We start from the raw sequence: 57,671 nt of genomic DNA, 5'->3' as shown, positions 1-57,671 counted from the left end.
GTTCTGTGTAAGCCCGGTCACAAATCCCGAATACTTACGGATACGCTTGTACAGGCGGTAGAAAAAGTCTGCACTGTATTCATAGCGGAACAGCAGATAAAACTCATCCGCAAAGATCCATGTCGTTTTTCCTTTCTTCCAGTTCTGAATCACACGGTTAAAAATGGAATCCAGTGTGACCAGCATTCCAAGGGGCATGAGCTGTTCGCCCAGCTCCCGGATGTCATAGTCGATGATACGGCTCTTCGTATTAACATTGGTTTCCTGGGCAAAGGTGTTCAGACTTCCATTGATAAACAGTTCCGAAGACAATGCCAGCCCTCTGGCTTCTTCCTCCGGCTGGAGCATGAGCTGTCGGTACAGATCCTTTAAGGTCGGCACCTGCCCTTTGTAACCGCCCCTCATATAATCCCGGTACACATCTGCGGTGCAACGGTCGAGAATGGATTTCTCCTTTGCCGAAAGGTTCCCGGCTCCTACGAGCTGCTCAAACAGGGACAGGATAAATTCGGACTTTTCAATCAGAGGGTTGCGGTCATTGCCATAGGCGGAATCCATGTCCAGTGCATTCAGATGGGTATCGGAGGTTGCCGAGATCCGGATGACCTCTCCGTTTAAGGCTTCCACCAGAGAAGCAAACTCGGACTCCGGATCAAGGATAAGGATGTCATCTTCTGTGGATAGGGCAAGGTCTACGATCTCTTCTTTTGCCGAAAAGCTCTTTCCTGAACCACTGACTCCCAGTCGGAACGAGTTTCCATTTAACAGCTTTCTTCGGTCTGCCACCAGCATATTTTTGCTGACTGCATTCTGCCCATAATAAATGCCGCCCGACTGCATGATCTCCTGTGTATGGAACGGAATCAAGACGGCAGTGGACTCTGTGGTAAGGGTACGCACCGCATCAATCTTCCGCAGACCATACGGCAGGACGGTATTCAGTCCATCGACCTGTTGCCATTTCAGGGTTGCCATCTGGCAGAGGTGTTTTCTTGCAATGGAATACAGGGTTTCCGTATCAGAATCCAGTTGTTTCTCGCTTTCTGCCATATGTACCATTGTCAGGATACCGAACATCATCCTCTGGTCCCTGGTAGTCAAGTCGTCCAGCATCTCCTTGGTTTCTTTTCTCTGAAGCTCCATATCATAGGGAACCACGGCGGAAAAATTATTGTTTGCATTCTGGCGTCTCTGCCAGTTCGTTACGTTGGTCTCTACGCCCAGCAGTCGGTTCTGGATCTCACGCACTGCTTCATCTGTTGGTACCGGGATGATGTCAATAGACAGCATCAGATTCCTGCCAAGGCTGCACAGTTCGGAGATCATCTCGTCTTTCACATAGCTGGCGTAATCTTCCATAAAAAGGACTCTGCCGTACTGCTCGCCCAGCTTGAAATGGTCGTTGTGGAACTCCATCGTGTCCGGGCAGATCCAGTCCTTGAAGCTGTGTCCCTTTTTCGCAAAGGCTTTCATGTCAAACGGAAAGCTCTGCGGAACGTCTGCCTTGAAAAAGTCCCGGAAGATCTGGAGCCTCTGTTCTGCATCCAGCTCTTCCCCGATGGAGGACAGCTTGGCCAGATGGGTGATGATATCCGTTCCCACACGGGCGAAGTATGTCCTGGCTTCATCGATGTTCTTCTTGTGGACGCTGACGGTCAGATAGCGTTCCTGGTAAATGCTGTTGTTAGTACCGGAAATCTTGGAAAGGAGCATATCGTTATACTCTTTCCGGTACTCGTCCAGTCCATCTCCTTTCATTGGAATCAGCAGGGACTGCTCAAACTCTTCCTTGTTGATCTTACGGTTGTTCAGGGTAATCTTCGCCGTACAGCCGGAATCCAGTGCATTTAAAAGTTCGGAGTAGTCCAGGAACATCTCTGTCTTATCCGCTTTGCTGGCAATGGAATAGTTGATATCCGTAAACCGGAATGTCCGGGAATACTTGCTCTCCACCTGAAAAATACCGTCCGGCCAGATCTTGCGGATCGGGATCGCCTGCTGGACAGACCTCGGTACTTTGAATTTTTCTTTGTCCTGTTTCAGTGTCTGACTCAGGGTTTTAATCAAAGGCATCACCCCTTCCTCCTGGCTTCTTTGGCTTCTTTGGCTTCTTTGGTTTCTTCTGTTTCGTCCGTTTCTTCTCCAGAAGCTCCGCTCCGTTTCCCATCATCTTTTCACCCAGCCGCAGGCTCTCTTCCATGCAGGAAAAGTACAGGTTCTCTGATTTGAATACCAGCCGTTTCGGGTACAGCAGTTCGGATTTGATGACTGCCCATGCGAACTGTTCTGCCGTCATGCCGTGGTAACGGAAAAAGCCGCAGGCTGCAAAGGGAGCCGCCCCAAGCACGCACAGCCATCCGGTTACCTGTTCCCCGGCATACTTCCGGGTGAGGAAATAAATACCAAGGGCTGCCAGAATCGCCAGTACCGAAAATAGGCACTGCCGGAAACTTAAGCCCCAGAACATTGACTCCTGATAGTCTCGGATTTCTTTATTCATTTTCACTTCCATGTTGTTTTCTACCTTTCTCTCTGTGATTTGTTCTTTGGTTTCTGTTTTGGTGCATCCGCAATCTGGATGCCGTGGCTTTCCATAAATTCTCTGGTTCCCTGCGGATCATATTCTGCCAGTTTTTTCAGGTCAAAGGCGACCTTCTGAAAAGTGCAGTAACCGGAAGCTACGGTCTCCGGCAATACCCTGCCCAGCTTGTATTTCCGAATAAAACGCAGATGCTCTTTGCTGAAATTGTGGTCGATATAGGCTTCGTTCACACCGTTCAGCGGAGCATGGTGCAGGTTCACCGTAAGGTCGGAAAAAAGTTCCGGGTAGCCATACTCTGTCTGGTAGATCCCGACATACAGACGGTTCCTGTCCAGGTAACCGCTGACCCGTAAGAATACTTCCTCCGGCTGCGCTCCACTGTCATAGACTAATTTCTTTGGTTCTTCCATTTTCTTGCCTCCTATAATCCCATAATTTCTTTTACGATCCGGTCGGATGCCTTGACTGCCCCGACAAGTACAAGCAGGTTAAAGACCAGTTCCCCGACATAATTCCAGACAATGGTCACGGCGGACAGGCTGGTGTCCCCGATGGCCGGCGGACTTGCCGCAAATACCGAAAAGATGATGCAGGCCAGTGCGATGATGGCTCCTTCCAAACATACTCCGGCATAGGAACGGATAAAGTTCTTTCCTACAGACTGGGTTGGCTCCCCGGCAAAGGTTGCCAGCGGAATCGGTGCGATGGCCGTGTACATGTACAGCTTGAACATTCTTCCATATACGGTCAGGATCATTACAAAGGAAAGCACGGTAATTAGCAGACTGCCTAACAGGGTTACGATCCACAAAGGGATGGATTCCAGCATCCCGACCGCTTCGATCTTGTCCACGATCTCCGAGGGCAGTTCCGTTACGTTTCCCCCTGCCATCCCGGAGTGGGACATGATGTTTGTCACGATGCCCTGCACAATGGAAAAGATCGCAGTCAGAAGCTCCATGCCGGACATAACGGCTCCCTGTGCCAGTGCAAAACGGATAAAGGCTTTCACTACGTGTTCCGGCTTTTTCATATCCGTGAAGCTCCCACAGGTTTTTACCAGCCCTGCCGCAAAGAACAGAACCAGCAGGCCGTACCCGATGGCTTTCAGTCCACCGTTGATGTTCGTCATCACGCTCCAGATTGCCCCGCCCTTGAAATTCTCCGGGCTTTGCGTCAGCAGTGTCCAGATTTCAGCCAGCTTGTCGCTCCAGGTCTGCAAGGCAGAATTTAGATTCTGTACGATCCAGTTATCACTCAAACAGTTTCACCTCCCATCCTCAAAAGTGAGCAGGGAGCCGGCATTTCGCATGGCTCCCCTTCTGGACTCTTCTCCTATCCCATGATCAGGTCCAGGATCTCTTTTGCAAAGGTAATGATGATACCGCCTGCCAGTGTCAGAAATCCGTTTGCCCTCTGGCTTGGATCGTGGCTCTTTAAGGACAGACCGACCTGCACGATACCAAATCCCAGCAGGATCAGGCCAATGGCGCGGATCAGGGAAAAGATAAACGTGGACAGGTTATTGACTACGGTCAGCGGATCGCCTGCGGCATAAACGCAGGTCGCCCCAATGCAGATCGACAGTACCGTAACTGCATACAGAGCAAACAGTTTCTTCTGCCCTCTCTTCATCTTCAGCGGTGCGGTCTCTTTCCTGATTTCTGTGTGTTTCTTATTTTTCAGTAAATTCATTGGCATTCCTCCCATCAAAAAAGCTCCCCGATGATGTCCTCATCCAGAAGCAGTTCGTAATCGTCATATCTTGTTTCGTCAAATGTAAAATCGTCATGCGCCAGCGGTGCTTTCGCATAATTGAACGGGCCGGCACCTCCGTCCTCGGTATACCGGATGTTGGGATGCTTCATCAGGTCATACTTGGCATCCAGTATGGGCCGCTCCCCGCGGATAAACAGAAGTGCATTCTGGTTATCCAGCATACGGACTTCATCCGGCTGTAACAGCTCCCTTCCGCTCTGCTGGAAGTTGGTGGAGTAGCTGCCGGATTTTCCTTTGGTCTGCCCGTAGGTGTTGGTGTCTATGGTTTCTTTCCCCAGTAATTCTGATACATATTTGTGTGTCTCTTTTTCATTGCCGCCCAGGTACAAAAACTCATCGCAGTTGCCCACCAGACTTTCCCAGGAGTCCTTGAACAGAGCCTTTAGCTGGCTCATGTTCTGGATGATGATGCTGCAGTAAATGGAACGGGAACGGCAGGTTGCCAGGATCTTCTCAAACTCATTTGGCAGGGATACGTTTGGAAACTCATCCATGATGCAGTTGACCGGAACCGGGAGGGCACCGCCATGCACACGGTCTGCCATGTAATAAAGCGTCTGGAAAAGCTGGCTGTAGATCATGCCTACCAGATAATTCAAAGAGGTGTCTGCATCCGGGATACAGCAGAAAAGCGCAACTTTTCTTTCTCCCATGCTGGAAAGATCCAGTTCATCAGTATTGGTCAGCTTGGCGATCTGCGGCAGATTGAAGGCTGCCAGCCGGACACCTACACTGATCAGGATGGACTTGGCGGTCTTTCCTGCTGCCTGCTTGTAAATGTGATACTGCTTGACGGCAATGCTGTCCGGGTCCCGCATCTCCAGACGGTCAAACAAAATGTCCAGAGGGGACTCGTAGTCCTCGTCCTCTTCTTTTACCTGTGCCGAGCCTAACATCTCCATGATCATGGCGAAGTTCTGTTCTTCCGGCGGAGCTTCGTGGAGCAGATACAGCATCAGTGCCTGAAGCAGTGCGGTTTCGCTCTTCTCCCAGAAGGGATCAGAGGACTGGGAACCTTTGGGTGTGGTGTTTTGTATCAGATTGGAAATAAGACGGAGCACGTCTTTGTCATCGTGGACATACTCGAATGGATTGTAGCAAAAAGATGTGTCGGGATTGATGAGGTCAAAGACACGCACCTCATATCCTTGCTTTTCCAGCAGACCGCCTGTCTTTCGGAGCAGCTCGGCTTTCGGATCGGTGATGACCATCGAACAGCAGCACTGCATGATGTTTGGCAGGGCAAAGCCTCTGGATTTTCCTGCACCGGAGCCTCCCACTACGAGAATGTTGAGACATCTGCGGTGCTTGTGGGTGTCAAGGCTAATGCGGAAGTTTTGTGTCAGCAGGATGTTCTGGGAGTACGGCTTCTGGCTATATTTCTTACAGATCTGCCGGGCATCGCCCCATCTGGCAGAGCCATGTTCTTCCCCTCTGCGGTAGTTCTTCTGACTGGAATAAAAAATGCCGATCCCAGCTGCGTAAAGTAACGTGCAGACCAGCATCGACTTGATGGTATATTCCGTATAATGAAACTGGAAGGGATGGTTCAGCTTTTCTGTGAGAACCTCCATCAGCTCGAAAAGATTCCTGCCCGGCTGGATGGCATCCGCAAGCAGGATTGCTACCCACCAGATGACAGGCAGTCCGGCAAGCCAAATCATCCAGTCTGACTTCCGGCTGTTTGTTACCGGGATGGCTGCTGTTTGGGCCTCTCTGCTCTTGGCAGGTCCGTAATGTGGAAGCTGTCCACTCCCGGAACGAGGGCAAGGCTGCTTCCATTCTCCCAGTTTACGTGGATCTGCCCTGCATCGTCTACCATATCCACCTTACCTTTTAAGCCGGGTGGCATGTGGCTCTCCCCCTCCATGCTGTTAAGCGTGACCTCGGTTCCCGGCGGATATCTTCTCCGCATGGCTTCTATTCTTTCTTGTGTCATATTTCTGTATATTTGTACCACATCCTTTCTTCATCTTCCCCTTCCACGGTATGGGCGGTATCTGGATTTCATGATCTTTAACAGGACGCTGTCGATCCCATCGGAATAGCGTCCGTTTTTCAGGTATGTGTCCCGGAGCTGGTTTAAGGCTTCCACGGATTTGCTGTGTTCGGCTTCTGTCAGGTAGAGCTTTCCCTCTTCCTGCTCTGCCAGCTTCAGAACCAGATCCCGTGTGGTATCCACCGGAAGCCCCTGTTCTTTTTCCTGCCGGAACACTTCCCGGAGTGCATGGATCAGCATGTGGTTCATGATCCGGTCCATCTTTACATATCGCATTCTTGTCATAGGCGAGCCTCCTTATTTCCTCTTTTTTCTCAACCACAACATACCACACTTCCTCCCGGAAAGCTACTGCAAAAGAGCCGGAAAAGCCCCTTTTTATCAGCGTTCCGGAGACTTTTTACTCTTGGCAGGTTTCTCCGTTTTTTCCTCCGGGATGGCAAATTCATCGGTCATAAATTCCTGCTCGCTTTTGCCAAGGTTGCGGTCTACCTGCTTGCCAATGGAATAGGCTGCACTCTTTACATCCTGGATAAAGGAGCGGAGTTCTTTCGGATCTTTCTGTCCGAATGCCTGCATCTGGCATACCTTGTCAAAGGAAAAACCGGAGACATCCACGCCGTATTTCTGTGCTGTCACATACGCCGCACAATAGGCCTGTGCCGATACCCCTGCCCGGCTGTAGCTTCCATCGTGATGGTCAAGGGATGCACAGGCCAACTCCCGGCTGATGGAATGGAACGTTGCATTTTCGCTCATGCCATTTCGGACATAGATCGTCCGCTTGTTCGGGATGTACTGTGCCTGTACCTTATCCGGCAGATTGTCTGCGATCTGAATCCGTACCTCGCTGTCGGTCAGCAGTGCTTCCATCAGCTGGTCCATCGGCTTTGGCTCTGCCTCTTCCGGCTGCTTGGTACGGATCTGGCTGATGTCATAGGCTTTCTGGATGGAGTACCCCTGCTGGATGACACCGTCCTTTTCATATTCCTGTCCGACAATGAAGTTGTATCCCTTGCTTCCGGTCTTGACTACCTTGCCTTCTTCCTTCCATTTTTCAAAGGTCTTGACCTGCCGGATCTCCGGATTCTGTGCATAAAGCAGGAACAGGTTGTCTGTCCTCTGCGGCTTGCACTGTCCCATAAAATCAAGGAATCCTTTTAAGGAGTCCCCATTCTGGAAGACCTCCTGTGCCTTTCCATCGATCATACCCCAGATTTCTTCCCTCTCCTGCTTTTTCTGTGCGGCATATTCTTCTTTCGATAACCGCTGGGCGGACTGCTCCTGCGAGTCCTGCCCTAAAAATTTTGTCAGGTCCATCTCCTACCTCGCTTTCACCTTTCGTTTCTTTCTTGCTTTCTTCTGCGTTTTCCTTGGTCCACGGTTCTTTTCCCGGCTCCGCTTCTGGGATTCCTCTGCTTTCTCCCGTTTGATGTTCTCCAGCTCCCGGCGGACACTGGGACGCTCCTGTTCCCTCTGCCCTGCATCAGTCCCTTTTTCCTGCCCGGTAGAAATATTTCTGCTGTGCAAGGAAGAGCCGGACAGATTCTCTTCCCCCTCTTCCTGCACCGGGATAAAATTTTCCGGTTCGGAAAACTCCTTTTCGGGATGATTCTGGTTCTTTTCCTCTTCAGAAAAGTCCATGTCACCGACCTGGAATGCTTCGTCCAGATCGCTGATTTCAAACTGCACCTCGCCCTCCGGCATCTGCACAGTTTCCTGTACTGCTTCGGTTTCCGGTGCTTCCATTCCGGCGGTTACCTCATGGACAGCTTCCCCGACTTCGCTCCTTACAAAATCAAGGTTCATCTTATCCATGACACGGTTGACTTTGGCTGCATCATCGGCAAAGACCATGACCTCGCTCATCTCCGGGTTCTTTTTATCCCGGATGATCACATAGAGCAGTCCTCGTTTCCTGCCCTCACTGCAGAATTCACGCAGGCGGTCAGATGGCACAGTGAAGAACTTCAATGGCTTGTTCTCCTTTAACATCCGCACCATTCTGGTCTTGCCCCTCGTTTTCTTCTGGTCTTTTAATACGGCGGCAACAAATACCGCCAGATGCTTTGCCAGCGTACCCGAAAGCCTGAGCCCGTGGTCCACGCCGTCTAGGGAATACCGGACGATCTGGTCCGCCGCATCGCCTCCATAATTCATGTTGTTCACCTGCTTTCTGTTCTCGGTTTTCTGTTTTTCTCCGTCTGTTCTTCTTCCTGTCTCTGGATCTGCTCTGCCAGACGCATCTTTTCTTCCATCTCCTGGGACTGCTGTTCGATCCGGATACAAATGCGGATATCCTTTCGAAGCGGCTTCAGTTCTTCGGTGATCTGACCTATCCTGACACTGTCCGGTTCGCTCCGGTAGAGCCGCTTCCGCTCTTTCGTGAGTGCCTGTACCCTCTCTTCCAACGATGTGCGGTAGGCGAGTAGCTCTTCACGGCTAGTAATCTGATGCTTCTGTAGAAATTCCATCTGCTCGATCCTGGCATCCAGTTTTCGGATGTCTGCCCGGAGCACCGGGGAGATCCTTTTCGGCTTCTGCTTTAGTGCACCCATCTGGTACAGATAGGAATAGTACAGGGCCTGTATCCCTTTTAACTTCTTTTTCGGGAATCTGGAATCTCCTTCTTTTCCAGCAGGTATCCTGCTCTTGGGCTGCAAGATCCACTGCCGGATGCTCTCTTCCGAGTAATGCTTCCCAAGGCTCCGCAGACGGATATACCGTTCCATCCCCGGTGCTTTTAATGCAATGTACTTCCGGTTCAGCTTCCACTGGTATCCCCTCTGCTTCATCTGTTCCAGAAACTGTTTCCATGTGAAGCTCTCTGCCACAGCATCCCGGATGTCCAGACGGATCGAGGTTCTCCAGGTCGGCTTTCCGTCCTGTTCTGCCATCCACTGTGCATAGGATTTCCCTTTGCCGTTTTTCGGTTCGATGACAGATAAGCCGTATTTCAGGCATAAGGCATCCGAAGCTTTCCGCACATCCTCATAGTAACTCCTGCTGTTGCTGTGGTACTTTTTCCCATCTTCCATGCTCACGGAATTAAACACGATGTGGTTGTGGTAATGCTCCGTATTCAGATGGGTGGTGATGACTGCTTCGTATTTTCCCTGCAGGAGCCTTTTTGCCAGCTCCATGCCGATCTGGTGGGCCAGCTCCGGGGTGACTTCCCCCTTTGCAAAGCTCTGCACCAGATGGTATCCCTGTACTCCGTCCATCTTGTGGTATCGTTTCTTTGTAACTACCATATCTTGATAGGCAGTCTCACAGACACAGCCGATGGCATCCTCAAAAACGGAACGCTCCGTCTTATCCCGGTTCATGGCGTAATCGATGGCTTCTTCCAGAGAGCCGGCACTCTGCCCTTTCTTTGTGGTCTTATCTTTGTTTCGGATGTAAGTGATGGAATTGTCCAGACGGCTGACCGGGATGATACTGGTGTATGCCATCGGCTACCATTCCTCTTTGACCAGCCTCCATGTCTCTTTCGTCATGCGGAGCATTTCCCGGATGCTCTCTTCCCCGGCCATCCCACAGCCGTTGGCTACATGGGCAAGCTGGTTGGCGTTGTTGCACAGACCGGATATTTTCCGCAAAAGCTCCGTATGATGCTCACAGGGTCTTGCCCGGACTTCGCCGCCCATGACAATGAAACGGATGTATTCCTCACGGGACAGGCCGCTTTTTTCTACCTGTTCTTCCAGAAAACGCAGCTCTTTTGCATTGAGGCGGACTGGTATCATATGGTTTCTTTTTCTCATCTCTTCACCTGCTTTCCAACGGGTTATTGGTTGCGTCATTACATTTCACGATTTTTCAAGATCAGGAAACCTGCCAGGACGCCGATGGCTACCGCTGCAGCAATGATCTTTTTCTTCATATGGGCCTCACCCCCTTTCCGATACCTGGCACAGCTCCATCGGGGCGAACATGATCCCTCTCTTTTCCATCTCTTTTGCGAATTCCAGGAGGTTCCATTTTTTCCCATCGATTATAGCAGAATCGGCATCCAGATAGTGGCAGGTGGATACGTTCCGCTCTCCGTTTGGGGCATTCTGCACAAGGCTTTCCCCGTCTGCCAGACGGAACAGTTCCTCTCCCTGGCTGTTTACAAAACAGATGCACACACCGTGGTCGATAATCTCCTTTGGTTTCATCCGGCACCGTTCCAGTGCCTCATCCTCACGCTTTCCAGCTATGAAAAGACACATTGCAAAAACGCCCATTGCCCCTCCGGTCATTGTGCCAAGTATAAATCCTAACATTTTTTCGTTCTCCTTTCGTCTGTTTACGGCTCGGTATGGGGGATTGGGGTTCTCCCCAAAGTGCGTTTGGATATCCAAACGCTATGCTTGCAAAACCAGTCGCATCCGGTTCCGTCCCCTCTGAGCCTGTCGTTTTTCTGAATCATTCGTTTTCTTTGATTTTGCTTAACCCATCCAGTGTGGTGCAGATGATATGGAGTCTGTCAGCCATGCTGATCTCCGTGTTCATCGTCCCGGTGGTCTCTTTTCCGCAGACGACCACCATCCTGCACCGTCTTAAGATCTGATGGGACATTCTACGCATGGCCTGCATATCCTCTGCGTCCCCATCATCAAGGAATGGGGAAAAGCTGTACTGCGGGCAGATTGGCACATATCCCAGTTCATAGATCTTCCGGCAGTACCGCTGCACTTTGGTCTTTCCCTCTTCTGCAGAACAGCAGACATAAGCAAGTGCCTGTTCCAATACGACCATCTCCTTTCCTGACCGGACATGTTTCCTCTGTCCGGCATTTTTCCAAAAAGAAACACCCACAAAGCATTCCGGCTCTGTGGATGTCTTGTGGACATCTGGATTCTTTTCTTCTTTTTTCAGATGTCTGGCAGACATCCGGTTACTGTGGTTCTTCGTTTTCTGCTTCTTCCATTGCTTCCAGTGCGATGCGGACACGGTCGCTTCCCAGCTTATAATACGCATCCGTTACCTCAATACCGACTGCCTGATAGCCAGACTCTGCCGCCGCAAGGATGGTAGTACCAGCTCCGGCAAACGGATCCAAGATCAGGCCGCCCGGCTCACAGATCTGGATGACATCCTTCATCAGCTGGAGTGGCTTTTCTGTCACATGGATACGGTTTTGGAGATTCCCATAACGGAACACACCCGGAAGGCAGGACACCGGGCGGTTGATCGGCATCGGGCCGTTGCTTCCCCAGACAATATATTCTGCCTGCTGGCGGAACCTGCCTTTCTGCGGACGGGAGTTTCCTTTGTCCCAGACTGCGGTTCCTCGCCAGATCCAGCCTGCCCACTGAAGGGCATCGGTGATAGACGGGTACTGTCTCCAGTCAATAAAGAGGCAGATCGGAGCCCCTCTCTTACAGGCTTTCCGCACATCGTACAGCCATTCTGCCATCCAGTGGGTCCAGGAACGCTGGTCCTTATTATCCCCATCAAAATCCGGCAGGGCGTTTTCCGCTTTCATACTGCTGTACTTCTGGTTGGTGGTACGGTTGCGTTCATTCTGCTTGGTTCCACCGGACGCATAGGGCGGATCAGTCACAACTGCATCAAAGATCCCCGGCTGGAATCCTTTGACCAGCTTTAAGGTATCCCCATGCAGGATACGCCAGTTCTCCCCTCCGGCAGACTCATCCGGCAGGCAGTCCGGTTTTAAAAGATCTTCAAGTTTCAGGGTATTTCCCATAGGCATCATCCTTTCGGTCGCTTATTTTCCAAATTTCTCTGGAAGTGCTTTTCTTTATGGAACTGCTCATCGGCAGGTATCCTCTTTTTTCGGTGTTTCTTTTCTCGGCGTTCTGGACCGTTCACGATGGTCCGACAGTTCGGTTTCCACATATTCGCTGATGATCCCCAGTGCTTCATAGTAATTGCCGCTCTTATGGACACGGTCTGCCATCTCGTTGGCCTGTTCGGACATTCCGGCTCGTCTAAGCAGCCTTGATGCATCCCCAAGGATTGAGAAAATATTTCCGTCATGCCCTAAGAGCTTAAGCTCTGGACGGGACGGCTTTTGTTCCGGCTGCTTTTCCAGCACACCGTTTTCCGGTACTTTCATCTGAATCAGAAAATCCGAGCCTGCACCAACATAAAAATGCAGATATAATTCGCCGCCTTTTACTTTGATCTCCTTCTGCTCCATGCCCTCTCCCCAGCCATCGCTGTACTGGCCCCGCAGATACCTTTCCACCTCGGCATATTCTCTTGATGTCAACGGTTTGCGAAGCGTCAGGCTGGCACATCCGTATAAAACATCATCCTGTGCCTTTACCCCCATCGTAATGCGTTCTACTTTTTCCCGGACACTGTCGCTTCCGTAAAAATAATCCATTAGATTACAGGGAGTGTCATCCGGTGAACCAAGTCGGTTAACCTCGTCAATCTTTTCTGCGATGGCTTCCTGGTATGGCACCAGCTCGTTTCCTTCCAGTGGGTCTGCATCTTCCCAGTCAACACTGTCCGAGCGTTCCGGGATAAAACTTGCCATAACAGGGGACAATATTTCCACTTCTATTTTGTCTTTCATAGGTATCACCTCACTTCCTTGCTCTGCCGTTTCTCTGGTGTCCGGGCAGCCATCTTTGCCATATCTGCCCAGTCTGCTCCTTCGATTTCCGGCAGGTTTTCGATGATCTGATAGCTACCTTCATAGGCTTTTCGGATATGTTCACACGCCCAGCGTCCGGCAAAGTCATTGTCGGTACACACTTCAATCTCGGTGATCTCCGGGTGCTGGGACAAAAAATGTTCCAATGCCTGCGGCTTTTTCATGCTCCGCTGGCTCTGCCCTTCTTTTGGTGCGCTGATCCCGCCAAGCTCCAGACGGTACTTATCCCGGCTTCCCTGTTCCAGTGTCATGTGAGCCAGCACATCCACACAGGCTTCATAAACGGCAACCCGTCTGCAGCCCTCTTCTGCCGGAACACAAAAAGCGTATGCCTTTTCACTTCCGGTCTGTTCCATCTTAAAAGCCTTTCCACTGGCATCGTAAATCCCACGCAGGAAAGCATATCTTGCCACCTGATTTTCGTCCCGTCCTACGAACACAGCATTGTGGTAGGGCAGGCTTTCATATAAGATTCCCAGATGAACACACCGCTGTAAAATCTCGCCGCTGATCCCGCGCTCCTTCAAGTATCGAAACACCCTGCGGCAGTCCGGGCTGGCCGGTGGCAGGACAAACGGCTTCTTGGGCTTTGCCTCCACAGGCGGAGGAATGTAGGTTGGATACTCATCTTTCAGCATCTGTACCGCCTCCAGAAAGGAACACCCATCTACATGAACCAGGAAATTTAAGGCACTGGTTCCCCCGATATCTCTGGATTTCCAGTGCCACTGACTGGTAAGCTCGTTGATCTTGAAGCTGTCGTGGTCCGTCAGCTCCCATTCGTTCCTGGCAGAAGATTTTTTCAGGCGGTTCGGCTGATATTTCTTCAGGTACTCAATGGCGGTGATCTCCCTTGCCCGTTTGATCTCTTCTTCCGGAATCCACGGCATTACATCACAGTATCCCGGAGTTTTTCTACCTGATTCGTTTTCTCCCACGGGAATTCCTTTCTTCCAAAATGCCCGAACACGGCACTCTGTCGGTAGATCGGCCGCTTCAGGTGCAGGGTGTCACAGATCTGGCTTGGGGTAAGCCCGAACACCAGAGGGATCGCTGCGGCGAGGCAGTCATCCGCACAGATTTTCCCGGTTCCAAAGGTATCTACTTGTACCATAACTGGCTGGGCAACCCCGATGGCGTAGGCAAGAGACACCTGGCATCGGCTGGCAAGTCCAGCAGCCACCATGTTTTTGGCGATGTAACGTGCCATGTATGCCCCGGAACGATCAACTTTGGAACAGTCCTTCCCGGAAAATGCACCGCCGCCATGCGGAACCAAACCGCCGTAGGTATCCACCATCAGCTTCCTTCCGGTCAGGCCGGTGTCTGCATCCAGACCTCCGCACACAAATCTGCCGGATGGATTAATCAGGATCTTGGTATCCTCATCCGGCGGCAGCATCCGAAGAGCCGGGCGTAACACTTTCTCCTGGATCTCATGCTCCAGCTTCCGAAGGGATTTTTCCTTTTCATGCTGACAGGACACAACGACCGTATCCAGACGGACAGGTCTGTCATCCTCATATTCCACGGTCACCTGTGCTTTTCCGTCTGGCAGGATTCCCATGATATAACCGCTTCTGCGGCTTGCAGACAGTTCCCTCACGATGCGGTTTGCCAAAACTACTGGCATCGGCATGAACTGCGGCGTCTCATCGCAGGCGTATCCCACTATGATTCCCTGATTCCCAGTTCCATTGGCAAGTCCGCTCTGAACAGAAACAGTCCCTGCCCTGCGTTCTCTGGATCGTTCCACCGCCGCTGCAATATCAGGACTCTGCTTGTGGATGAGGGCATCCATGTGGATTCCGTCTGCGTCATAGCCTGCACTTTCCAGTACTTTTTTGACGATTTCAAACACCTGTGGCTCAAATCGGCTGGTGATCTCTCCTGCCACGATGATGTTCCCTTTGGTTGCCAGCACCTCGCAGGCCACCTTGGAATTTTCGTCCTCTTTCAGACACGCATCCAGAATGCTGTCTGCGATCAGGTCGCAGAGCTTATCCGGATGCCCTTCCGTTACGGATTCTGCTGTATAAAATCGTTTCATAATTATTACCATCCTTTCCAACGAGTCAAAGCTCGTATAAGTAAATAGATCCAGCAGAGAGCACTCCTTTTGGGAACACTTCCTGCCGGATCTGGGTTATGAGCTGTCTCACATTCCGCACTTTTCGGGTACTTTTAGACACTTTTTTCTACCTGAATACTACCAATACACACCATTACATAATCCCCCTGTTTTGAACATTTCCCAGCCCGTGCGGTCATCATTTGTCTCATTTTCTGCACTTTTCGGGGGCTTTCAGACACTTTTCGTCAGAGCATTCGCTGATATTCCGTAAAGTATTGGCCAAAGTTTCCACTTTTGAACACATTTCCCACCTGAATACACCTGGCATATACCCTTAATATACTCCCCTGTTTTGAACACATCCTTGCCCGTGCGGTCATCATTTGTCTCATTTTCTGCACTTTTTGGGTACTTACGAACACTTTTGGCTCCACACTGCCCCGGAAACCGGCACCGACAGGACGATGTTCCTGGCACCGCTCCATTCATACGAACATGTGACGAGCGTTAAAACCTGATCGTATATACCCTTCAGGTAATCATCCCCTGTTTCGAACACTTCTCTCTGCTTGGCTGCTTTTAAGTACGCCTGCACTGCCGCCGCATCTGGGAGTTTCTGCTGGAACGGGAACAGATCCCGGTCTGCTTTCAGCACCGTGACGATTCGGTATTCCTGAATGCCGTCCTCTGTCTGAAGATAAGCAAAACGATGGGTGTTATAATAATTTTCCCCTGCATATAAGTCCAGGTTTCCGAACATCGCCCCACTGTTCATGTTGTGGCCGTAAATGATGAGATTCCTGCTTTCAGACACTTTGCAGTCTACCTGTAAAAAAAGGCTTCCGTTGATGTCATATTCCTTTTTGTAATTCCGCTTCAGGTAAAACTCCCCGTTCTCCTGTTCGGATTGAAGCACCGGGTAATCGATTCCAGTGTCCGGTATGGTCAGCCATCCCTGCACATCCGGGTATTGTTCCCGAAGAGAAACAAGGTCTACCGCAGCCACCGGGCATTTTCTTCCAGCTGGTTGTTCTTTCTTCTCAGAGCCTGAGGCTCCCGGAGCTTCCGGCTCCGGGAAATTCCCTTTCAGCTCTGCCACCAGCTTTTTATTCTCCATCGGGAGATATACCATGTGGTAAATCAGGAATCCGGCACTAAAGAAAAGTGCTGCAAGGCATACCGTTTGAAAAAGTTTTTTCACGATTTTCATCGTTCCTGTCCGGCTTTCCTCTGTTGCTTTGGCTGGCTTTTCTGCGTCTGTCCCGGCACAGGTGGTTTTCTGGCTGCTTTCAGGATTGGTCCCGTTGGGATGTGGTTCTGCCTGCTGCCCTTTAAGATTCCGGTCAGGTAAGACTGTCCGGGCGGATTAAAGTTCTGCATGTAATCTTTTGTCATGATATAGACAATGGCTTTGATTTCTCTTCCACCTTTGTTCTTGACAATGATCTCCTGCTTGTCGTAAAAATCAGGATAGCCTTCATAAAGATCCAGGCTCTTTTCGCAGTCCCCGGTCAGTGACCAGAGGACGCCGTCCACATGGCTCCCCTCTTCCGGGAAGATGGTGGCAAGACCGCTTCCGGCACCTGCAAAGGTCAGCCGATACCCCTCCAGGCGGACGGTTTCTACCACCTCCGCCTTTGGGCACCGATATGCCATCTGGTCCAGATCCATGTTGCTTCCATACGCAAAATATAATTGTTTCAGCCTATCTGCCCCCTTTTTTCTTCTTTCTTCTGGATGCCACACCCATACCAATCAAACCGCCTGCAGAAAAAATCAGGCACAGGGCCGGAATCCAGAGGTTGGTGTCATCGCCTGTTTTCGGGTTGCTTACAGACGGGGTATCCTCCGGCAGCTTCTCGTTCGTCACTTTCTGGATGACTTCGATCACTGGAGTTTTGTCATCTACATAGGTAAATGTCACCTCATGTTTGGTCTCATCCAACTGGTATCCTTCCGGTGCTTTTGTCTCAACCAGATAATAAGGGGCTGCCTTATCAAATTTGCCGTCCTTATAAGTTCCGATTGCAAGCAATCCGCTGGTTGCATGGCCGTTTTCATCGGTGGTCAGTGTTTCTACCACTTTGTCATCAGCATCCCTCAGTTCAAATTCCGCTCCTTTCAGTGCAGCTCCGGTATCCTTATCTGTTTTCTCAACGATCAGACGTCCCTTTGCGGTATCGTCTTTCATGGCTACCTTCTGGATCTCTGCGGTGTCTGCCACCTCGAAGGTGATCTCTTCCGCTGCGATATAACCGTTTGGAGCCTGCTCTTCTTTCAGGGTGTATTTACCGATTGGAAGTTTTTCGATATAGTGCGGCTCTTTACCGGAAGTCCAGGTTTCTACGATGTTGCCATTTTCATCTGTAATGGTCAGTTTGGCTCCTTCGATCTCATTATCTCCGGTAATATCTGTTTTGCTGATCTCCACTTTGGTCACGTCATCTTCCATCACCTGTTTCTGGATCTCTGCGGTATTTTCCACAGTGAATGTGATGCTTTCCGCAGTGGCATATCCATCGGCCGGCTTGGTCTCTTTCAGGGTGTAAGATTTTCCTACGACCAGTTCTTTGATGATGTGAGACTCCTCAGTGGATGTCCATTCCTCAACAACAGCCCCATTTTCATCAGTCAGCTGTAATCTGGCTCCCGGCAGTTCCTCGCCCGTGGTCAGATCGGTTTTGGAAAGCTCCACGGTGGTCGGCTCATCTTCAAATACAAACTCATAAACCGCTTCTGCTTCTTTATCTCCCTGGTACTCAAAAACAAATTCCTGCTCTTCTCCGGTGGTAACAAATCCATCCGGTGCATACAACTCCTTCACATAATAGGTTCCGTCTATCGGCAGATCCGCAATAAAGGAAATCTTTCCGTCTGCATCGGTTGTTTTTAACTCAATCAGGGTATCCGCTTCCATCAACACCTTTCCAGATGCGGACAGGATGTCGTTTCTGGTGTACAGTCCAAAGATGCCGCCTTTTAATACACGATCAGTATCCTTTTCTTTCTTCAGAACGTTCACTTTTACTTTCTGACGGTTGTTCTGCCAGTCCTCATCGTATACGACAACCGGGGTATCCTGATCACGGTAAGAAAGATCTACATATCGTGGTTCTTCATCCAGCACATAACCATATGCTGTCCCTACCTCTTTGATATAGTATTTTCCAACCGGAAGATCAGATACTTTTGCAATACCGTTTGCGTCCGTTGTCACGGTTGCTACCAGCTCATCTTTGGAATAGTAATCCGGGCTTACGCCATCGGCTGCTTTAATATCCTCTGCAGCGTAAATCTCAAAAGTAACGTCTGTCAGGCTTCCCGTGATGTACTCAAACAGATGCTCTACAACGCCTTTGACATTGTCCAGCAGGGTGATCTTATCGAGGAATTCGCCTTTCTTGTTTACAATCAGTAGGGCTTTCGGCACATCGTCCTTCATTTCCACTTTCTGTACTTTTGCGGTATCCTGAACGGTGAATTCCACATCTGTGGTCTTTAAATAACCAAGCGGTGCAAGGGATTCACGGAGGATATAAGTTTTTCCAACAGTCAGATATTTGATCACATGAGGCTCATCCTTTACGGAAGTCCAGCTGTCGATCACATTTCCATCCTTGTCCAGAACAGAAAGGGATGCCCCGTTCAGCTCTACGCCTGTGGTCAGATCGGATTTGGTCATCTCGATGGTGGTCGGCTGGTTCTTCTTCACAGATTTCAGCTTGATGGTCGGAATGTCCTGCCCCTGATAGGTGGCATCAAATTCCAGTACCTCATCAGAGGATACAAAACCGTCCGGTGCGGAAATCTCTTTTACATAATAAGTTCCAAGCGGCAGGTCCAGGGTAAAGTGTGCCTGTCCTTTTTCATCGCTTGTGATCTCCTGTAATAAGGTATCTGCTTTCACGATGACCTTGTTGCCTGATTTGATTTCCTTCTTATTGTAAAGTCCAAATACAGCTCCGGCTACCACGCTTCCGGTTTCTGCGTCCTGTTTTTCCACGGTGATGCTTACTTTCTGGCGTTCATTTTTAAATGTCACTTCTTCGTCTACGACCGGGGTATCCTGTCCGGCATAGGTAAAGGTTACCTCTTCCCCTTTGGCATTCCAGGTGTAGCCTTCCGGTGCTTTTTTCTCTTCTACCCGGTATGTTCCGAGCGGAAGATTCTCGATTACGGCACTTCCGGTTTCATCAGTTGTCACCGTTGCCACCAGTGTGTCTTTGGCATATTCCAGATAACGGTTGCCGTTCTCATCTTTCTGATGGTCTGCGGTATAGATATCTTCTGCGGCATAAACCTCAAACACGGCTCCTGCAAGGCTGGCTTCCTCATAGGTGAAATCCTTGTCAAAACCTTTGACTACTTCTCCTTCCTTGTGGATGGTCAGTCTGCCTTTTGCCGGGTGGTTCTCGAATTCCACCTCGATGATCAGGTCACCGCTGACCGGATCTTCCTGGTATGCGGTATCGCTGTCTACCTTGATTTCCACGGTATTGGCACTGTGGGTGTATCCATCCGGTGCAGTCACTTCTTCGATGCGGTAATTTCCACAAGCCAGATTCTGTGGCAGGATCAGGTATCCATTCTCATCCGTAAAATAAGATTTATGTACCGTAGTAGATGGGTAGGTGGTCACCTGTTCCACATATTTCTTGTTATCCAGATTGTATACTTTAAACTCGGTATTCGGAACCAGGACAGATTTCTTTGTCTCGTCATCTTTTTTGACGATCTTTAATTTTGCTTCAAACTCTTCGTCCAGAAGCACACGCCATACCTGCGGCTGATCCGGATTGTTTTCCGAGATCACAACCTTAAAGTCATCGACTGGTTTGAAGTTGTGCGGTGTGGTGGTCTCCCTTACAATGTAGGTTCCGTATGCAAGCGGAATGGAGCATGCATATCCACGCTCATCCGTGAACATTTCTGTCTGTCCGTCTGCGGTCAGCACGACCGGAGTAGCAGATGCAAAGTCATAGGAACCGTCCTTATTTTTCTTCAGGCTGCTCTCCAGATATGCACTGAATCCCACACCTTTTAACAGATCGGCATCGGTCTTACCATTGTTGGCTGCTTTAATGACCTGGAACGGCTGTTTGATCACATCTTCCAGAGAAGTTGCGGTACGTTCTACCGTCTGAACCAGATCTCCCTCGTCATTACACTCCAGATCATGTTCTTCCGTGTCTGTCAGATATCCGACAGGCGGAGTCAGTTCTTTCACGTAATACTTTCCGAGATAGAGGTCTGCGACTTCTGCATTTCCCTCTGTATCCGTAGTCAGGGTTGCAATCTGTGTTCCTGCCGGGTAAAGAACACCTGTCTGTCCATCTGGATGTACGATATCTTCACGGGCATACAATCCGTAAACAGCACCCTCAAGTGTTGCATCTCCCTGTGCGGTCTTTCCGGTTTCGGAATCCTCTTTTACCAGTTTGATCTTCGCATTGATCCGCTCATTCTGGAACGTATGGTTGAAAGAAACCGTTGCCTCTTTGTCTGTTGTGTACTGGAAGGTAAAGGAGTACACATCCTCGCCGTTTCTCACATATCCAGCTGGTGCACCCAGCTCTTTCATGTAGTAGCTGTTGGCGATTGGCAGGTCTGCCTGATATACGGCTTTTCCGTCTGTTCCGGTCACTGCTTTCTCAATGAGAGTATCTTTCTTGACCACAATGGTTCCGTCCGCTGCTTTGATGTCATTTCCGGCATACAGACCATAAGTGCCGCCCGGAAGATATTTCCTGGTTTCTTTATCCTGTTTGTATACACTCACGCTTGCTTTCTGGCGGTCATTTTTGAATGTCACGCTTCCCATGACCTTTTCCACATTACTTCCGGCATAGGAAAGGGTGATCTCCTGGCTTTCACCAGTGCATACCAGATTTTGTGGTGCCTGCATTTCTTTTACCACATATTTCCCCAGATATAACTTATCCAGTGTGGCACTTCCGTCATCCCCGGTGGTGAGTCCGGCTTTAACCAGTGCATCTTTTTTGTAGATGATTGTTCCGTCTGCGGATACAATTTCCTCTGCAGCATAAACGTTGTAAACCGCGCCTTTTTGTTTCTGCTCTGTATAAACAAAGGAAACACCATCATCGGTCACCTTTGCTCCGGTCAGGACTTCGCCTAATTTGTAAACGGTCAGGCTTGCCATCTGCTCTGCATCGGTAACGGTCTGTTTTACGGTATCCCCGATGACCAGTTTCACATCGTAGGCTTTGGTATCCAGCAGATATCCGTTTGGTACGGAGATCTCTTTCAGGTATACGGTATCCTGTGTTTTGGTGATCGTAACGCTGGAAGCTCCGTTGGCATCTGTGGCCGGCATCTTTGTGATCAGGTTCTTTCCATCCTTGTCACTATAAACGCCATAAACTGCACCTGCGATGGCTTTGTTGCTCTTACGGTCTTTCTTTACGATCTCCAGAGTTGCCTGTTTTACCCATGATACTTTAAAATCTACATATTTCTCATCGGTCACACCCTCGCCAAATACCAGGGCAAGGTCCTGTGTCTCGCTTCCGGTTGTGATCTTATAAGCGGAATAATCTTTGATGATGCTTCCCTTCATGGTGACAGACCATTCCCCTTTGACATTCACTGCCTGTGTCAGCGGTGCAGATAAGTAGAATTTGGTACCGCCGCAGATCTCCACGGATGCACCTGCACTGCTTGTTTTTCCCGTTGTCACATTATGCAGTTTGACACCGGACGGCAGCTTCATGGTGATGGTCTGCAGTTCGGATGCCTTGAAGGTGATCTCTTCTGTTCTCTGGCTGTTGCCGCTGATATATGCGGTAACATTTGCATTGGAGAAACTCATGTCCACTTCCGGTATCTCCGGCTGGCTCATGCAATAATTGTAGAGTTCCATTGCCAGAGCCTGTCCGGTTGCATTCGTACCGGAAAAAGCGTCACTACTGTTATTGGCATAAGACGCAGCCAGATGGACAATGATAAACTGTTTTCCAGCGGAAAAATCAGGATGTTTCTCTGAGAAAAATCCATTTTCGCCGGATGCTTTTGTGCCGTAGTAGCATACTTTTGCCAGTGCTTTGCTGTCACCCAGTTTGGTGATCTTATAGACACCATCCCCAGGTCCTGCCTTGGACGGCTGCACACAGTAGGCAGTTGCAGACACGTTTCCAAATTTTACGGTATATTTATAAGTTACATAGGAACCCAGACCGTAGTCTGCATAATAGTATGCAGCCCCTCTTGTCACATCTACGTCCTGTGTTGCTCTTGTACTGGTATTGACTGCGGTGAATGAAACGGTTTCCCCATCTTCCATTGCCATCAGGTCAATATCCTGTTCCCCTGCCTGCTCCAGAACATCGCTGAGTGTCAGCCCGGATTCTTCATCGGTTGTATTTTCCGTTTCGGATTTTTCTAATGCAGCATCAAACTCGGATTCGGAAAGTCCGTCCTGAAATTCGGGTTCTGTTTCTTCCGGTTCTTCTGTTTCAGATTCAGCTGTCTCCGGCTCAACAATTTCTGTCTCTACAGGCACTGTCTCAGTTTCTTCCTGCGAGGCAGCTTCCTCATCATCAGAACCTGTATCCTCTTCGGTAACTGCCTGTTCTGTCTGCGGTTCACTCTGAGCTGCTGTCACAGGCTCTTTTACGATCAGGTTTCTCCCAATCTGATAAACCGGCTGGTTCTGGTTGACTGGCTCCACATAATAAACGGCATGGTAAGTGTCTGCATGGCTGGTGCTGAAGTTCTCCCCGGCGTCATTCTCTGCTTTCTGGAATGTCACTTTGACTTTGCTTTCGTCCTTGATTTCCAAATTTGTAAAATCCGTGGAAACATCAAAGTCCTGTCCGACTTCCAGCTCCAGATCGGTGGCTTTTACCACTTCATTTTCATCCAGCTGATCCTTTACGGATTCATACGCTGGCGGTTCCGCCGCTTTCGGCTCTTCCGAAGCATACACCGTCAGCGGTGAAATGACCGTGGATAAGATGGTGACTGCCGCCATCACCCCTGAAAGGATTCGCCTGAATCGATATTTACTCTTCATGTTTTCTACCTCTTTCTTCTTTTTCTTCATTTTGCATAAGAACAGCCGGATGTTTCCACCCGGCCTGTCTGTTCTCATTATTCTGTTATCTCGCATCATCTGTCCGTCTTGGATTCTGCAGACAGGCATAGGTACTTTTGTCATACCGCCATGCCTTATCCCCGTCCAGATTGGCAAGCAGATGCTTCCGCACATTTTTGTATTCGTCCCCGATCAATCCGAGGCGGAGCAGAAAGGTGCGGAACGTAAATGCCGGGTTATCCCCGATCTCCGTCTTTTTTGCATGGGTACAAGATTGGTTGATCGCCTGTGCGGATATGGCAAGTGCCAGTGTGATATTCGACCGGACTTTTCCTGCATGGAGGGTGCTTTCAAAACAACGCCATTCCAGTGTTCCCTTGGAAAAAACAGCATGTAGGTTTAAGGCATAATACCTTGTCCAGTTGTAATGCTCGGAGCTTCCGTCATTTCCCTCATACCATGCCCTTTTGAATTTTTCCATCGTGATGGTGCTGTTTGGCATCCGGCGGATCTTCTCCAATACCATAGGACGGACTTTCTGGCAATACTCATCTTCCCTTCTCGTCTGTACATTTAAGGCTTTGAACAGAATATCCTCTTTGCAGTACATGATCGTCAGTGCATTTTTCAGACTCCTTGGTGTATGATTGGATGCGTCCACATGGACATGCATGCCACAGGATGAATTGACAAAAGCACCTGCGTTTTTGACACACCGCACCACTTCCTGGAGTTTCCCCATTTCCGAATATTCCAATTTCGGGGATACCATTTCTGTCGAATAATCTCCATCGGCATCTATTACAGTACCATTTGCCAGCCTTTCACAGTCGATACTGCTGTCTCTTGAAAATTTCCACGTTTTTCCATCTGAATCTTTTACACACCATGAATCGTAAGAACGGATATGATATGGCTCTGTTCCGAACATTCTTCCAATCGCAACAGCCGCATCATAGCGGCTGATACCTGTCATCTCAATCTCTGTACCAAAATACTGGTCTTTTAGGTCGATCTGCTTCACCCACCCTTCGCTTCTGGAACAGGTGAGCCGCTTTGGATCTCTTCATCTACTGCTTTCAAATTTCTGCCTATTGCTTCAATGACATTGACAGTGACACCATTACCGGCCTGCTTGTAAAGCTGGTTATCCGATGTTTCTTTTTCCATCTTGGAAATCTGACCATCCCGATATCCCTGCAGCCGCAGACACTCCCTTGGCGTCAGCCTGCGGATTCTGCCGTGGTAAATCACTCCATGACGGTCAGTTGCCGTAATGGTGAACATTGGCTCTTCCGGTTCTTTCATCCTTCTTCCATTCTGGCGGACTTTTTCCTTGGCCGGTGTCAGCACTGCCCTTGGCGCTTCTTCCACCAGCACCCCGGAACTTTCGCCTCTGTGGTTATGGATGCTGGAATCCTGTCTGGTATTCAGACATCTTGCAACGTCTGTCACCAGCGGCGGAGGGGAGATATCTACAAAATGCAGTGTTCCCTGCTGGTTTCCGGTCGTCAGGGTATGGGCGATCTCATGCCCGACTCTCCCCCTGCGACTGTTGATTCCCGGATATCCGAGATCGATGCTGTCCCCCTCGTAGGCCATCTTGTATCCTTTTCGGGTGTTTTCCTTGATTGGGATACCGACTTCGTATAATCCGGTCTTGCCGCCCATACCACCAGCCCCGCTGGTCAGCGTGCAGCTCAGTCCTTCTTCTGCGTAGACTCTTTCTCCCTGTTTGCCAGCATGGACTTGTATAAGAGCTGTTCCATTTGCTTTTGGGAAAGGTAATATTTTTCCGGCACATCTTCCATCAAGATATCCGACAATATACACCCGCTTCCTTGACTGGGGGACTCCGAAATCCTTGCTGTTAAGCACTTTCCATTCGACATGATACCCCAGTTCAGATAGCGTACTGAGGATGGTGTGAAACGTCCGCCCTTTGTCATGCGAAAGCAGACCGGGTACGTTTTCAAGGAGAAAATACGCAGGTCGTTTGTCTGCAACCAGTCTGGCAACTTCAAAGAAAAGGGTTCCTCTTGCATCGGCAAATCCTTCCCTTCGTCCAGCGATTGAGAATGCCTGGCAAGGAAATCCCGCACATAAAAGATCAAAGTCCGGCATTCGTTCTGTTTCAATATTTCTTGCGTCATTGCAGAACCACTCTCCTTCCGTATCAAACAGCACCCGGTAGTTGTGGTCTGCATATGCATCTGCTTCACAGTGTCCGACACAGGTGAAGCCCCCTGCCCTGTGCAGCCCTTCTCGGAATCCTCCGATTCCACTGAACAGGTCAAAAAATCGAATTGTTCCGGCTATCAGCCTCCCTTCGCTGCGAAAAAAACAGTGCAGATTTCTCTGCACCGTTTCCGTCTCTTGGTTTCTGTTTTGTAATGTCTATTCTTCTGATTCCGCTTCCTCTGGCTCAGATTCTTCTGCTTCTTCGGTTTCCAGTTCTGTTGGCTCTGCTTCCGCTGGCTCTTCGTTTTCTGGCTCTGTCGGCTCTTCATCTGCTTCAGCTTCGTCCGGTTCTGTCATTTCTCCGTCTGTTTCAGCTTCCAGTGCTTCTGTCTCAGGCTCTTCTGCTTCAGGTTCTACTGACTCTTCATCCGGTTCTGATTTCGCAGTCTCAGGCTCTTCCATTTCTGTTTCTTCGGCTTCCTCTGACTCTGCTTTCCATTTGGCTTCTTCTTTTTCGATTGCATCTTCGATAAGCCCGATTAAGAAGTCTTTCTGTTTCATGCCATTCCTGGCGAGGACTGCTTTCAGTCTGGAAAATAAATCCTCGGTTACCTGTACTGCTACTGTTCTTAAATCTGCCATGTTCGTCTTTTCTCCTTTTCTTGTCATGTGTTCTTCGATTACCATTTCAAGGTATTTTGGTATGCTGATTCCTAACTCTTCGACTTCCAGTTTTAGCTTTTCATGCAGCTCTACCGGGATTTTTCCGCATATGTTTTTCATCTCCATTGTGTTCGTTCTCCTTTCTTTTTTCTACATACAACATACCCTAAAACCTGACAGAAAGCTATTCACAATACCCAACGAATATGAGGCTCTCAAAAGCTCCCAAAGGATGCAGATCCAATAACATTCAATAGGCATCACCCCTTTCAAAAATCCGTGATTTATACTAATTTGACTGCTTGAAATTTGGCTATTTTATCACCAGGAAAGACTTGACTTTTTCAGAATGCATCCTCAAGCCCGGAGAGAAAATCCAGCATCTGGGACGGGATTTCTTCCTTTTTTGAAACACTCTCCCCGGAGCCAGAAATGGAAACACCTGCCAGTTCTTCCCGGATTGCCTGCCGGATGCTTTTCTCCAGCTGGTTGTTTTCCTGATCTTTTAAGATCACCTGAACCAGATAGCTGCTCTTCTGTCCATCTGGAACACTTTGCAGGATCTCCCATGCCTTTTTGTGATCTGGGTTATCAAGGTTCAGGCGGAACGAGAAAACGGGTCTCTTTACTTCGCGCACATCTGCCCCACAATCCGCTCATAGCCGGAAGCATTGGCGTGTACGTCTGTCAGGTAAATCTGCCGACACAGCCCGTCCTGCGGTGTCACGTGCCGTTTCAGAATGCTGGCTCCGCCGCCCATGATCACGGACGGAATTGCCTTCAGATCGAACCCGGCTTCCATAATTGCAGACAGTATTTTCTCCGTGTAGAGCCTTCCCTGCCGGACAATGATTTCTTTTGCGGCCGGGTCCATGCTGCAGCTCTGGCCGTTCAGAACACGTTCGATCTGAATATCCGTTACAGACAGTCCGGTATTTCTGCGTACCTGCTCGGTGATCTCATCCACACACCGGATCACACCAAGTTCCAGGCTGCGGCAGGTAGCGGCATTTGGAACACTGTTGTCCAGCCGCATCAGGTCTACGGTCCAGCCACCGATATCTGCGAGAAGAACAGAAGGCTCGTCCCGAACACATTCCGGGTGGAGAGCCAGGGCTGAGTATCCCTGTGGGAACAGTTTTACATCCTGAATCCGGATCTCATAGCTCTCATCCTCGTACCGGAAACGCAGAGGCTGCTCTTTCCGAAACAGATATTCCCGGAAGCCTTTTTTCTCCCTGCCAAAACTTGCCAGTGGAAGACCGGCTGCCAGAACTACATCTGTTTTCCGCTCTCCCCGGCGATAGCGGATTTCCTGGGCAATGGCTGCCATTGTCAAAAGATAATAATTGTCATTGGAAGTCTTACTTCTCACCAGCGTCTGCCGCCCGGTTCCACACACATAAAATTTCCCATTGTACTGCAGGACATTCTGCATGGTATACGGCTCGTAATCGTATCCGGTCAGTCCGGTCGGGAAGCACACATGGGGCGTTTTGATGGCATAATATCCATGATCAATTCCTATAATGATAAGTCACCACATCCTTTCTAATTTTCTTTGTTTTTTTCCAGCAGGTGGTCTTTTGATCTGGGAAAAGAACAAAGGGCAGAACCCCGAAGAGCTCTGCCCGTAATAAAAAATACAGTCATGCATATTTACAAATAAATACACATAACTGTATTAGTTTAATCAGTATTAATCTTCAAACTCTTTTAACTCGTCAAGCGGTTCTTTTGAAGTATCTATTGCCATATTGTTTTTTAACCAATCAGCTTTGCTATAACCTGTTCCGGTCAATTCAAATATTTCACCTTTATACCCTACAGCTTTAACCCAGCCCCATTCTATAAGTCTGTCTAAAGCCTCTTCCCATCTCGCAGATTCTCTTTTTGAATTATCGGCCATAAACTGCTTACCTGATGTAAAAATCTGAGTAGGCGAATCAAGTGTCCGTATCTTTAGTATTTGCCCATCACCGTCAGCCGCATACACTAATAAAAAAGCCGAGTCCACTGGAATGTTCCCAACATCATCTAGTCCTACAACTGATTTATTTTCTTCTGGATTTCCAATAATCAACGTATTATCTTCAACCTGGAACAATTTTTTGATATCTTCACTTGTTGCGGTAGGAATTTCTTTCAAGGTTAACTGGTTATTCTCTAGATCAGTGAGTCTACTATAGAATTGAGAAAACATCTCTTTCATATCATCTAGCATCTTCTGTTGATGTTCTCCAAGTTCAGTATTTGCTTTATTTCGTCCTTCTGCCTCTTCATTAATTATATCCACTATATCTCGATATCGAACCCATCCAGCGTTATCATCAACATAGTTAACGGCGTTCCTAAATGTCGGTGATGCCACATACTTTAAACTGTTTAAATCTGTGAAAAAATCAACTGTATTTTTATCATTTTTGACTTTTTCTCTAAACTCATCCAGCCTCTTCATTTTATCATACTTATCATTTCCAGTATCTTTTTCACTTTCAGAAATAGCTGAAGGTTGTTTAATCAATACAAGTACTGGTAATCCTTTAGTTTTTGCATAATTGTACTCTTTCTCCGTGTAACTTATACCAGTTTCTTCATCGATTGAGCCATACCTAGCACCAATAACAAGAAGATAAAAATCACACTCATCAATCATTTTTGTTATAACATTCCATTGACTTGTAGGTGCAGCATGGAATTGCTCCATACCTACCGGAATAAAATTATTCTCTAGTGCCACACCTACCAATGCCTGTCTTTCCTTTTTAAGATCTTCATAGGTAGAACTTATAAAAATAGAAAACTTTCGTCTATTCTTCATATCAGTATTCTCCTCGTGTACTTATCTCTTATCACTTCACAGTGATAGCAAGTTCCCGCAAAATCAAACTTCATAAACTCTACCAACAATGATACCACAAAAATGAATTAAGGTATATTTTTATTTGCATTTTTAAGATAATTCCAGAATCCATTCCCTGTTTTCTTTTGGTGCGTTTTTATAAAAATCCCGAATCCACAGCTCATGGAGTTTAATTTCCGACTCTGTATTTCCTATGTTTCCGACACATCCACCTGTTTCATGAAGTGCTTCCAGACAATCCCACTCTTTTTTGAACTCTCCTGCAAATTCCATCCACACTTTTATATGGTATTCCTTAAAACCAAAATGGTAAATCAAGTAGGTCAACCTGTCAAAATCAGCTAACGGCATTTTTTCTTTTTTCAGCAATAACCTTTTATCATGCTCGCTGCATAGATATAAAAATGCAAGCTGTTCTATCTTTGCCTGCTCCATATATTTCTCCCTTCTCTTCTACTTTGTCTCACTTTTACAACCGATTCTACCTTGTCCAATCGTTAAAATCAATACAGATGGTGCAAAAAGTGAGACAAGCCATCCTTTTACCAGAGAGGAAGAGATTTAAAATGCCAAAGCCAAGGACACAGTCTGGTGAGAAGAATCTGATCAGCCAACGGTTGATTGAGCTTCGCAGGACTCACAATATGTCTCAGCGTGATCTTGCCTATAAACTCCAGTTAGCTGGTTACGATATGGATAAAAATGTAATCACCAGAATCGAAACAAACAAGCGTTATGTCACTGATCTTGAATTAAAAGCCATTGCTGAAATCTTTCAGGTTTCATACATATTTCTCATTGATGGCAAAGACGAATAGAAGTGACAAATGGGGAAGTTCAATCGTGCTTCCCCATTTTATCCGTCCTTATTACAGATTCAGTAGTTCTAAGATTTTCTGCATACCGGCCTGATATAAAGATTCCGCATATAATATCCATCTTTCACTGACTTCAGTAACATATGCGTCTATCGTTTTTCGCTTTTCTTTTGCTAATCCCATTGTCTGAACCTGTTCTTCATATTTTGATATTTTTTCCAGCATTCCCTGGTACGCTATATTTTCTTTCAGCTGTTCTTCGACCTCATCAATCCAGGTATCCAGCAGCAATTCCAGCAGTTTCTGTGTGTCACCGTCATCCTTTCCCAGTATTGCTTTTTTTATTTTCCCCAGCATAGCTCCATAAGAAATCATTTGAGCCTGTCCCATATAAAAATGGTACTCTTCTTCTATCATTTCCTTTTCGCTCTCCAGTTGGAAATATCGATGTACTGCCTTATGCTCTTCTTCCGTTAGGCTGATTGACTGATTCGTCTCCATAAATGTTTCTATCACTGGATACTTCTCTGTAAGTTCCAGTATTTTCTTTTGCAGTCTCTGGTATTCCGCATCATGCTTTTTCAGATAGGTGCATACCTGTTCTCCTATCCGTATCCCCAGGCACTGCTCATTCCAGATAATATCTGGCTGTGTTGTCATATCGGTGTCTCCCTTCTGTGTAGTTTTCCTGTTCCAAGCACAAGACTATACCACACTTCTGGAAGAAAGCTATTCATCAAACCTACTGAAATCTCCTGGCAGATCCTGTGCAACCTATCCCTTTTCCCACAAAAAAACTGGTATGAAAGACTCCTTGTTCTCTCATACCAGCTATCTATTTCTTATTTAACTGAATACACATTCTTTTCTATTCTCTGTGTATCCTGTACTTATTTATGGCAAAAATCAGACTACAGACACGCTATACACTCTTATGCTACATAATCCAGTTTACTGCAACCAGGTTCAAAAGTCACATTGAAAATTCCAACCTGTGACGTAGACACAGGAGCCAAAAAACTTTTCCCTGTAAAATATTGTGCAAATTTATCATTTGGCTCTCCAATCGGGAATATCATCTTTTTAGCATGAGCTCTCATTGCTTCATCTTCATATGAAAGATCACCTTCGTCTATACTCCAGACATCTTTTGCAAGATTGAATGCCGCCCATCCTTTTGGCCACCCTGCATAAAATGCTATATGGGTAATCACGGCTGCAATTTCTTTCTGAGTCACTCCATGAGCTTTTGCATTTTCAAAATGATGTACTAAAGATGTATTAATCATTCCTGAAGCGATAAGTGCTGTGACTGTTATAATACATCTTGTCTTTACATCAATATCCTGATTATTCCAGTTTTCTCCAAACAAAACATCATCATTAAAATGTGCAAACTGTGGTGCAAATTCATTCAGTGCGTTTCTTCTTGCTGTCTGTACAATTTTTTTCACTTTAATCACCTGTCCTTATTTTAACTTTGCTCCATCCTTAAAAGCATTTCCCACACGTTCTCCAAGTCTGTAATATCCGTGATGTACCGGATCATATGTAATTGGTGTAAACTTACTAAGATCAATTTCTCCGTCATCACCGAGATATTTCTCATCTGCACTTACATTTTTAATTTCCGCAAGATACTTGCTGCCATCAATAACTTTTACAAGTTCACACTCAAGAGTCAATGGAAGTTCATTGATGATTGGTGCATTTACAAATTCACCTTTCGTTGTAGTAAAGCCTGCTTTTTTCATCTTATCTGCTTCTTTATTTGCAGAAACAATTCCCACATAATCGCAGGCAACCAGATGTTCAAGATCTGCCACCCCTACTGTAAAAGCCTTATTTTTTATAATATTGTCTGTTGTCTTATGGGCAGACAAATCTACAATAATCTCATTTGCACCTACAATTCCGCCCCATGCAGCGTTCATTGCATTTGCCTTTCCATTTTCATCATAGGTTCCCAGAATCATAACCGGCTGTGGATATAAAAATGGCTTTGCTCCAAAATTTATTCTCATTGTTTTATCTCTCCTTATGGTTATTTGTTTATATCAGTATTTATCTGCCCAATCCATTCTGTAATCACCTCTTCTGAAGTTTCCAGATGATCTTTTCCTTTGGAATCAAACTGAATCTGCATTTCATGTGCAAAGGCAGCTCCTTTGCAATTTTCCTTCATATCTTTTATAACATGCCCCGGCCATCCACCATTTGTCATAAATGGAATCACTGTCTTTCCTGTAAAATCATTTGTTGTCAAAAATGTAAGCACTGCAGGTGCCATCGTATACCACCACGTTGGAGTTCCGATAGCAATCACATCATAATCAGCAAGATTTACAGATATCGGATTGATCTGAGGCATAAAGCCTGCCTCTACCTCTCTTTTTCCCTGTTCAACCACATCTTCATGACTGCCGCTGTATGGCTCTGTTGTTTCGATTCTCGCAATATCTGCACCTGTCCCATTAGTCAGCTGCTCTGCAATTCTTTTCGTGTTTCCATTTGACCAGGAATAATATACAACTAACATTTTCTTCATTATCTCTATTCTCCTTTACTTATTTTAACCCCTGTAAACAGATAGATATAACCCACCATGACTACCGCTAAGAAAGCCACTATTACCCCGATGGTTATCTTTTTCCTTGTTTTCATTGCTCACCTCTTTTATTTCTTCTGTATTTTTGAACCTCCAAACACCTGCGACATCGGCATATGGGCAAGCATCTCATCAATAGATTTTACTTCATCCTGAGTCAGCTTTATATCTGCTGATTCCATATTTTCTTCCAGTCTATTTACTTTTCTTGTTCCCGGAATTGGTACGATATATGGTTTCTTTGCAAGCATCCATGCAAGAGAAATCTGTGCAGGCGTGGCATTTTTTTCTTCTGCAATCACTTTCATCCAGGACATAAATTCATTATTTTCCTTTAATCCTTCTTCTGTAAACTGTGGCATTGCGCTTCGATAATCTCCCGGCTTTTCAAATTCCCCATGGGAATGATATGCTGCTGTCAGTAATCCATTTGCAAGCGGCGAAAATGCAACAAATCCTATTTTCAATTCTTCAAGCACCGGGAATAATTTCTCATAATCCCTGTACATCATGGAATATCTGTTCTGAATCGCTGTAACCGGGCATACTTTATGTGCACGTCGAATAATCTCTTCACTGGCTTCTGATAACCCCCAGTGTGTGATTTTTCCCTGCTCCATTAACTCCTTCATAGCTCCTGCCGTCTCTTCAATCGGTACAGTCATGTCAATACGATGAATATAATATAAATCAAGATGGTCTGTGTTAAGTCTCATTAAAGATCCCTCAATCGATGCTTTAATCGTCTCCGGTCGTCCATCAGGAATCAAAGGTTTATTTACAGTTGTTGCAGTTTCATCAAAACGTATCCCACACTTTGATGCAAGGACAATTTTGTTTCTATATGGCCTTAACACTTTCCCAAGCAGTTTTTCATTGTGATGAGGGTCTTCTGTTGTTCCGTATATCTCTGCCGTATCAAAAAATGTGCAGCCTTCATCGATCGCTTTTTCAATCAATTCTTCTGCTTCTTTCTGTGTTGAAACAGTTCCATATGCATGACTCATTCCCATACATCCAAATCCGATTTCTGATACTTCTAAGTCTCTTCCTAAAATTCTTATCTCCATCTTTATCTTCCTTTTCTATATTTCAAACTTTACTGTAAGTATAAGAAAAAGAGACTCCGGACAGAAGTCTCTCTTTGTTAGGCAGTTTAAACCTAAAGGTTATGTCTTACTTATTACGATTCCTCCAAATATTTTTTTATTCTTTTATAATCCAAGACTGTCTATCCATGAACTGATATCTGATTCAGACGCTCCACCATGGAATCGTTCCCCTTCTTTCCAGTCACCTGTTCCTGTCATCTCTTCCAGAAGATTACCGCTGTCACCGATTCCCGAGGTCGCTGCTGTACAGAATGGGATGACTGTTTTTCCTGTAAAGTCATTCTCTTTTACAAAGTTATCTACTGACCATGCTGCAATTCCCCACCAGATAGGATAGCCAATGTATACCGTATCATATGAATCCCAGTTATCAACTGTTGTAGACACCAGTTCCACATCTCTTAAGCTCTCATCATCATGTTCTCTTGACACCCGGCTGTCATCATCTGTCCAGTCAAGGTCATCATCTGTATATGGCTCCACAGGCTCTATTTCAAACAGATCTGCCTCTGTAATTTTTGCTATCTTTTCAGCAACATCTTTTGTATTTCCTGAAGCTGAATAATATACAACCAATATTTTTCCATTTCCTGTTGATGTATTTTCTGTTGTATCTGTAGTGTTTTCGGAATTTGTATCCGCTTCTTCATTTCCAGACTGGTTTGTACTTATAGACTGGCTGTCATTATTAGAAGCAGACTGGTTTGTATTGCTTGCTCCACATCCTGCCATCAAACCGATTGCCACGATGCATGTTAAGAGTACTGCTGCTATTTTCTTTGTTTTCATTCTAAGGTCACCTCCTGTCGTATAAAATGTTTGTCACGCTAATTTCTATCGGATGAAATTGGTAAATACAAAATCCGGTGCCTTTGGCATTTCAATTCCCATTTTTGTCGCAACATTTTTACAGTTAATGAAATATGCCATATTGTTTCCAAGGATCTGCATAACCTGCATTCCTTCGAGATCCTGTTTTACTTCATCCGGATTCGTCCCATGTACCATATTCCAATATCTCGATGTAATGATCGGCATCTGCATCAGACCAAAATATTTATTTACCTGGTCCCATGTGGCCGTTGTTCCGGCCCTTCTTGCTGAAATTACCACAGCGGCAGGTTTCAGGCGGAATCTGTCGCCGCCACCGTTTAAATCGGCATAAAAGACTCTGTCCATAAAGGATGTGATTGCACCGCCTGCACCACCCCAGTGTACCGGAGTTCCAAATACGAATCCGTCATAATCCCCTGCTATTTCCAGAAATTCATTCACGATATCATCCAGGATGCATTTATTTTTTTCCTGACATTTTCTGCAGGCAATACACCCTGAAATCGGCTTGTTTCCAATCCAAAAAATATCTGTACTTATGCCATTTTCGTTTAATGCACTGGATACTTCACAAAGAGCTGTATAAGTACAGCCATTTTTGTGTGGACTGCCATTGACAAGTAATACTTTCATTGATTTTTCCTCTTATGCTTACCAGTTCTTTTTTTCTTTTGAACTGTCATTATTCTTTTTTCTTTCCTCAACCATCTTCACGAACCATTCCACCATATTCGGATCCTGATGCGAGAAGAAGGAGCTTGTCTTCTTGTCCAGTTCTGCAATAGTCTTCATATCTTCATCAGAAAGTGTAAAATCAAAAACATTAAAGTTTTCTTCCATTCTCTCAATGTGTGTTGATTTCGGAATAACCACTACCCCTCTCTGAATATGCCAGCGAAGCATAACCTGTGCCGGAGTCTTCTGATATTTTTCTGCAATCTCTGCGATGACAGGATTCTCAAAGGTGCCTCCTCTGCCCTCACCGAATGGTGCCCATGCTTCTAACCGGATATCATATTTGTCTGCCCATTCCTTCATCTCTTTCTGCTGATTGAAGATGTGGGTTTCCACCTGATTTACCATAGGTTTAATACGGTTGAAGGATGCAAAATCAACCATTCTGTCTACATAAAAGTTGGAAATTCCGATTGCTCTGATTTTTCCCTCATCGTACAGATCTTCCAATGCATGGTAAGCACCGTAAGCATCTGAAAATGGCTGGTGAAGCAATACCAGATCCAGATAATCTGTCTTTAACTTTTTCATGGATTCAAGAACTGATTTCTTTGCTTCTTCATATCCATAATGTTCGACCCACACCTTTGTTGTAAGGAAGATTTCTTCTCTTGGAATGCCTGACTTTTGGATTGCATTCCCAACCTCTTCCTCATTAAAATAACTCTGTGCTGTATCAATCGCCCGGTATCCAACTTTTAAAGCATCAAGCACACATCTTTCACATTCCTCTTTTGTTACTTGATATACGCCATATCCCAGTATTGGCATTTTTACACCATTATTTAATGAAATATATTCCATTGTCGTATCCTCCTTGTTTTCTTTCATTCATCTTACATTCATACTCTAATACTGATAGATTCCTTTGAGAAGTTTCGATAAGTTTTTCAGTCTTAACCTTTCGGTTTATTCTGGTTCTTACTGATTGAACAGCCATCCCATAATTTCTTTGTCACGACAAAACAGATAGCCACCGCCATGCTGATAAGTGACCGGTGTTCCTTCAAAGTAATCTTTATCTTTTACATCCAGTACCACCAGTTTATCAATCTCTGATTCCGGTAATCCCTGTTCTTTGTAAAGCTCATGTATCTGCTGGTATGCCTCTTTAAAAGGTTCTGATCCATAGTATTCGTCGCTTTCGCCAATCACAAAATATACCGGCGTTTTCATCTCCACAACCGGCTCATATGCACCATCCCACTGAGAGCTGCACATAAGTGCCGCTGTATATAATTCCGGCTGCTTTGCCAATACCAGTGACAGGGTTTCTCCTCCTCCGGAATAACCATTAATATATACTTTCGATGGATTAATAATATAATGCGTCAGAAAATACTGTGTCAGTTCAATTGTCTGATCTGCTGATGTCTGTCCCCAGTCATTTAACTGTGGAGCTACAATAATCATATCGGTAATATACTTCTGTGCTTCAAATCCAAAATCTTCTGTCCGGATATTTTCTCCCACGCCCTGAAAATATAATCCCTGATATCCGGGTAATGTTACATATAGTGCATATTCCTTTGTCCCGTCATATGCATCCGGAATATATACATTGTAATGAATGTCCCCTTCATTTGGAGAATGAAGAACATTATCCAGGAGGAAGCCCTGGTATTCTTCGCTTCCCGGCGTAACATTTTCCAATTCATCTCCGGATGTATTTTTTTCTGTATTTTCTTTTTTCTCATCTGTCTTCTGCTGTACGGTCTGTACCTGGTTTATTGTTTGTTGATTCTTCTTTTCATCCCTGCCGGGTTTTGAAAAGTAGATATATACCATGATTACCATTGCTAAAATAACAACTCCAATAATTGTAAGTACTAATTTCCGCTTTTCCATAAATACACCACCTTCTTTCAGTATGAACCTTTTCGTTTTCTCTTACCTGTTTTCTTTAGAAACACTCCACTATAATATCCAATAAATGCTATCAACATCATTACTGCCAGATAATCCAGCAGAAAAGGAAAGATCCCCTTTTCATAATCATAAAATACAAAATGCATCCTCATAATCAGATAATCTCCTATCTGTCTCCTGTAAAATGCATATAAACCATAACCTGCAATTGTGGTTGCGACAGATCTTGCTGCCCATGTTCTGATGACGGATGGATGTTCCCATAATCGTCCTGCCATTGCTACCGCTATATTCCAATGAAATCCGAGATGTAATGACATCACCACCAGTCCCCAGTATGCGCAAAACATATGTATCTGTCTGGCTGTCATATATGTTCCGGAAATCTTTATCCATTTAAATATGTGATTTGACAATAATATTCCACTTATCATGGAACCCATTATAAGAATAAGCATGATGATAACCAGTACTATCTGTATCACTCTGAACGCATTATATTTTCCTTTCCTTACAGAGGTCACCCATTTATGATTCAGTATGTAATGTGAAATAAAAAGCACAAGCATCGCCATACCAATCCACTCATGTGCAGTCTCGCTGAGCAGACTATATGGCATAAGAAGAAGCAAACATATCGTCATTCCTATATCTATCAATATTTTTGCTGTAAATCGTTTATTTTTCATATCCTACCTCTTATCTAAAGCATTCTTATTGTCTTTATTTGCATATAGTATCCTCCATTTTCACTTCAGCTAAAGTATAACAAAACGAGACTCCATTAGAAGTCTCGTTTTGTTATTCAGTATTAACCTTTAGGTTTCTACTCGCATGTATTCAATTTTTATTTTACCTTGTTAATAGCATTTATCAGCCGCTTAACCTTAATGGACGGTTTTTTCGAATGAAGAATTCCAAACGGCATAGTATAATCCCACTCTACTGGAATGATTCTGATCAGTGGATGAACACTTTCCCAGCTCTTGAATGCCAGTAATACCTCATTATTGTTTTCGCATCGGTTAAATGCTTCTACATTGTACAGATTAAAGTCTACAATATTGATTTCAGGATGATTTTTCATCATATCATCCCTTAGCATATCGCCATAATAACTCCATCCTCTTCGCATGAGCATAAGATTTTCTCCAGCCAGATCATCAAGTGTAATTTTTTCTTTTTTTGCCAGCCTGTGATGAATTGATACCGCCACACAAAATGGTTCTCTTGAAATCTCAGTGCCATCACAGCCTCTGAGTTCAAGCATTGTTTCATCAAAGATTCCAGCTATCACATCAATATTCTTTCCCATATTAGCCAGTATCTCTCTTGCATTCTCTGGTGTATTTTCAAATGTAATCAATTTAAACTTCATCTCCGGATATATTTTCTGTATCTTAGGCCAAAGTTCCACAAAAACTTCCGGTGGCGTCATCGGAGATATTCCAACACGAATGATTTCTTCATTATGATTCATTGCTTCCTGCGCCCGTATCAACGATTCTTTTGAATATTGAATCAGATATTTTGCATCCTGATAGAGCGATTTACCAGCTTCCGTAATAATAAGACCTCTGTGTGTTCTTTCAAATAATTGCAAATTTAAGCTGTTTTCCAAAGAATTTATCTGTTTAATAACCGCAGGTGCACTTATATATAATTCTTCTGCCGCTTTACTAAAACTTCCAGCTTCTACAACGCAGATAAATGTATCAAGTTGTGGATTATACATCATGTAATTCACTCCTCTTTGTGATTTTAAATCATCTGAAATGCTTTCAGTGCCCCAATAATTGCCTCTTCTTTCTCCTTCGGACATTGTGGTTGCTTTGCTCCCTCTGACCTAGGAATATTAAAATTCTCCGCTAATTTAATTCCACACTTTCTCTTCACCTGTGCAATATACAGATTAGATACCTTCATCCCATCATTATACTCTGCAACATACTTCTTTATCTCCTCATAAGTAGCCTTGCTCTCAGCCGCCGTTAAATCCATCTCGTCCATGTCAAGTCTCACATTCACATGATGCTTCGCTTCATGGAGTTTGGACAATAAACATACCGTCTCGACTGTGTTTTCGTTGAGCAACCGAATTGCTTCGCCTTCAAAACCTTCATAATACACCGGAAATGCCAGATCAATCTGCCTGATGATGCGCCCATCATCCATCTTTTCCGGGTATAACTCAATTGCATCAATAAACAACTGCATAAATTCCTTTTTTTCAATATCTGACATTTCTGCATACAGTATATCAAACTTTTGCAGGATTTGGTACAGTTGTTTTTCACCAATTTATCTTCCATACGCTGCCTTAATCTTTTCCTCCACATCGGCAATCTCATTCTCAAAACCAGAGATCCTGTCATAAAGATTATCCAGACGGTCCTGCATATCCTGGAACTTCCTTGCATAATGCTTATCGCCAGCATCCAAAGCATCCAACATCACAAGCAGTTTATTCTTTGCCCCGACAACCTGCTGCAACTGCCCCTTCAGCTGATCCCGTTCCTCTTCCAGATTTGAGACATCCACCTTTTCCTGCAATCTTTCTCCAATATACTCATGAAACCTTTCATCAGCAATCATCCCCCTGATGAACCATTCCACCTCTGCATTGATCTCATTTTGATTCAATGATGGCTTAAAATCACAGAAATGTTCTTCATCAATCTTTCTCCTGTGCTGGCATCTGTAATAGAAATCATCCTTATATTCACCAGATTTCTTATTCTTCCTTCTCCTCACCGTCCCTGCCATTCCAGCACCACACACCGGACACTTCAAAAGCCCCGACAAAATATGTTCATGCTCAAGGCTATGTGTCTTATTCCACTTAACCCCCGTCCTCTTCCTTTTCTCTCTCGCCGCCTCCCACGTCTCTTCATCCACAATCGCCTCATGCAGTCCATCTGCCAGCAGGTAATCATCAGTCTTCACACGCCGGTATTCATCCCTCGTTCCCTTCACCTTCTCCATAACATTCTTCCCGTAAGCAATCTTCCCAGTATAAACCGGATTATCCAAAATCTTCATGATCAGTCCTCTGGCAAAATAGTTCAGCTCATGCCCCCTGACCTTTTTCTTCGTATAACCTCTCTGGTTCAGATAATTACAGATAGCATCTGCCCCCATATCCGTATGCCCAAACTTGTCATAAATAATCCGCACAATCTCCGCTTCTTCCTCATTCACCACCAGAGTGCTATTCTTGGAATCCAGATCATATCCGAAAGGAGCCTGTCCGCCATTCCATTTTCCCTCTCTGGCCTTCTGCTTTCTTCCTTCCATTGTCTGGACCAGAATATTCTCCCTTTCAATCTCAGCCACTGCCGACAGCACCGTGATGGTCAGCTTGCCGGAATCCTTAGAAGAATCAATCCCGTCTTCCACACAGATCAGATTCACTCCATAATCCTGGATAAACTGCAGGGAGTTTAAAACATCTGCTGCATTCCTTCCAAAACGTGACAGCTTAAACACCAGAATAAATGCCACTCCGTCACGTTCCTCGGACACATCCTGCAGCATCCTCTGAAACTCCGGTCTGCCCGTAATACTCTTTCCGGATTTACCAGCATCACAGTATTCCCTGCCCACTTCCATTTCTTGGAACTCCGCAAACTTCATCAGCCTTTCTTTCTGTGCCTCCAGACTGTAGCCGTCCACCTGCATTGTCGTAGAAACACGGATATAAATATAACATTTCTTTTTCACACTGCACTCTCCTTCCTGTACTCCACATCCTCATCCAGCATCCGGAAATGCTTCAAGGCATCCAGAATTAACACTTCCTTTTCCACCGGACAGACCGGCACATGATTCTTATTTTTAGCCGGCTTGTTATAAGCCTTTCCCACATCCAGACCATACTTCCGTTTTACCTGCGCAATATATAAGGAAGAAACATTCATTCCATACTTTCCTTTCACATATGCCCTGATCTCCGCATAGGTTGCTTTTGCCTCAGAAGCAGTCACCCGATGCTCTGTACAGTCTACTTCAAATGTCACCACTTCATCCGGTTCATCATTCTCTGCCCTTTTTCCTTCCTCCTCATAATAAACCGGAAAACGAAACACAATCCTTTTCAAAATCCTGCCGTCTTCCCTTTCTTCCTGGAAGACATCAATTCTTTCAATGAACTGCCTGCACAGCTCCCTGCGTTCCTTGCAGTTCATTCTCTCAAACAGCAGGTCAAAGTCATCAAGAATCTTCTGTATATTATCAGAAGAACGAACGCCTTTCTTCAAAGCCTCCATCCGCTTTTTCAGCTTCCGGATCCTTTTCTCCAGAATCTCGATTCTGTCATAAACCTCATCAATCTCTGACTGAACAGCCTCGTATTCATCATCATAATCTTCTGCAAGAACATCCAGATTATCCAGTTCCGCCCCCAGCTTATATTTCAGATGCTCCTGACTGTGCAGTTCTTTTCTGGTTCTTTTCAGATCCGCTTCACAAGCATCCAATGAACTCCTGTCACCAACCGTATTCATAACCGTCTGACGGAACTCCCGCGTCTCTGTCACCTTTCCAACAATTTCCATCACAGCTCCGTCCAGTTTTTTCTGATTGTACGTCCAGCTACAATTACAGACACGCCCTGCACTCTTACGATAATTCCGGCATCCATAAGAATAAACAATCTTATAATAGCCCCATGATTATTGTTCTTTCGTTTATTCTTTTTTGTAATCATTCCAGTTCCGCACACTGGACACTTCACCAAACCAGACAGAATACTGATTCTCTCCGGATCATCCACCTTTTTCTGCGGCCTTCTCAGCCTCTTCCGCTTCTCCTGCACCCGCATCCAGACATCTTCCGAAATAATTGCCTCATGCTTTCCCCTGACGGAAATGATCTCTTTGGGATTTTTCTTAATCTCCTCAGAATTTGTCCGCCTGTTATATACGATCATCCCATAATAAATAGGATTTCCCAGCACCGAAGAAACAAAATCCGAAGTGATAACCTTATCCTCTCCCTTCACCACACGCTTATAACCATTCTCATTCATCCAGCCCACAACCGTATTCAGCATCATATCCGGTTCCAGATACTTCTGATAAATCATCCTCACCAGATCCGCCGCCTCAGGAACCACCACCAGTTCCTTATTCACACTCACATATCCATACGGCACGCCGCCGCCCGGCCATCCCCCATTCATCAGCTTCTGCATCCTCGCCGTCGTGAACTGGACTGTAATATTCTCATGCTCCATTTCTGCCACAGCCGACAGGATAGCAAGTGTCAGACGTCCGCCCTGCGTGGAACTGTCAATGGCATCCTCAACACAGACCAGATCCACATCAAAATCCATCAACAGCTGCACAGACTTCAAAATATCTGCCGCATTTCTTCCAAAGCGGGATAACTTAAACACCAGCACACAGGAGATCTCATCTTTCTCACAGGAAATGTCATCCATCATTTCCATAAAAGCCGGTCTGCCCTTGATGCTCATTCCAGATCTGCCTACATCACAGTATTCCCTGACCACTTCCATTTCTTTATAGTCCGCATACTTCCGAAGCCGCTCTGTCTGTGCTTCCAGACTGTATCCCTCTGTCTGAGCCGCTGTAGAAACACGGGTATATATGTAACATTTCTTTCTCAAATCTTCACCTCATTTCGGTTGCCCATCGTCATACGGTTGCCGTACATAAAATATATCGGAATCACCAGTCTGTGCCAACTCGCAGAACGACCAAAAAAACTGCCCCAAAATCCACCTTCTCCTATGCGGTTTCCATAGCGCAAAAAGACCGGCAGCCCCAAAAGACCACCGGCACACTCGATCACTTCCCCTGCAGCTGTGAATTTCTCTCCTCAATCTCCCCCAGAACCACATCCCCGTACTTCTGGATCATTCTTGCCAGAAACTCTGCACACTTTTCCATGTTTAGCCTGGCCTGTTTCTCCGTCAGTCTGCCGGTATCGATCAGTTCAATTTTTCCCATAGCCAAAAACCACCTCCTACTGTTCCAAGGAGTCCTGGTCCCTGATTTTTTGACTTTCCGGACAAAAAAATAAACCCGCTGCCATCCACAGATTTCTCCGCAAACAGCAACAGGTTTCCCCTGATCATTTATTTACTTTATCATCCGTTCAATACCATCGGTCATACGGATTCCCACGCACCCTCTTTGTCTCTGGTGCCTTCTCAATACTCTTTTCAGCTTCTTCCCTCGTTGCAAACAGCCTGTGAGCCTTCACCTGTATTCCGCCGCCCGTATCTGTAAAACGTACCAGGAACATCCCGCCGGAACACCTGCGGATCTCCACTTCTCTCACATACCTGTTTGATTCCACAATATATGCAGTATCCCCGACTTTCATAAAATCACACTCCTGCACTCAAAACATCCTTCATCCTCACCAGAACAGGAAGCACCTGCCCGTCAGCAAATCTCCGTTCAAAAGAACCATTGGAAAAATAATCTTCTCTCAGCAGCATTGTCAGCAACGCCGTACAAAGTTCATAATCCGCTCCCGGAACACGTTTCAGTTCCTCATTACAGTCAATCGGCTCCGTAATCATGTAATCCCCATAATTTGTTTTCAAATCTCCTATTGTCTTTAACAGATCTGCATACAGATTCTCTTGTGGATTCTTTAATTCCAATATTTCCTGAATTTTTCGTAGTTTCTCTGACTTTGTCAATGCTATACACCACCTTGATAAACGTTCGAATATATGTTCTTTATATTTTAACATATACCCAATAATTATTCTAGCGCAAAATATATTCATGTAATATCCACAACAGCAAGGTTTCGTTGCGACTACGAAATTGATACAATTTAACGGTGCACACCCTTGTGAACACCCCTGTTCGCCTTTCGTTAAATAATTAAAATAGGCTACTCTTTTGCATATTTCTGATCAGCCTGTTTCTTCCATAAAAAAAGAGACATTGACATAATTTGATCAATATCTCTTCTGCTGCTTTGCTGAGACATATTCTTCCGACTGGATATACTTCTCAGGGAAGCATCAAATTCATCCTTGACGGAATCCAGTCCATAATAAAACCGCTACCACACCGAAACAAAGGATATGTCTCTATTTTTGGTAAAACCATAGATGTAGGTTAATCATGTTTTTTTAATCAGCGTTTTGATACTCACTGTCTTCCCCAAATAGCTACCGAATTTGACCTCACGATCAATTCTTCGACAGGCAGACCAATCGGGCAAATGTTATGGCAAGCTAATGATTTCCCGCATCCCTCAAAATAATTTTCCTTATATTGAGTTGAAACCTCATTCCGATGGCTTATTTCCTGTTCTTCATTCAGAATCCGAAATGCGTTGACTGCAGCAACAGCGCCTGCGAAAGTCCCATTTGCAGAGAAGTTAGGACACACTTCAAGGCAGCAGCCACACATCAGACAGCGTGCCGACTGGTATCTCGGTTCATGTGTCCACGGATTCATATAAGCTTCACTTTCAAGCCAAAGGTTCAGTTTTTTCAAATTTTCAAACAGAATTGACCGGTCAACGATCAAATCTCTTACAAGCGGAAATTTGCTTAAAGGTTCCAAGGTGATTGTAGAACCTTTTAACGTATGTAGAAATGTAGAGCATGCCAGCCTCGGACGTTCGTTAATCAGCATGGCGCAAGCCCCACATTTTCGCACCATACAGCTACATTCCCAGCTGATGGGAGTAACTATATTCCCTGAATTATCTTTCAAAGGTGTTCTACTGTTCAATTCCTTTAGAACATTGGCAACAGAGCTGTTTTTGCTTCCGTCAAACTCAAATTCCTGCCAATAACTGTCTGATTTCTGACTCTCCTGCCGCCTGATTCTTATTTTATATACCAAGTGAATCACCGCCTTTCTGGAACAGGTACAAAGGAAATCTGTATCTGCTTTCCATCAAATCTGGCTACCGTTGTTTTAAGGTAATCATCGTCATTGCTCTTCGGATAATCCTCCCGCCAGTGTGCACCACGGCTTTCTTTTCTTGCAAGAGCACTCTTTAGAACTGCCATGCCAATCAATGGAAGATTTCCTGTCAGCGCTTGTACCGTTTGGATCCCATTTAACAACGTATTCTCATTTCTGACAACGCCCATAGTATCCTGCATCACTTTGTTTAATTGCTTTATTTCTAAAATTTGAGACGTTGGTGGAAAATCTATCTGTGTCGCACAAGATAGATCTACTACATCTGCCTGTTCACATGCTGATTTTGCCGCAACACGTCCTCCGTACAATGCGCCCAACAGGGAATTACCACCCAGACGGTTTGCACCATGATATTGGGCACAGCATTCCCCGGCAGCATAAAGATTCTGAATCGACGTTCTGTGCTGTTCATCCACAAGAATACCACCCATGAAGTAGTGGATTCCTGGCAAAACAGGCACCGGTTCCTTCCGGATATCCTTATGCAGATATGTCATGCAGTCATCTGCTAAGCCAGACAGCTTATTTGAAATGACCTCCTTCGATATTTCCGTCATATCAAGAAATACCTCGGATTCATGGCTGACCTTCCATATTTCTCTGGCGGTAATATCACGGGGCATCAGATTTCCAAGCTCCGGGTATTTTTCCTCCATGAAATACCACGGCTGATTGTTTCTGAGAGCAAACAGCCTACCGCCTTCCCCTCTAGCTGCCTCGCTGATAAGCATACGTTTCCCGCCGCATTCCACAGTAGTCGGATGGTACTGGATCATCTCGCCATTTGCCAGAGGAACACCAAGCCGGAACAATTCTGCGGTGACTTCTCCTGTATTGCTCAGCGAACCCGTTGTATTTCCAAACAATCCGTGCATACCACCGGTGGCAACAATAACCGCATCCCCCGGTAATTCCACAGTCTCCTGACTGTATTCATCCCTGATTACGCAGCCACAACAAATATTGCCACACAGACGAAGTGTTAGGAAAGAATGATGGCTGAACCGTTCTACCATACCAGATGCTTCTTTCCTGCGAACAGCGTCTATCATAGCTGTCATGATCTGCTTCCCGGTATCGCTCTGTGCAAAAGCAGTCCGTTTCTTTTTCTGCCCGCCAAAATTCCGCAGATCCACATCATCATAGCCACTCATGTTAAATTTAACTCCAAGTTTTAGCAACCAGTGCACCAGCTCCGGTGCTGCCTGTGTCATTCCCCAAACTGCATTTGGATCTGCCAGACCACATGCTGCCTTTATTGTATCTGTAAAATGTTCTTCGGGACTGTCGTTTTCATCTTTTGTATTCAAAGCTGCGTTGATACCGCCCTCCGCCATAACAGACTGTGCCCGCTCTGACGGAAGGGAGGAAACCAGTTTTACATTGCATCCATTTTCCGCTGCCTGCAAAGCCGCTGAAAGTCCTGCCAATCCAGCACCTATAATAATAATTGTCTTACTCATAGATATTGCCACCCAATATAATATAAAATAACCGCTCCCGCTATAAAAAGAAGAAGCACCGAAAGGATCAAATAAATATCGCTCCTTCGTTCTTTATAACTAATGATTCCCAGTGATACGAGCAATGGGCGTATATTGATAAAAATATGAACAAAGATTGCCGCTACGAACAAAAGCTGAGTTACCATCTTTACCGTTGTAAAAGGGAACAAAATATATGTCCCATTCTGCACCTTTCCAAACAAGCCAATATGGAATAACAGCAGAATCAGTATTGCCATCCCACTGGCTCGTCTCGCCCAAAATATGGCGTTCTGTCTCAGATACATTTTTCCTGATTGCTTCGCTGTCTGTAAACTCTGAACTGTCAGGATGACACCAATCACCGTATGCACAACAAGAATACCAACACCAATCCATGCAAGAAGTTTCCCTGCACTACTTCCAACTCCGTTCAGCATAAAGCTGCCCATGATTCCATGAATCATAAAAATGAGAAGCATTAAAACAGACAAAATCGTATTCCATTTTCTCATAAATTCCCGCTCACCTCATTTCTTCGCTGTCCATGATCATATAGTCCATCTGTGTTAGCGTTGTAACGTCAATAAAATCATCCGATGCCAGGAATACATCATACTTTCCACTTACCACTCTTGATAGCATCATTGTGTTACTGTACTCTTTCAGATCTACGAAAAAGCCGGCCTGTTTCAACCTGTCACAGAGTTTCTTAGCATAACTGACAAGCGGATAATCCGTCTCAGATACATATAACCGAAAACTAATGTCCGTTTTCATGAGATCTGTTTCATTTGTTTCCGAATCGTCCAGTGCCAATTCTTTTAATTTATTCCGGGTGTTCTCGTTGTCGAGACCATCTGACATCATATTAATACCGAGAACATAAGAGCCTTCCAACTGTGCGGAGGCTTGAGCCGCCTTTTTTGACTTCGGTGTTGCTCCTGTGACTGCATCAATCATAGAAGGCGGTGAATGCAAAAGTGCACCGAAACCTGCAAGAAAAACAATTGTAACTGCTAACAGAATCAATTTCCGTTTCACATTGCCACCTCGTTTCTTATTTTTTCAAAATCCTCATTGCGTTCAAGACGGCAATTATGGTAACGCCTACATCACCAAATACAGCTTCCCACATTCCAGCTATACCCAGAGCACCAAGGATCAGGAACACACTCTTAATTCCAAGGGCAATCACTATATTCTGCATGACAATTTGCTTTGTCGCTTTTGCCACATCAATCGCATCCACCAGCTTAGATGGTTCATCTGTCATCAGAACCACATCTGCTGCTTCAATGGCCGCATCTGAACCAAGACCACCCATTGCGATACCAACATCCGCACGAGCAAGGACAGGAGCGTCATTGATACCATCACCAACAAAAGCTAATTTGCTTCCCTGTCTCTTTTTACTGTCTAAAAGCTCAACCTTTTCCACTTTTTGATCAGGAAACAGTTGTGCATAATATTCATCCAACTGCAATTCTTCCGCAACAGCCTTTCCGATTTTTTCATCATCACCAGTAAGCATGACTGTTTTTTCCACACCGATATGTTTCAAATCAGAAATTGCTTTTTTGCTGTCCGGCTTTACTTCATCTGTTATCAAAATGCATCCGGCATATTGACCATCTACTGCTACATAAACCTTTGTACCAACTTTTTCACAGGCTGTGTACTCCACATGCTCTGAATCCATAAGTTTCGTATTGCCAGCATAAACTTTCTTCTTTCCTGCCATGGCACTGATTCCATATCCGGAAATTTCCTTGTAATCAGAGATAACTGATTGGTCAATTTCTTTTCCATAAGCAGAGAGAATGGATTTTGCAATAGGATGGTTAGAAAAGCTCTCTGCCTGGACCGCATACTCCAGAACCTGTTCTTTTGAAAATCCATTTGCAGGCAGAATATCAGTCACATTGAAAACACCCTTTGTAAGTGTTCCAGTTTTATCGAACACAATAATGCTGACATTATTAAGCGCCTCTAAATAATTACTTCCTTTTACAAGAACACCTCGTTTAGATGCCGCACCAATACCTCCGAAGAAAGTCAGCGGGATTGAAATGACCAATGCACATGGGCAAGATACCACAAGGAAAACAAATCCTCTGCGAATCCACTCTGTCCAACCTCCACCAAGAAGGATCGGTGGCAGAATTGCCAGAATAGCTGCTAAGATTACAACAACAGGAGTGTAATAACGTGCAAATGTAGTAATGAAATTTTCTGTTGGTGCTTTTCTACTGGACGCATTCTCCACAAGATCAATAATCTTTGAAGCAGTAGATTCACCAAATGCTTTCGTTGTCTTAATCGTTAAAACACCCGTCTGATTCATACAACCGGAAAGTGCTTCGTCTCCTTTATGAACGCTTCTCGGAACCGATTCTCCAGTTAAAGCCCTCGTATCCAGCATAGAATCTCCATCCAATACCACACCGTCTAATGGGATTTTTTCACCAGGCTTTACAATAATAATCTCGCCAATGGCAACACTTTCAGGAGATATGGTAATCAATTCTCCGTTCCTTCTGACTGTAGCACAATCCGGACGTATATCCATTAAATCTGATATAGATTTTCTGGAACGCTCAACAGCCAATGACTGGAAAAATTCACCAACTTGATAGAACAGCATAACAGCAACTGCTTCCGGATATTCACCAATGACAAAAGCACCAATCGTAGAAACGCTCATCAGGAAATGTTCATCAAACACACGTCCCTTTGAAATATTCCTCACAGCTTGCCATACAACATCCCCGCCAAGAATAATATAGGAGACAATGAGAAAAACTAACTCGACAGGCAGTGGCACTTTCGCAAAAACTGTCAATGCCATACCAATACCATAGATTGCTGCGCCAATCGCTAAACGAATCGTCAACTTCTTGTCCTCATTGTTATAGGATGTATTGGTATCCTGTTTTTTTGCAGGTATATAGTATTCCTGTGCAATTTCGGAAACTTCTACATCTGGCTCATGGCTGTGGACAATCGTTTCAATCTGACTGGCTATTGTATTTGCGGCAACTGGAGCAACATTGATTGTCAGCGTCTGCTTCATCAAATTTACAACTGAGGATTGTACTCCATCCAATTCTCCGACTTCTTTTTCAATTTTTGCGGAGCAGTTCGGACAGTCCAAGCCCTTTAACAAATAACTCTTTGTAACGGGGATAATTGTTTCTTCCTGAACCTCCACACCCGGCTCATGGCTGTGGACAATCGTTTCAATCTGACTGGCTATTGTATTTGCGGCAGCTGGAGCAACATTGATTGTCAGCGTCTGCTTCATCAAATTTACAACTGAGGATTGTACTCCATCCAATTCTCCGACTTCTTTTTCAATTTTTGCGGAGCAGTTCGGACAGTCCAAGCCTTTTAATAAAAATATTCGTTTCATAATGACCTCCTTGTAATTTGTTTAGTTGCTCAATTGCTCAACTATAATGCTAAAAATATTATTTCTGCCATAGATGCTCAAATCCCTTATCAATAATCTCTTTCACATGATCATCTGCCAGAGAGTAGTAAACTATCTGCGCTTCTCTACGGAATTTTACCAAATTCGCAAGACGCAATGCCTTTAACTGGTGTGAGATTGCGGATTTCGTTACCCCCAGTAGCACAGCAAGATCACATACACACATCTCACTCTGTTCCAGAGCGTGTAAGATTTGTACTCTGGTACCATCTCCAAATAGCTTAAATAAAGATGCCAACTGGATATAATCATCTTTGGGTTGCATCTTGGATTTCACATCATTCACAATATCCTCATGAATCACATCACAATTACAAATATAAGACGGTTTAGACATACACTTACCTCGTATAATCGGAGTTGAATAGTTGTTCAACTATGATTATATTCATTTTTTGTTCTATGTCAATAAGATTAGTAAATATCTTCTTGGATTTTTGTTTTTAACTGCTTAATACTTTTGTACCGCATCAAAGAATGTGTAGATGAGTTTGAATATAAATTCAAGGACTCCGAAACAGGAAAAATTAAAAAGTTCAAGATAACAGAAAAAAGGATTGTTACTTTTAATCCCAGACTAGCCAAGAAGCAGATATATGAGATTAACTTCTCTTTTTTCTTTTCGTAAAGATTCCTCAAAGTATCTTCCTTTTTCTGATATCTATAAATGAGCAAAGTTCGTGATTTTGCAGAAAAAAAAGATACCTCGATTCCGGATGTTATATTGAAAGCGACCAAAAACTCCACAATGGCAAACAGGGCTTTGCCCTAACAAAAAAAGGCTTCACACCACGACCACCGCCGCAATGCAAAGCCTCATCACTCACTATTATATTCTTGTCACAAAATCCAGCGAGATCCACCCATTCCGCTCTTTCTCATACGCTTTCAGCAGCCCCCACTTTGATGCTCCGACACCGTCAGCCTCAGCAACAATAGTAAAACAGCCAACACCCGTATATTTTCCAACCTTCTCCTGATCCGTTCCCGGCTTCTTCCGGATATTCAGATCCGAAATCTCCACACGAACCAGATACGGACGAAACACCTCTTCCTGCTTCTTATCCACGGAACTGTACACTGCCTTTCCATTCTCATCAAACACCGAAAATCCCGGATGCTCGTCTGCACATTTCTTTGCATTGTCCAGCACCTGAAATGCTCCTGCCTGACTTCTAGCATCCTTCCAGTCTTTTCTCACCCGGTACCAGACCTTTTTCTCCACCTTCACGCCATCAAACCGTGTCAGCCCATACTTCTCAATGATGGCACAGATCTTCTGTACATAAAAACTGTCCGTTGCATAGCCGCCATCCTTAATGATCCGGACAGCCTTCCGGTAATCCTTCTCCCCGGCCAGTCCCGCATATCTCTTTTTCTTCCCATTCATTGCGCCCAGCAGATAAGCAGAATGATCCGCAATAGACTGCTCCACACAGACATACTTCCGGAAATCCGCAGTCACCGTGTACAGCTTTCCGGTTCCATCATCCTCCTGCGTCTTCTTCCGGTACTTATTGGTTCCATCCCAGATACTTCCATTCCAAGTATTCCCAGACAACACGCACTTCATCCCAAAACAGTTATTTGCCTTCTGCGCCAGTTCCGTCCTGCCATAACCCGATTCCAGAATAAACTGCGCCGCAGACACCGAAGCCAGAATCCCACTGGTTTTCATATCCTCTGCACACAGCACTCCAATCCGCTCCGCTGCCTTCTCATCGGAAATCCCCAGAAACACAGAAGCCTGCGTCCCTTCAGCTTTCCCAGACATAGCAGCCTTCACAGCTTTCCTGAATCCATCCATCGTATAAGGCAGTCCCAGACCTTTCCACAGATGCTCCGGATCTCCATGATTTGTAGCAATTCCCCTTGCGTGTCCCTCTCTATGGGAAATCACCACACCATCTGCCAGCGGATCCAGACCAAACTTCTTACAAAGCATGGCAAACAATTCCACCGCTACTTCATACGTCCGCACTGCCGATGCCCTTGCCTTCGCCAGATCGGAGCAGGTAAAACCAGATCCGCTTGTGTACCGGATGCAGGCAGGCTCACACATCTCCACACCAATATGCGTATTATTTCCACTTCCCTTACTACCGGAGCCACAGTGCCATCCCCTGTGGTTCCATGGCAATGCCTGATACACCGTTCCATCATTTCCATCAATAAAACCATGCACACATGCACTTCCAAAAGAAGTGTGATTCCAGGAATCAAGAAAAACCTGTGCTCTCGGCTGCGGACATCCAACCGAGTGAAGCATCAGGCCTTTTACAGTAATTTTTCTCCCTGCAGTATAGCAGGGATTCTTAGTCAGAAAACTTTCAACCAGTCTCATTCCCCATCACTTCCTTTCCCTCTGTCATGCAGCTGTTCCAACACATCTTTCATCTTCTGCGGGATCGGCAGCCCCAGATGTCCTGCATTCTCCAGCAAGCTCACACCCTCATTGGAAATATAGAAAAAGATCACCGCTGTCCTCAGCACGGATCCGTTCCCGATCACAGCCACATCCAAAATATTGGCCATTCCCACCAGCAGAAAGATCAGCACCTTCCTGCAGATCCCCCGGAATCCCACCTCACTGGAAAGCGTATGGTCCGCAAAAGCACACATCACCCCGGTCAGATAATCGATCACCACAAAAGCGATCAGGGCATACAGAAGCCCGTCACAGCCTCCCATAAACCAGCCCAGCCATCCGCCTACAGCCATAAAAACCATCTGAATAAAGTTCCAAAATTCCTTCATGCCAGAATCCTCCTCCCATGAAAAAAGCAGCCTCCATTTCTGAGAACTGCCGTAAATAAGTTTTCTATCTCCATGCCTTGCGGCAGAAAGACCTACATTGTTTCCTCCGTCAGCGTATACGTGATCTTCATCGTTTTGTCCGTATTCTTCACCACCGCTGACGAAAGATTATTAATACTTGCCAGATAAGGCGTCAGAAGGTAAGCACACCTGTGCTCCTTCCCGTAACTGCCGCCCCACATAAACACAAAGTTCTTATACTGGAACAAAGGCGTTGCCATGGCTTCAAACCTTGCACTCCCCTGTGTTTTGATCACCCTGTCATCCGCCGTGATCTGGAAATCCCCTGCCACGATCATGTCACCGAGAAGCGTCATATACACCTCACAGGAACCAGCCTCCCCAAGGGATTTCAGTTTGGAAGTAAATCCCAGCGGGATCAGCGTCACATCCGCTGAATTTGCAACATTGATCTTATAAACTCCCTTCTTATCATAAGAAGGCACATACAGATACCCCTTCCTCACACAGCATTTTACATTCCGCTCCGGATAGGAACCGTCCTTTGCCCTTGTGCCCACTTCCGACAGCTTCGCCTTGGACAGTGTCCAGCTTCCCTCCGTAAAGGAATAATCCTTTTTGGAGATCCGGATCCACACCATCTTCGCATCCCCGGAAGCATTCGGCTCATTGGAAAATCCATACCAGTATCCGTCATGTCCGTCCATAAATTCCCCGTACTTCGTGTAATCCCCAAGGAACGTAAAACTTTCCGTTGTCAGTGTCTGTTCCTCCAGTACGGTATACGTGGTATCATCCAGCTTCTCATTCAGCCCGATGTTAAACACCGGGATCCGGATCTTCGTAATGGTCACACTGGAAGTCCCAAAGGTGATGGAATACAGCAGGTTCTTTTCAAAATCCAGTTCCACCGCCTCAAACAGTGTCATCTGCTTCGCCTTCGGGATATCCCCGATATCCACCTTTTTCAGAAGCAGGAACGTGCTGGCATCCCCTGCCGCACTGCCAAAAGCATTCTGCCCGCCCAGGGCACTGGTCAGTGCCACAGCTGCAATATTCCCGTTTCCCTGGCTGGGAGTGAACTCCCACGCAAACTTATATCCATTGTCCAGTTTCTTGCTCTCCGTCTGGTTCAGGCTTCCCCTCGCCACATTGGAACCGGAATTAACATTGTTGGAAGCATAAGCCACCGGCAGGTTCTTCCCCTGCTCGTAAATATGATCCGCCTTTTCTTCCAGCACTGTCGGAAACAGCAGGATCCCGCCGATCATGTTCGGGCAGATGGGAAGCAGCGTCCCGTTCCACAAAACAGAATTGTCATACTCCCCGCTGGCTTTCAGATAAATCCCCATGGGATTCAGCCCCAGAATATTGTTCACTGCCTCCGTGATCATGTTCGTCTCCTGAACTGTCTCCACCGCACCCGTATTCGTATCGGTCAGTTCAATGACCATTTCACCTTTCAACTTCATCACACACCCTCCATTTCTACCGGCCTGCAGAAACCGCTGATTCCCGCTCTCTCAGCAAAATACACTTCAAATCCTCTGTTCACCGTCTCCTTCATCTGCATGGACAGCGATTCCCGGAAACCATTCACATCCAGTCCTCCGCCAATGGCAAATCTCGTGGTATAATCTTCCACCTCAAGCTTTCCGTCCTAGGCTTCCCCTGCCGCCATTGCCTGTCCGCTGACAGAGGCAATGCAGTCTCCCACATCAACGGTCCCGCTGCCATTCTCCATCCAGAGATACACATTGAATGTATTCGTATAATTGGCAACAATCTTCTCAATGGGATAATACAGCGACAAAATATGTTTCCCTGAATGCCAGGTCTCCACCGGACAATGCTCCACGATCTCCTCGTTATTAAATTCAAAGACCACATGGCAGACCGCCTGTCCGTCTTCCTGCCACTTCACCGGCAGGCTCACATCCACAGAAACCTCCGAACCACTCCCGGTTCCGGATCCGGAATCCGAGCCACCAGCGACATCATCCGTACTCCCTGTATTCTCATCCCCGGAAGTATTTCCAACTTCATTCCCTGCCGCATCATTTTCAGAACTTCCTCATCCGATGTCTCCCCGGTTCCATCAGAACCACCCGTACCACTTCCAGTTCCACTGCCGCTTCCGCCCGGAAATGGAATCACCACAGTCCCGGAAGCCTCCGCAGACCGTTCCACCGGATCCGCAGCCACATCCACAACAACCTGTGCAAAAAACTGCATATGGTTTTCCTCAGAAGAAGCAAACTGGATACTGATCAGCTTCACCTTCGTCTGCCCGATCTCATGCGCGGAAGCATTGGTAAACATATGGATCCCGATCTTCCCGGTCTTCGCATTGTCTTCAATCTGATTCAGCAGTCCCGAAATATTCTTGTCATTTCTTGACTTTGCCTGAGCCAGCCTCGGGTTCTTCCCCACACATTTCAGGCTCTGCTTTCCCCCGATCTTCTGTCTGATGGAAGTGATGCAGGTGATCTGTCCCTCATCCGCCTGTCCTCCTGCAAATGTCAGCACATCCCCCGGATCCAGGGCAGGGTTCCCGATTGTATCCGAATCAAAAGGTACATAGTTGATCACTGACAGATCCGTCAATATATTCCTGCACAACATCTCTCTGGTCTCTGCCAGTCCAAACTGCAGAAGTGGGTTCACACCCAGATTCATGGTCAGCCCGTTATCCGGATCCAGAGCATAATACTCTGCAATCTGCGTCTGCTTGTTGGTGGAACTCACTGCCGTGTATCTGGTAATAAAATCCGAAAAACTGGAAGAAAAACGGTGTCTCTGCTCCACCTTCATCACAGGATCCTTCCCGTACTTTCTCAGTTCCAGTTTTCCCTCCCTGTTGATAATAAAGAAACCTCCCAGAACCTGTGCCACATAAAACAGCACGTCCCGGCAGGTCTCAATATCATTTTCAGTATAAACAGAAAGCGTCACCCCGCCATTCGGCATGGCATCAATCTCCGCCCTCTTATTCGCAAACTCCACTTTACACCGCTTACAGCACAAAGTAATAAAATCATAAGCAGTCCCCACAGTCTCAAATCCGTTGAAACTCTTATCAAACCGCAGCATAAAATCATACGCCTTCAGTTCCAGGCACTTCGCCAGACGGTTCGCCTCACTGACCTCAAAAACTCCCATCGGCACATCTTCCACCGAACCATCCGCCAGCACCAGATGAAACACCAGCGTCACCAGTGCATCCTCCAGCGTATACCTGTCAATATCACTCAGAAGTGTGATCCCCATCTCCGCAGCATACACCGTTCCCAGCTCAATCTCCGTACTCCCACAGCACTGCCTGGAAATATACCCGGAACCCTTCACAATCTCCTTTGCCCCGAACTCATACGTCATTCCGCCCTTGGTAACGATTGTACCCGTCCAGTAATATTTTCTTGTATTACTCCTGACTGCCCTCAGAAAAGCATCCGACACAGGATACATCCCGCCACCTCCATTTCCCCACGAAAAAAGCACCAGCCAACCAGGTGACTGATGCCTTCGTAAATATAATCATCCTATCTGTTGTAAGTCCAGTGTTTCAGGTACCATTCATGCAGTTCTTCTGTTGTTTTACAGCAGTCTGCAATTTCTTCTCCCTGTGATATCTACCGGCAGGTTTCCCGTCTGAATGTAGCAATATCCAATGCACAAAACTTGTATGTTCCGCCTCGTCTGTGCATCACTTCATCATCACACTGGAACTCAAAATAATCATCCCCGTCCAGAACAACCTTTCCTGTCAGGTTCCACACCCCTGACCACGGAGGACCATCATCCCCCGGAACACAGAAGGACAGCCTTCCATCTTCCAGAATAACAGGAGCCACCGCAATATTTTTCATCCGCGGCATATATGGCTGTTCAAACCAATACGCTTTCCTCTCATCCATTTCTCTTCATCTCCGTGATAACCAACTTCCCTGCAAGCTGGAATTTATTTGGAAGATTTTATTATCCATTCATCAAGAAATTTCATTTGTTCATCCGTATGAAACCAATGCTCTCCATTTTTCATAATAGAAAATGTTGAATTAGTCCTCTGTACAAATTCAAATATCGTTCCATAAGCGGTAAGATTATCTTTTTCACCATACAAAATGTGCGTTGGGATTTCCCATATAATAGGATTTTCTCTTGCATAGCAAAGATAATCCCATGAAAGAGTCTCTCCAAAGGTTGTCTGAATTTCTTTTTTCTCTTTGAGTTCATCCTCTGTAACATTTGCCCAAATCATCATATCAGCAATAAGCCTTTCCATATCTACAACGGGCGAAATAAAATATGCTTTCTCTATTTGCTGATTTGATAAGGCATTGATAGCAAAATACGCTCCAATGCTATTGGCAATTACTTCAACCGTCTTGTAGTTTCTATAAATTGAATTAAAAAGTAATGGAAATTCTTCTTTTGCTTCCCATGGAAACTGTGCAGTATAGTCGAGACCAATCACATCACAATTACTAAAGAGCGGTTTGTAATGAATAGCTTCTTCAGCATTACCACCTTTTCCATGTATATAAATAACTGCTTTATCCACAATAGTTATCCTCCACAAATTCAAATTGTTACACTTAAAAAAGCGGAATTTCACCATCATAGTTTTCTGCTTTTTCCAATAGCGGTCCTTTAGCTCCCATCGTAAACGCGATGTCGCTACTGCGGATAGAGAGCAGCTCCATTCCGGGTCTCACCTTCAAAAAATCCATCATTTTCTTCGTAAGAAGAATTTGCCCCTCCTGTGAAATCTCTACCCAGCAGTAGGAACGCCCCTTGTATTTGATAAATTCGCCAGAACCTGCTGAGTAATCAAGCAACGGTGGAGTATCGTCCAAAATGTGACCAAGTTTTGACGGATGCAAAAGGCCTTTCCGGGTGACGCAGAAGCCACCGGTAATCTTACTTCCGGTAAAAAGATATACTTTTCCTTCATCTGCAATGTGATATTCTTCCATTGCCTGCGGTGGAATCCGCAATGTTCCATCCGTCCGAATGAGTGATTTCCCGAAAATAAATTTTCCTCCCTTATTCATTTGTGGCATAAAAACACCTCCTGAAATTCCGATTTTAATGTCTCTATTATACCATAATGATACTATTATAAAAAAGGAAAAAGAGCTCCTTCGAGCTCTTTTGATTCAGTTCTGTAGTCGAGTAGACTAAGACCTCTCAATCTTAGCCCCTCACAGATCCGTACGTGCGG

At 45.8% G+C, this 57,671-nt stretch carries 59 protein-coding genes and 2 pseudogenes (1 of these 61 running past the window's edge); 1 reads left to right on the top strand and 60 read right to left on the bottom strand.

Annotation, left to right across the window (positions count from 1 at the left end):
* From NE638_RS13170 to NE638_RS13035, 28 genes are all read right to left on the bottom strand, one after another.
* On the bottom strand, nt 1–2,067 hold the 5' portion of the coding sequence (locus NE638_RS13170) for a VirB4-like conjugal transfer ATPase, CD1110 family (protein ID WP_330603455.1). 264 nt of this gene lie to the left of the window's left edge; only the first 2,067 of its 2,331 coding nucleotides appear in the window; its start codon is at nt 2,065–2,067; its stop codon lies beyond the left edge, outside the window.
* Entirely contained in the window at nt 2,060–2,512 is a 453-nt protein-coding gene (locus tag NE638_RS13165; protein WP_173746356.1) for a PrgI family protein, read from the bottom strand. The genes NE638_RS13170 and NE638_RS13165 overlap by 8 nt, the downstream gene beginning before the upstream one ends.
* Before the next feature lie 8 nt (nt 2,513–2,520).
* Nucleotides 2,521–2,952: a DUF4313 domain-containing protein gene (locus tag NE638_RS13160; RefSeq protein ID WP_055056946.1), complete on the bottom strand. Its 432-nt coding sequence runs from the start codon at nt 2,950–2,952 to the stop codon at nt 2,521–2,523.
* 11 nt (nt 2,953–2,963) lie between these two features.
* Nucleotides 2,964–3,803 carry a hypothetical protein gene (locus NE638_RS13155; protein WP_055056945.1) on the bottom strand — a complete coding sequence of 280 codons (840 nt, stop codon included), beginning with the start codon at nt 3,801–3,803 and terminating at the stop codon, nt 2,964–2,966.
* A 74-nt stretch (nt 3,804–3,877) separates the two neighbouring features.
* On the bottom strand, nt 3,878–4,252 hold the full coding sequence (locus NE638_RS13150; RefSeq protein ID WP_006428302.1) for a hypothetical protein: 375 nt from the start codon (nt 4,250–4,252) through the stop codon (nt 3,878–3,880).
* Entirely contained in the window at nt 4,252–5,985 is a 1,734-nt protein-coding gene (locus tag NE638_RS13145) for a VirD4-like conjugal transfer protein, CD1115 family (RefSeq protein ID WP_158440038.1), read from the bottom strand. Before NE638_RS13145 ends, NE638_RS13150 begins: the two co-directional genes overlap by 1 nt.
* 23 nt (nt 5,986–6,008) lie before the next feature.
* Entirely contained in the window at nt 6,009–6,260 is a 252-nt protein-coding gene (locus tag NE638_RS13140; RefSeq protein WP_015513377.1) for a DUF4314 domain-containing protein, read from the bottom strand.
* A 30-nt stretch (nt 6,261–6,290) separates the two neighbouring features.
* Complete coding sequence (locus NE638_RS13135) at nt 6,291–6,605, bottom strand: hypothetical protein (protein WP_015513376.1); 315 nt, start codon at nt 6,603–6,605, stop codon at nt 6,291–6,293.
* A 96-nt stretch (nt 6,606–6,701) separates the two neighbouring features.
* Entirely contained in the window at nt 6,702–7,640 is a 939-nt protein-coding gene (locus NE638_RS13130) for an ArdC-like ssDNA-binding domain-containing protein (protein ID WP_008400043.1), read from the bottom strand.
* A 3-nt stretch (nt 7,641–7,643) separates the two neighbouring features.
* Nucleotides 7,644–8,480, bottom strand: coding sequence for a PcfB family protein (locus NE638_RS13125; RefSeq protein ID WP_008400044.1), 837 nt, complete (start codon nt 8,478–8,480; stop codon nt 7,644–7,646).
* 5 nt (nt 8,481–8,485) lie between these two features.
* Nucleotides 8,486–9,775 (bottom strand): relaxase/mobilization nuclease domain-containing protein, encoded by a 1,290-nt coding sequence (locus NE638_RS13120; protein ID WP_173746354.1) that lies wholly within the window; start codon nt 9,773–9,775, stop codon nt 8,486–8,488.
* Nucleotides 9,776–9,778: 3 nt separating this feature from the next.
* Nucleotides 9,779–10,087: a plasmid mobilization protein gene (locus NE638_RS13115; RefSeq protein ID WP_173746352.1), complete on the bottom strand. Its 309-nt coding sequence runs from the start codon at nt 10,085–10,087 to the stop codon at nt 9,779–9,781.
* A 126-nt stretch (nt 10,088–10,213) separates the two neighbouring features.
* Nucleotides 10,214–10,591, bottom strand: coding sequence for a DUF3789 domain-containing protein (locus tag NE638_RS13110; protein ID WP_173746350.1), 378 nt, complete (start codon nt 10,589–10,591; stop codon nt 10,214–10,216).
* Between the two features lie 142 nt (nt 10,592–10,733).
* Nucleotides 10,734–11,201 (bottom strand): DUF7768 domain-containing protein, encoded by a 468-nt coding sequence (locus tag NE638_RS13105; protein WP_330603452.1) that lies wholly within the window; start codon nt 11,199–11,201, stop codon nt 10,734–10,736.
* Nucleotides 11,202–11,205: 4 nt separating this feature from the next.
* Nucleotides 11,206–12,018: a DNA-methyltransferase gene (locus NE638_RS13100; RefSeq protein ID WP_244094847.1), complete on the bottom strand. Its 813-nt coding sequence runs from the start codon at nt 12,016–12,018 to the stop codon at nt 11,206–11,208.
* Nucleotides 12,019–12,084: 66 nt separating this feature from the next.
* Nucleotides 12,085–12,858: a hypothetical protein gene (locus NE638_RS13095; protein WP_173746346.1), complete on the bottom strand. Its 774-nt coding sequence runs from the start codon at nt 12,856–12,858 to the stop codon at nt 12,085–12,087.
* A gap of 5 nt (nt 12,859–12,863) precedes the next feature.
* Complete coding sequence (locus tag NE638_RS13090) at nt 12,864–13,829, bottom strand: DUF3991 domain-containing protein (protein ID WP_173746368.1); 966 nt, start codon at nt 13,827–13,829, stop codon at nt 12,864–12,866.
* A complete protein-coding gene (gene metK, locus NE638_RS13085) occupies nt 13,829–14,989 on the bottom strand; it encodes a methionine adenosyltransferase (RefSeq protein WP_173746344.1) in 1,161 nt (386 codons plus the stop codon). Before metK ends, NE638_RS13090 begins: the two co-directional genes overlap by 1 nt.
* 436 nt (nt 14,990–15,425) lie before the next feature.
* Nucleotides 15,426–16,223, bottom strand: coding sequence for a class B sortase (locus tag NE638_RS13080; RefSeq protein WP_173746342.1), 798 nt, complete (start codon nt 16,221–16,223; stop codon nt 15,426–15,428).
* Nucleotides 16,220–16,717: a gamma-glutamylcyclotransferase family protein gene (locus NE638_RS13075; protein ID WP_256137214.1), complete on the bottom strand. Its 498-nt coding sequence runs from the start codon at nt 16,715–16,717 to the stop codon at nt 16,220–16,222. Before NE638_RS13075 ends, NE638_RS13080 begins: the two co-directional genes overlap by 4 nt.
* 1 nt (nt 16,718) lies before the next feature.
* Nucleotides 16,719–23,048 (bottom strand): SpaA isopeptide-forming pilin-related protein, encoded by a 6,330-nt coding sequence (locus tag NE638_RS13070; RefSeq protein WP_244094846.1) that lies wholly within the window; start codon nt 23,046–23,048, stop codon nt 16,719–16,721.
* Between the two features lie 85 nt (nt 23,049–23,133).
* Nucleotides 23,134–24,084 carry an amidoligase family protein gene (locus NE638_RS13065; protein ID WP_071849528.1) on the bottom strand — a complete coding sequence of 317 codons (951 nt, stop codon included), beginning with the start codon at nt 24,082–24,084 and terminating at the stop codon, nt 23,134–23,136.
* Between the two features lie 5 nt (nt 24,085–24,089).
* A complete protein-coding gene (dcm, locus tag NE638_RS13060; protein ID WP_243257341.1) occupies nt 24,090–25,391 on the bottom strand; it encodes a DNA (cytosine-5-)-methyltransferase in 1,302 nt (433 codons plus the stop codon).
* Nucleotides 25,392–25,466: 75 nt separating this feature from the next.
* Nucleotides 25,467–26,039, bottom strand: coding sequence for a hypothetical protein (locus tag NE638_RS13055; protein ID WP_147632518.1), 573 nt, complete (start codon nt 26,037–26,039; stop codon nt 25,467–25,469).
* Nucleotides 26,040–26,257: 218 nt separating this feature from the next.
* On the bottom strand, nt 26,258–26,551 hold the full coding sequence (locus NE638_RS13050) for a hypothetical protein (RefSeq protein WP_006428275.1): 294 nt from the start codon (nt 26,549–26,551) through the stop codon (nt 26,258–26,260).
* The gene (locus NE638_RS13045) at nt 26,539–27,447 is read right to left on the bottom strand and encodes a ParM/StbA family protein (RefSeq protein WP_161208660.1); all 909 of its coding nucleotides are present in this window, start codon (nt 27,445–27,447) and stop codon (nt 26,539–26,541) included. The genes NE638_RS13050 and NE638_RS13045 overlap by 13 nt, the downstream gene beginning before the upstream one ends.
* A gap of 165 nt (nt 27,448–27,612) precedes the next feature.
* Nucleotides 27,613–28,734, bottom strand: coding sequence for a DUF4062 domain-containing protein (locus tag NE638_RS13040; RefSeq protein ID WP_055147696.1), 1,122 nt, complete (start codon nt 28,732–28,734; stop codon nt 27,613–27,615).
* A gap of 132 nt (nt 28,735–28,866) precedes the next feature.
* The gene (locus NE638_RS13035; protein ID WP_055147693.1) at nt 28,867–29,211 is read right to left on the bottom strand and encodes a hypothetical protein; all 345 of its coding nucleotides are present in this window, start codon (nt 29,209–29,211) and stop codon (nt 28,867–28,869) included.
* A gap of 131 nt (nt 29,212–29,342) precedes the next feature.
* On the opposite strand from NE638_RS13035, the gene NE638_RS13030 reads away from it, so the two are divergent.
* Nucleotides 29,343–29,594 carry a helix-turn-helix domain-containing protein gene (locus NE638_RS13030; RefSeq protein WP_019162211.1) on the top strand — a complete coding sequence of 84 codons (252 nt, stop codon included), beginning with the start codon at nt 29,343–29,345 and terminating at the stop codon, nt 29,592–29,594.
* A gap of 51 nt (nt 29,595–29,645) precedes the next feature.
* Here the strand turns inward: NE638_RS13030 and NE638_RS13025 are convergent, their stop codons facing one another.
* The 32 genes and pseudogenes from NE638_RS13025 to NE638_RS12870 form a co-directional block, all read right to left on the bottom strand.
* Nucleotides 29,646–30,254, bottom strand: coding sequence for a DUF6664 family protein (locus tag NE638_RS13025; RefSeq protein WP_025577054.1), 609 nt, complete (start codon nt 30,252–30,254; stop codon nt 29,646–29,648).
* A gap of 296 nt (nt 30,255–30,550) precedes the next feature.
* Nucleotides 30,551–31,048, bottom strand: a pseudogene (locus NE638_RS13020) (carboxymuconolactone decarboxylase family protein); the annotation flags it as partial.
* Nucleotides 31,049–31,063: 15 nt separating this feature from the next.
* Nucleotides 31,064–31,618, bottom strand: coding sequence for a flavin reductase family protein (locus NE638_RS13015; protein ID WP_118608478.1), 555 nt, complete (start codon nt 31,616–31,618; stop codon nt 31,064–31,066).
* Between the two features lie 20 nt (nt 31,619–31,638).
* Complete coding sequence (locus tag NE638_RS13010; RefSeq protein WP_118608477.1) at nt 31,639–32,142, bottom strand: flavodoxin; 504 nt, start codon at nt 32,140–32,142, stop codon at nt 31,639–31,641.
* 128 nt (nt 32,143–32,270) lie between these two features.
* A complete protein-coding gene (locus tag NE638_RS13005; protein ID WP_015528537.1) occupies nt 32,271–33,272 on the bottom strand; it encodes an aldo/keto reductase in 1,002 nt (333 codons plus the stop codon).
* A gap of 144 nt (nt 33,273–33,416) precedes the next feature.
* Nucleotides 33,417–34,103, bottom strand: coding sequence for a flavodoxin (locus NE638_RS13000; protein ID WP_021650493.1), 687 nt, complete (start codon nt 34,101–34,103; stop codon nt 33,417–33,419).
* Between the two features lie 45 nt (nt 34,104–34,148).
* The gene (locus NE638_RS12995; RefSeq protein WP_006427000.1) at nt 34,149–34,781 is read right to left on the bottom strand and encodes a flavodoxin family protein; all 633 of its coding nucleotides are present in this window, start codon (nt 34,779–34,781) and stop codon (nt 34,149–34,151) included.
* An 18-nt stretch (nt 34,782–34,799) separates the two neighbouring features.
* Nucleotides 34,800–35,687: an aldo/keto reductase gene (locus NE638_RS12990; protein WP_015528535.1), complete on the bottom strand. Its 888-nt coding sequence runs from the start codon at nt 35,685–35,687 to the stop codon at nt 34,800–34,802.
* A gap of 117 nt (nt 35,688–35,804) precedes the next feature.
* A complete protein-coding gene (locus NE638_RS12985) occupies nt 35,805–36,731 on the bottom strand; it encodes a prolyl oligopeptidase family serine peptidase (RefSeq protein WP_021650492.1) in 927 nt (308 codons plus the stop codon).
* Nucleotides 36,732–36,748: 17 nt separating this feature from the next.
* Nucleotides 36,749–37,441 (bottom strand): DUF4405 domain-containing protein, encoded by a 693-nt coding sequence (locus NE638_RS12980; RefSeq protein WP_021650491.1) that lies wholly within the window; start codon nt 37,439–37,441, stop codon nt 36,749–36,751.
* 158 nt (nt 37,442–37,599) lie between these two features.
* Nucleotides 37,600–38,574: a LysR family transcriptional regulator gene (locus NE638_RS12975; RefSeq protein WP_330364100.1), complete on the bottom strand. Its 975-nt coding sequence runs from the start codon at nt 38,572–38,574 to the stop codon at nt 37,600–37,602.
* Nucleotides 38,514–40,475 (bottom strand): annotated as a pseudogene (locus NE638_RS12970) (recombinase family protein). The gene NE638_RS12975 and the pseudogene NE638_RS12970 overlap by 61 nt, the downstream one beginning before the upstream one ends.
* On the bottom strand, nt 40,472–41,308 hold the full coding sequence (locus tag NE638_RS12965; protein ID WP_173746336.1) for a coiled-coil domain-containing protein: 837 nt from the start codon (nt 41,306–41,308) through the stop codon (nt 40,472–40,474). The pseudogene NE638_RS12970 and the gene NE638_RS12965 overlap by 4 nt, the downstream one beginning before the upstream one ends.
* Nucleotides 41,308–42,384: a recombinase family protein gene (locus NE638_RS12960; RefSeq protein WP_173746333.1), complete on the bottom strand. Its 1,077-nt coding sequence runs from the start codon at nt 42,382–42,384 to the stop codon at nt 41,308–41,310. Before NE638_RS12960 ends, NE638_RS12965 begins: the two co-directional genes overlap by 1 nt.
* A gap of 181 nt (nt 42,385–42,565) precedes the next feature.
* On the bottom strand, nt 42,566–42,727 hold the full coding sequence (locus NE638_RS12955) for a hypothetical protein (RefSeq protein ID WP_158526416.1): 162 nt from the start codon (nt 42,725–42,727) through the stop codon (nt 42,566–42,568).
* A gap of 148 nt (nt 42,728–42,875) precedes the next feature.
* Complete coding sequence (locus NE638_RS12950) at nt 42,876–43,106, bottom strand: hypothetical protein (RefSeq protein ID WP_021650484.1); 231 nt, start codon at nt 43,104–43,106, stop codon at nt 42,876–42,878.
* Nucleotides 43,107–43,110: 4 nt separating this feature from the next.
* Nucleotides 43,111–43,431, bottom strand: coding sequence for a DUF6508 domain-containing protein (locus tag NE638_RS12945; protein ID WP_173746331.1), 321 nt, complete (start codon nt 43,429–43,431; stop codon nt 43,111–43,113).
* A 463-nt stretch (nt 43,432–43,894) separates the two neighbouring features.
* On the bottom strand, nt 43,895–44,608 hold the full coding sequence (locus NE638_RS12940) for a succinate dehydrogenase/fumarate reductase iron-sulfur subunit (protein ID WP_330384935.1): 714 nt from the start codon (nt 44,606–44,608) through the stop codon (nt 43,895–43,897).
* Nucleotides 44,605–46,149 carry an FAD-binding protein gene (locus tag NE638_RS12935; RefSeq protein WP_173746329.1) on the bottom strand — a complete coding sequence of 515 codons (1,545 nt, stop codon included), beginning with the start codon at nt 46,147–46,149 and terminating at the stop codon, nt 44,605–44,607. The genes NE638_RS12940 and NE638_RS12935 overlap by 4 nt, the downstream gene beginning before the upstream one ends.
* Nucleotides 46,146–46,685: a pilus assembly protein PilX gene (locus NE638_RS12930; protein ID WP_173746327.1), complete on the bottom strand. Its 540-nt coding sequence runs from the start codon at nt 46,683–46,685 to the stop codon at nt 46,146–46,148. Before NE638_RS12930 ends, NE638_RS12935 begins: the two co-directional genes overlap by 4 nt.
* A gap of 10 nt (nt 46,686–46,695) precedes the next feature.
* Nucleotides 46,696–47,214 (bottom strand): DUF6921 family protein, encoded by a 519-nt coding sequence (locus NE638_RS12925; RefSeq protein WP_021650478.1) that lies wholly within the window; start codon nt 47,212–47,214, stop codon nt 46,696–46,698.
* A gap of 16 nt (nt 47,215–47,230) precedes the next feature.
* Nucleotides 47,231–49,585, bottom strand: coding sequence for a heavy metal translocating P-type ATPase (locus tag NE638_RS12920; RefSeq protein ID WP_110102353.1), 2,355 nt, complete (start codon nt 49,583–49,585; stop codon nt 47,231–47,233).
* Between the two features lie 58 nt (nt 49,586–49,643).
* On the bottom strand, nt 49,644–50,003 hold the full coding sequence (locus NE638_RS12915; protein ID WP_021650476.1) for an ArsR/SmtB family transcription factor: 360 nt from the start codon (nt 50,001–50,003) through the stop codon (nt 49,644–49,646).
* 492 nt (nt 50,004–50,495) lie between these two features.
* Complete coding sequence (locus tag NE638_RS12910) at nt 50,496–52,010, bottom strand: glucosaminidase domain-containing protein (RefSeq protein WP_110102350.1); 1,515 nt, start codon at nt 52,008–52,010, stop codon at nt 50,496–50,498.
* A complete protein-coding gene (locus NE638_RS12905; protein ID WP_021650473.1) occupies nt 52,007–52,423 on the bottom strand; it encodes a phage holin family protein in 417 nt (138 codons plus the stop codon). Before NE638_RS12905 ends, NE638_RS12910 begins: the two co-directional genes overlap by 4 nt.
* 92 nt (nt 52,424–52,515) lie before the next feature.
* Nucleotides 52,516–53,916, bottom strand: a complete 1,401-nt coding sequence (locus NE638_RS12900; protein ID WP_173746325.1) for a hypothetical protein — start codon at nt 53,914–53,916, stop codon at nt 52,516–52,518.
* Nucleotides 53,916–54,089 carry a hypothetical protein gene (locus NE638_RS18455; RefSeq protein WP_244094845.1) on the bottom strand — a complete coding sequence of 58 codons (174 nt, stop codon included), beginning with the start codon at nt 54,087–54,089 and terminating at the stop codon, nt 53,916–53,918. Before NE638_RS18455 ends, NE638_RS12900 begins: the two co-directional genes overlap by 1 nt.
* A gap of 15 nt (nt 54,090–54,104) precedes the next feature.
* A complete protein-coding gene (locus NE638_RS18450; protein WP_244094844.1) occupies nt 54,105–54,386 on the bottom strand; it encodes a hypothetical protein in 282 nt (93 codons plus the stop codon).
* Nucleotides 54,377–55,912, bottom strand: a complete 1,536-nt coding sequence (locus NE638_RS12885; protein WP_244094843.1) for a hypothetical protein — start codon at nt 55,910–55,912, stop codon at nt 54,377–54,379. Before NE638_RS12885 ends, NE638_RS18450 begins: the two co-directional genes overlap by 10 nt.
* A 164-nt stretch (nt 55,913–56,076) precedes the next feature.
* Nucleotides 56,077–56,361 (bottom strand): hypothetical protein, encoded by a 285-nt coding sequence (locus tag NE638_RS12880; RefSeq protein ID WP_021651675.1) that lies wholly within the window; start codon nt 56,359–56,361, stop codon nt 56,077–56,079.
* Nucleotides 56,362–56,405: 44 nt separating this feature from the next.
* Nucleotides 56,406–57,008: an alpha/beta hydrolase gene (locus NE638_RS12875; RefSeq protein ID WP_044961585.1), complete on the bottom strand. Its 603-nt coding sequence runs from the start codon at nt 57,006–57,008 to the stop codon at nt 56,406–56,408.
* 34 nt (nt 57,009–57,042) lie between these two features.
* Nucleotides 57,043–57,501, bottom strand: a complete 459-nt coding sequence (locus tag NE638_RS12870; RefSeq protein WP_330384604.1) for a hypothetical protein — start codon at nt 57,499–57,501, stop codon at nt 57,043–57,045.
* Between the last annotated feature and the right edge of the window lie 170 nt (nt 57,502–57,671).

Source organism: Blautia sp. MSK.18.38 (assembly GCF_024460535.1).
Classification (GTDB): domain Bacteria; phylum Bacillota; class Clostridia; order Lachnospirales; family Lachnospiraceae; genus Blautia_A; species Blautia_A fusiformis.
Note: the sequence above shows the minus strand (reverse complement) of the source record. Positions and strands in the feature narration are given on the sequence as shown.

Bases quoted from the DNA above. Each gene is read 5' to 3' on its own strand.
- NE638_RS13165 (WP_173746356.1), bottom strand. From the start codon at position 2,512: ATGGAAGTGAAAATGAATAAAGAAATCCGAGACTATCAGGAGTCAATG.
- NE638_RS13160 (WP_055056946.1), bottom strand. From the start codon at position 2,952: ATGGAAGAACCAAAGAAATTAGTCTATGACAGTGGAGCGCAGCCGGAG.
- NE638_RS13150 (WP_006428302.1), bottom strand. From the start codon at position 4,252: ATGGGAGGAATGCCAATGAATTTACTGAAAAATAAGAAACACACAGAA.
- NE638_RS13145 (WP_158440038.1), bottom strand. From the start codon at position 5,985: ATGATTTGGCTTGCCGGACTGCCTGTCATCTGGTGGGTAGCAATCCTG.
- NE638_RS13140 (WP_015513377.1), bottom strand. From the start codon at position 6,260: ATGACACAAGAAAGAATAGAAGCCATGCGGAGAAGATATCCGCCGGGA.
- NE638_RS13135 (WP_015513376.1), bottom strand. From the start codon at position 6,605: ATGACAAGAATGCGATATGTAAAGATGGACCGGATCATGAACCACATG.
- NE638_RS13130 (WP_008400043.1), bottom strand. From the start codon at position 7,640: ATGGACCTGACAAAATTTTTAGGGCAGGACTCGCAGGAGCAGTCCGCC.
- NE638_RS13125 (WP_008400044.1), bottom strand. From the start codon at position 8,480: ATGAATTATGGAGGCGATGCGGCGGACCAGATCGTCCGGTATTCCCTA.
- NE638_RS13120 (WP_173746354.1), bottom strand. From the start codon at position 9,775: ATGGCATACACCAGTATCATCCCGGTCAGCCGTCTGGACAATTCCATC.
- NE638_RS13115 (WP_173746352.1), bottom strand. From the start codon at position 10,087: ATGAGAAAAAGAAACCATATGATACCAGTCCGCCTCAATGCAAAAGAG.
- NE638_RS13110 (WP_173746350.1), bottom strand. From the start codon at position 10,591: ATGTTAGGATTTATACTTGGCACAATGACCGGAGGGGCAATGGGCGTT.
- NE638_RS13105 (WP_330603452.1), bottom strand. From the start codon at position 11,201: ATGTCTGCCAGACATCTGAAAAAAGAAGAAAAGAATCCAGATGTCCAC.
- NE638_RS13100 (WP_244094847.1), bottom strand. From the start codon at position 12,018: ATGGGAAATACCCTGAAACTTGAAGATCTTTTAAAACCGGACTGCCTG.
- NE638_RS13095 (WP_173746346.1), bottom strand. From the start codon at position 12,858: ATGAAAGACAAAATAGAAGTGGAAATATTGTCCCCTGTTATGGCAAGT.
- NE638_RS13090 (WP_173746368.1), bottom strand. From the start codon at position 13,829: ATGCCGTGGATTCCGGAAGAAGAGATCAAACGGGCAAGGGAGATCACC.
- metK (WP_173746344.1), bottom strand. From the start codon at position 14,989: ATGAAACGATTTTATACAGCAGAATCCGTAACGGAAGGGCATCCGGAT.
- NE638_RS13080 (WP_173746342.1), bottom strand. From the start codon at position 16,223: ATGAAAATCGTGAAAAAACTTTTTCAAACGGTATGCCTTGCAGCACTT.
- NE638_RS13070 (WP_244094846.1), bottom strand. From the start codon at position 23,048: ATGAAGAGTAAATATCGATTCAGGCGAATCCTTTCAGGGGTGATGGCG.
- NE638_RS13055 (WP_147632518.1), bottom strand. From the start codon at position 26,039: ATGGAGATGAAAAACATATGCGGAAAAATCCCGGTAGAGCTGCATGAA.
- NE638_RS13040 (WP_055147696.1), bottom strand. From the start codon at position 28,734: ATGAAGAATAGACGAAAGTTTTCTATTTTTATAAGTTCTACCTATGAA.
- NE638_RS13035 (WP_055147693.1), bottom strand. From the start codon at position 29,211: ATGGAGCAGGCAAAGATAGAACAGCTTGCATTTTTATATCTATGCAGC.
- NE638_RS13030 (WP_019162211.1), top strand. From the start codon at position 29,343: ATGCCAAAGCCAAGGACACAGTCTGGTGAGAAGAATCTGATCAGCCAA.
- NE638_RS13025 (WP_025577054.1), bottom strand. From the start codon at position 30,254: ATGACAACACAGCCAGATATTATCTGGAATGAGCAGTGCCTGGGGATA.
- NE638_RS13015 (WP_118608478.1), bottom strand. From the start codon at position 31,618: ATGAGAATAAATTTTGGAGCAAAGCCATTTTTATATCCACAGCCGGTT.
- NE638_RS13010 (WP_118608477.1), bottom strand. From the start codon at position 32,142: ATGAAGAAAATGTTAGTTGTATATTATTCCTGGTCAAATGGAAACACG.
- NE638_RS13005 (WP_015528537.1), bottom strand. From the start codon at position 33,272: ATGGAGATAAGAATTTTAGGAAGAGACTTAGAAGTATCAGAAATCGGA.
- NE638_RS13000 (WP_021650493.1), bottom strand. From the start codon at position 34,103: ATGAAAACAAAGAAAATAGCAGCAGTACTCTTAACATGCATCGTGGCA.
- NE638_RS12995 (WP_006427000.1), bottom strand. From the start codon at position 34,781: ATGAAAGTATTACTTGTCAATGGCAGTCCACACAAAAATGGCTGTACT.
- NE638_RS12990 (WP_015528535.1), bottom strand. From the start codon at position 35,687: ATGGAATATATTTCATTAAATAATGGTGTAAAAATGCCAATACTGGGA.
- NE638_RS12985 (WP_021650492.1), bottom strand. From the start codon at position 36,731: ATGGAAAAGCGGAAATTAGTACTTACAATTATTGGAGTTGTTATTTTA.
- NE638_RS12980 (WP_021650491.1), bottom strand. From the start codon at position 37,441: ATGAAAAATAAACGATTTACAGCAAAAATATTGATAGATATAGGAATG.
- NE638_RS12975 (WP_330364100.1), bottom strand. From the start codon at position 38,574: ATGTCCGAAGGAGAAAGAAGAGGCAATTATTGGGGCACTGAAAGCATT.
- NE638_RS12965 (WP_173746336.1), bottom strand. From the start codon at position 41,308: ATGGAAATTGTTGGAAAGGTGACAGAGACGCGGGAGTTCCGTCAGACG.
- NE638_RS12955 (WP_158526416.1), bottom strand. From the start codon at position 42,727: ATGGGAAAAATTGAACTGATCGATACCGGCAGACTGACGGAGAAACAG.
- NE638_RS12950 (WP_021650484.1), bottom strand. From the start codon at position 43,106: ATGAAAGTCGGGGATACTGCATATATTGTGGAATCAAACAGGTATGTG.
- NE638_RS12935 (WP_173746329.1), bottom strand. From the start codon at position 46,149: ATGAGTAAGACAATTATTATTATAGGTGCTGGATTGGCAGGACTTTCA.
- NE638_RS12930 (WP_173746327.1), bottom strand. From the start codon at position 46,685: ATGAGAAAATGGAATACGATTTTGTCTGTTTTAATGCTTCTCATTTTT.
- NE638_RS12920 (WP_110102353.1), bottom strand. From the start codon at position 49,585: ATGAAACGAATATTTTTATTAAAAGGCTTGGACTGTCCGAACTGCTCC.
- NE638_RS12915 (WP_021650476.1), bottom strand. From the start codon at position 50,003: ATGTCTAAACCGTCTTATATTTGTAATTGTGATGTGATTCATGAGGAT.
- NE638_RS12910 (WP_110102350.1), bottom strand. From the start codon at position 52,010: ATGAGACTGGTTGAAAGTTTTCTGACTAAGAATCCCTGCTATACTGCA.
- NE638_RS12905 (WP_021650473.1), bottom strand. From the start codon at position 52,423: ATGAAGGAATTTTGGAACTTTATTCAGATGGTTTTTATGGCTGTAGGC.
- NE638_RS12900 (WP_173746325.1), bottom strand. From the start codon at position 53,916: ATGAAGTTGAAAGGTGAAATGGTCATTGAACTGACCGATACGAATACG.
- NE638_RS12885 (WP_244094843.1), bottom strand. From the start codon at position 55,912: ATGTATCCTGTGTCGGATGCTTTTCTGAGGGCAGTCAGGAGTAATACA.
- NE638_RS12880 (WP_021651675.1), bottom strand. From the start codon at position 56,361: ATGGATGAGAGGAAAGCGTATTGGTTTGAACAGCCATATATGCCGCGG.
- NE638_RS12870 (WP_330384604.1), bottom strand. From the start codon at position 57,501: ATGAATAAGGGAGGAAAATTTATTTTCGGGAAATCACTCATTCGGACG.